At 69.5% G+C, this 46,634-nt stretch carries 43 protein-coding genes and 2 pseudogenes; 29 read left to right on the forward strand and 16 right to left on the reverse strand.

Going from position 1 to position 46,634, the window contains the following annotated elements:
- The 8 genes and pseudogenes from sucC to VNW53_RS10295 form a co-directional block, all read left to right on the forward strand.
- A pseudogene (sucC, locus tag VNW53_RS10260) lies at positions 1-354 on the forward strand (succinate--CoA ligase subunit beta); the annotation flags it as partial.
- Positions 355-1,233, forward strand: coding sequence for a succinate--CoA ligase subunit alpha (gene sucD, locus VNW53_RS10265; RefSeq protein ID WP_325555501.1), 879 nt, complete (start codon positions 355-357; stop codon positions 1,231-1,233).
- 87 nt (positions 1,234-1,320) lie between these two features.
- Positions 1,321-4,290 carry a 2-oxoglutarate dehydrogenase E1 component gene (locus tag VNW53_RS10270; RefSeq protein WP_325555502.1) on the forward strand — a complete coding sequence of 990 codons (2,970 nt, stop codon included), beginning with the start codon at positions 1,321-1,323 and terminating at the stop codon, positions 4,288-4,290.
- Between the two features lie 41 nt (positions 4,291-4,331).
- Positions 4,332-5,579: a 2-oxoglutarate dehydrogenase complex dihydrolipoyllysine-residue succinyltransferase gene (gene odhB / locus VNW53_RS10275; RefSeq protein WP_325555503.1), complete on the forward strand. Its 1,248-nt coding sequence runs from the start codon at positions 4,332-4,334 to the stop codon at positions 5,577-5,579.
- A 30-nt stretch (positions 5,580-5,609) separates the two neighbouring features.
- A complete protein-coding gene (gene lpdA / locus VNW53_RS10280; protein ID WP_325555504.1) occupies positions 5,610-7,019 on the forward strand; it encodes a dihydrolipoyl dehydrogenase in 1,410 nt (469 codons plus the stop codon).
- 10 nt (positions 7,020-7,029) lie between these two features.
- Entirely contained in the window at positions 7,030-7,467 is a 438-nt protein-coding gene (locus tag VNW53_RS10285) for a GNAT family N-acetyltransferase (protein ID WP_325555505.1), read from the forward strand.
- Between the two features lie 56 nt (positions 7,468-7,523).
- A complete protein-coding gene (locus tag VNW53_RS10290) occupies positions 7,524-7,796 on the forward strand; it encodes a hypothetical protein (RefSeq protein WP_325555506.1) in 273 nt (90 codons plus the stop codon).
- Positions 7,793-8,086 carry a hypothetical protein gene (locus VNW53_RS10295; RefSeq protein ID WP_325555507.1) on the forward strand — a complete coding sequence of 98 codons (294 nt, stop codon included), beginning with the start codon at positions 7,793-7,795 and terminating at the stop codon, positions 8,084-8,086. Before VNW53_RS10290 ends, VNW53_RS10295 begins: the two co-directional genes overlap by 4 nt.
- Here VNW53_RS10295 and VNW53_RS10300 read toward each other — a convergent pair.
- From VNW53_RS10300 to fsa, 3 genes are read right to left on the reverse strand one after another with little or no spacing between them, the layout of a single operon-like run.
- A complete protein-coding gene (locus tag VNW53_RS10300) occupies positions 8,052-8,966 on the reverse strand; it encodes a tyrosine recombinase XerC (RefSeq protein ID WP_325555508.1) in 915 nt (304 codons plus the stop codon). The genes VNW53_RS10295 and VNW53_RS10300 overlap by 35 nt on opposite strands.
- Positions 8,963-9,649, reverse strand: coding sequence for a DUF484 family protein (locus VNW53_RS10305; RefSeq protein ID WP_325555509.1), 687 nt, complete (start codon positions 9,647-9,649; stop codon positions 8,963-8,965). Before VNW53_RS10305 ends, VNW53_RS10300 begins: the two co-directional genes overlap by 4 nt.
- Before the next feature lie 16 nt (positions 9,650-9,665).
- Complete coding sequence (gene fsa / locus VNW53_RS10310) at positions 9,666-10,319, reverse strand: fructose-6-phosphate aldolase (protein ID WP_325555511.1); 654 nt, start codon at positions 10,317-10,319, stop codon at positions 9,666-9,668.
- An 85-nt stretch (positions 10,320-10,404) separates the two neighbouring features.
- Between fsa and VNW53_RS10315 the strand changes: the two genes are divergently transcribed.
- The gene (locus tag VNW53_RS10315; protein ID WP_325555512.1) at positions 10,405-12,567 is read left to right on the forward strand and encodes a primosomal protein N'; all 2,163 of its coding nucleotides are present in this window, start codon (positions 10,405-10,407) and stop codon (positions 12,565-12,567) included.
- Positions 12,568-12,623: 56 nt separating this feature from the next.
- Here VNW53_RS10315 and VNW53_RS10320 read toward each other — a convergent pair whose 3' ends face one another.
- Both VNW53_RS10320 and VNW53_RS10325 read right to left on the reverse strand, forming a co-directional pair.
- Positions 12,624-13,001 carry an AprI/Inh family metalloprotease inhibitor gene (locus tag VNW53_RS10320; protein WP_325555513.1) on the reverse strand — a complete coding sequence of 126 codons (378 nt, stop codon included), beginning with the start codon at positions 12,999-13,001 and terminating at the stop codon, positions 12,624-12,626.
- A 56-nt stretch (positions 13,002-13,057) separates the two neighbouring features.
- Entirely contained in the window at positions 13,058-13,879 is an 822-nt protein-coding gene (locus VNW53_RS10325; protein ID WP_325555514.1) for a TerC family protein, read from the reverse strand.
- A gap of 511 nt (positions 13,880-14,390) precedes the next feature.
- On the opposite strand from VNW53_RS10325, the gene VNW53_RS10330 reads away from it, so the two are divergent.
- The 3 genes from VNW53_RS10330 to VNW53_RS10340 all read left to right on the forward strand — a co-directional run bounded on the left by VNW53_RS10330 (position 14,391) and on the right by VNW53_RS10340 (position 17,390).
- Positions 14,391-15,071, forward strand: coding sequence for a CHAP domain-containing protein (locus VNW53_RS10330; RefSeq protein ID WP_325555516.1), 681 nt, complete (start codon positions 14,391-14,393; stop codon positions 15,069-15,071).
- Between the two features lie 70 nt (positions 15,072-15,141).
- Positions 15,142-16,095 carry a magnesium transporter CorA family protein gene (locus VNW53_RS10335; RefSeq protein WP_325555517.1) on the forward strand — a complete coding sequence of 318 codons (954 nt, stop codon included), beginning with the start codon at positions 15,142-15,144 and terminating at the stop codon, positions 16,093-16,095.
- An 80-nt stretch (positions 16,096-16,175) separates the two neighbouring features.
- Positions 16,176-17,390, forward strand: a complete 1,215-nt coding sequence (locus tag VNW53_RS10340; protein ID WP_325555518.1) for a pentapeptide repeat-containing protein — start codon at positions 16,176-16,178, stop codon at positions 17,388-17,390.
- A gap of 42 nt (positions 17,391-17,432) precedes the next feature.
- Here VNW53_RS10340 and VNW53_RS10345 read toward each other — a convergent pair whose 3' ends face one another.
- Positions 17,433-17,864: a DUF488 domain-containing protein gene (locus tag VNW53_RS10345; protein WP_325555519.1), complete on the reverse strand. Its 432-nt coding sequence runs from the start codon at positions 17,862-17,864 to the stop codon at positions 17,433-17,435.
- A 51-nt stretch (positions 17,865-17,915) separates the two neighbouring features.
- On the opposite strand from VNW53_RS10345, the gene VNW53_RS10350 reads away from it, so the two are divergent.
- Positions 17,916-18,797 carry an alpha/beta hydrolase gene (locus tag VNW53_RS10350; protein ID WP_325555520.1) on the forward strand — a complete coding sequence of 294 codons (882 nt, stop codon included), beginning with the start codon at positions 17,916-17,918 and terminating at the stop codon, positions 18,795-18,797.
- Here the strand turns inward: VNW53_RS10350 and VNW53_RS10355 are convergent.
- A complete protein-coding gene (locus VNW53_RS10355) occupies positions 18,794-19,711 on the reverse strand; it encodes a thioesterase family protein (RefSeq protein ID WP_325555521.1) in 918 nt (305 codons plus the stop codon). The two genes, VNW53_RS10350 and VNW53_RS10355, sit on opposite strands and share 4 nt — an antisense overlap.
- 141 nt (positions 19,712-19,852) lie before the next feature.
- On the opposite strand from VNW53_RS10355, the gene VNW53_RS10360 reads away from it, so the two are divergent.
- Positions 19,853-20,683 (forward strand): cytochrome b/b6 domain-containing protein, encoded by an 831-nt coding sequence (locus tag VNW53_RS10360; RefSeq protein ID WP_325555522.1) that lies wholly within the window; start codon positions 19,853-19,855, stop codon positions 20,681-20,683.
- Entirely contained in the window at positions 20,680-21,456 is a 777-nt protein-coding gene (locus tag VNW53_RS10365; protein WP_325555523.1) for a molybdopterin-binding protein, read from the forward strand. The genes VNW53_RS10360 and VNW53_RS10365 overlap by 4 nt, the downstream gene beginning before the upstream one ends.
- A 174-nt stretch (positions 21,457-21,630) precedes the next feature.
- Here the strand turns inward: VNW53_RS10365 and VNW53_RS10370 are convergent, their stop codons facing one another.
- Entirely contained in the window at positions 21,631-22,512 is an 882-nt protein-coding gene (locus VNW53_RS10370; protein WP_325555524.1) for a phosphatase PAP2 family protein, read from the reverse strand.
- Positions 22,513-22,560: 48 nt separating this feature from the next.
- On the opposite strand from VNW53_RS10370, the gene VNW53_RS10375 reads away from it, so the two are divergent.
- From VNW53_RS10375 to VNW53_RS10390, 4 genes are read left to right on the forward strand one after another with little or no spacing between them, the layout of a single operon-like run.
- Positions 22,561-22,941, forward strand: a complete 381-nt coding sequence (locus VNW53_RS10375; protein ID WP_325555526.1) for a DUF2089 domain-containing protein — start codon at positions 22,561-22,563, stop codon at positions 22,939-22,941.
- Positions 22,938-23,273 (forward strand): hypothetical protein, encoded by a 336-nt coding sequence (locus VNW53_RS10380; protein WP_325555527.1) that lies wholly within the window; start codon positions 22,938-22,940, stop codon positions 23,271-23,273. Before VNW53_RS10375 ends, VNW53_RS10380 begins: the two co-directional genes overlap by 4 nt.
- An 11-nt stretch (positions 23,274-23,284) precedes the next feature.
- Entirely contained in the window at positions 23,285-23,716 is a 432-nt protein-coding gene (locus tag VNW53_RS10385; protein ID WP_325555528.1) for an SHOCT-like domain-containing protein, read from the forward strand.
- Positions 23,717-23,757: 41 nt separating this feature from the next.
- Entirely contained in the window at positions 23,758-24,531 is a 774-nt protein-coding gene (locus tag VNW53_RS10390; protein WP_325555529.1) for an alpha/beta hydrolase, read from the forward strand.
- A gap of 174 nt (positions 24,532-24,705) precedes the next feature.
- Here VNW53_RS10390 and VNW53_RS10395 read toward each other — a convergent pair whose 3' ends face one another.
- Both VNW53_RS10395 and VNW53_RS10400 read right to left on the reverse strand, forming a co-directional pair.
- Positions 24,706-25,767, reverse strand: coding sequence for a 1,9-bis(guanidino)-5-aza-nonane synthase (locus tag VNW53_RS10395; protein WP_325555531.1), 1,062 nt, complete (start codon positions 25,765-25,767; stop codon positions 24,706-24,708).
- A 102-nt stretch (positions 25,768-25,869) separates the two neighbouring features.
- On the reverse strand, positions 25,870-27,144 hold the full coding sequence (locus VNW53_RS10400; RefSeq protein ID WP_325555532.1) for a type III PLP-dependent enzyme: 1,275 nt from the start codon (positions 27,142-27,144) through the stop codon (positions 25,870-25,872).
- A 246-nt stretch (positions 27,145-27,390) separates the two neighbouring features.
- On the opposite strand from VNW53_RS10400, the gene phnC reads away from it, so the two are divergent.
- The 7 genes from phnC to pstB all read left to right on the forward strand — a co-directional run bounded on the left by phnC (position 27,391) and on the right by pstB (position 34,053).
- Positions 27,391-28,182: a phosphonate ABC transporter ATP-binding protein gene (phnC, locus tag VNW53_RS10405; protein WP_325555534.1), complete on the forward strand. Its 792-nt coding sequence runs from the start codon at positions 27,391-27,393 to the stop codon at positions 28,180-28,182.
- Positions 28,179-29,213, forward strand: coding sequence for a phosphate/phosphite/phosphonate ABC transporter substrate-binding protein (phnD, locus tag VNW53_RS10410; RefSeq protein ID WP_325555535.1), 1,035 nt, complete (start codon positions 28,179-28,181; stop codon positions 29,211-29,213). The genes phnC and phnD overlap by 4 nt, the downstream gene beginning before the upstream one ends.
- A 5-nt stretch (positions 29,214-29,218) precedes the next feature.
- Positions 29,219-30,025, forward strand: a complete 807-nt coding sequence (gene phnE, locus VNW53_RS10415; protein WP_325555553.1) for a phosphonate ABC transporter, permease protein PhnE — start codon at positions 29,219-29,221, stop codon at positions 30,023-30,025.
- A gap of 279 nt (positions 30,026-30,304) precedes the next feature.
- Entirely contained in the window at positions 30,305-31,345 is a 1,041-nt protein-coding gene (gene pstS / locus VNW53_RS10420; protein ID WP_325555537.1) for a phosphate ABC transporter substrate-binding protein PstS, read from the forward strand.
- A gap of 70 nt (positions 31,346-31,415) precedes the next feature.
- Complete coding sequence (pstC, locus tag VNW53_RS10425) at positions 31,416-32,399, forward strand: phosphate ABC transporter permease subunit PstC (RefSeq protein ID WP_325555538.1); 984 nt, start codon at positions 31,416-31,418, stop codon at positions 32,397-32,399.
- A complete protein-coding gene (gene pstA, locus VNW53_RS10430) occupies positions 32,396-33,241 on the forward strand; it encodes a phosphate ABC transporter permease PstA (protein WP_325555540.1) in 846 nt (281 codons plus the stop codon). The genes pstC and pstA overlap by 4 nt, the downstream gene beginning before the upstream one ends.
- The gene (gene pstB / locus VNW53_RS10435; protein WP_325555541.1) at positions 33,238-34,053 is read left to right on the forward strand and encodes a phosphate ABC transporter ATP-binding protein PstB; all 816 of its coding nucleotides are present in this window, start codon (positions 33,238-33,240) and stop codon (positions 34,051-34,053) included. The genes pstA and pstB overlap by 4 nt, the downstream gene beginning before the upstream one ends.
- A 41-nt stretch (positions 34,054-34,094) precedes the next feature.
- Here pstB and VNW53_RS10440 read toward each other — a convergent pair whose 3' ends face one another.
- From VNW53_RS10440 to VNW53_RS10455, 4 genes and pseudogenes are all read right to left on the reverse strand, one after another.
- Positions 34,095-36,515, reverse strand: a complete 2,421-nt coding sequence (locus tag VNW53_RS10440; protein WP_325555543.1) for a TonB-dependent receptor — start codon at positions 36,513-36,515, stop codon at positions 34,095-34,097.
- Positions 36,516-36,522: 7 nt separating this feature from the next.
- On the reverse strand, positions 36,523-37,620 hold the full coding sequence (locus VNW53_RS10445; protein WP_325555555.1) for a glycosyltransferase family 1 protein: 1,098 nt from the start codon (positions 37,618-37,620) through the stop codon (positions 36,523-36,525).
- 129 nt (positions 37,621-37,749) lie between these two features.
- A pseudogene (locus tag VNW53_RS10450) lies at positions 37,750-37,938 on the reverse strand (TetR/AcrR family transcriptional regulator); the annotation flags it as partial.
- 70 nt (positions 37,939-38,008) lie between these two features.
- Positions 38,009-38,815 (reverse strand): UDP-2,3-diacylglucosamine diphosphatase, encoded by an 807-nt coding sequence (locus VNW53_RS10455; protein WP_325555545.1) that lies wholly within the window; start codon positions 38,813-38,815, stop codon positions 38,009-38,011.
- Between the two features lie 155 nt (positions 38,816-38,970).
- Between VNW53_RS10455 and VNW53_RS10460 the strand changes: the two genes are divergently transcribed.
- Positions 38,971-39,600: a helix-turn-helix domain-containing protein gene (locus VNW53_RS10460; RefSeq protein WP_325555546.1), complete on the forward strand. Its 630-nt coding sequence runs from the start codon at positions 38,971-38,973 to the stop codon at positions 39,598-39,600.
- A 218-nt stretch (positions 39,601-39,818) separates the two neighbouring features.
- Here the strand turns inward: VNW53_RS10460 and VNW53_RS10465 are convergent, their stop codons facing one another.
- Positions 39,819-41,906, reverse strand: a complete 2,088-nt coding sequence (locus tag VNW53_RS10465; protein WP_325555547.1) for a redoxin domain-containing protein — start codon at positions 41,904-41,906, stop codon at positions 39,819-39,821.
- Positions 41,907-42,156: 250 nt separating this feature from the next.
- Between VNW53_RS10465 and VNW53_RS10470 the strand changes: the two genes are divergently transcribed.
- Together VNW53_RS10470 and VNW53_RS10475 are read left to right on the forward strand one after the other, a co-directional pair.
- On the forward strand, positions 42,157-43,578 hold the full coding sequence (locus tag VNW53_RS10470) for an amino acid permease (RefSeq protein ID WP_325555549.1): 1,422 nt from the start codon (positions 42,157-42,159) through the stop codon (positions 43,576-43,578).
- 85 nt (positions 43,579-43,663) lie between these two features.
- Positions 43,664-45,265: an MATE family efflux transporter gene (locus tag VNW53_RS10475; RefSeq protein WP_325555550.1), complete on the forward strand. Its 1,602-nt coding sequence runs from the start codon at positions 43,664-43,666 to the stop codon at positions 45,263-45,265.
- On the opposite strand, the gene VNW53_RS10480 is transcribed toward VNW53_RS10475, so the two are convergent.
- On the reverse strand, positions 45,207-46,430 hold the full coding sequence (locus VNW53_RS10480; protein ID WP_325555552.1) for a serine hydrolase domain-containing protein: 1,224 nt from the start codon (positions 46,428-46,430) through the stop codon (positions 45,207-45,209). The two genes, VNW53_RS10475 and VNW53_RS10480, sit on opposite strands and share 59 nt — an antisense overlap.
- Between the last annotated feature and the right edge of the window lie 204 nt (positions 46,431-46,634).

Below are 46,634 nucleotides of genomic sequence, written 5' to 3' on the forward strand. Positions count from 1 at the left end.
ATGGACATCATCAAGCTCTATGGCGCGGAGCCGGCCAACTTCCTGGATGTCGGTGGCGGCGCCGATGAGGCCAAGGTCACCGCGGCCTTCAAGATCATCATCGCCGACCCGAACGTGAAGGGCATCCTGGTCAATATCTTCGGCGGCATCGCCCGCTGCGATATCCTGGCCCAGGGCGTGGTCGCCGCGGTCAAGCAGGTGGGCCTGCAGGTCCCGCTGGTGGTGCGGCTGGAAGGCACCAACGCCGAGCTCGGCAAGAAGATCATCAACGAGAGCGGCCTCAACGTCATCGCCGCCAACGACCTCTCGGACGGCGCCGAGAAGATCGTCAAGGCCGTGCGGGGCGCCCAGTAAATGTCGATCCTGATCAACAAAGACACCCGGGTGATCTGCCAGGGCTTCACCGGGGCGCAAGGCACCTTCCACTCCGAACAGGCCATCGCCTACGGGACCAAGATGCTGGGCGGGGTGACGCCGGGCAAAGGCGGCACGACCCACATCGGCCTGCCGGTGTTCAACACCGTGGCCGAGATGGTGCGCAACGAGCGGGTGGACGCCTCGGCGATCTACGTCCCGCCGGCGTTCGCCGCGGACTCGATCCTGGAAGCCATCGACGCGGAGATCCCGCTGATCATCTGCATCACCGAGGGCATCCCGGTGGCCGACATGGTCAAGGTGAAGCGCGCCCTGGACGGCTCGAAATCCAGGCTGATCGGGCCCAACTGCCCCGGCGTCCTGACCCCCAATGAATGCAAAATAGGCATCATGCCGGGGAACATCTTCAAGAAGGGCTCGGTGGGCGTTGTCTCCCGCTCGGGGACGCTTACCTATGAGGCCGTGTTCCAGACCTCCCAGGTAGGCCTCGGCCAGACGACGGCCGTGGGCATCGGCGGCGACCCGGTGAAGGGCACCGAGTTCATCGCCATGCTCGACCTGTTCCTGAAGGACCCGGAGACCGAGTCGATCATCATGATCGGCGAGATCGGCGGCTCGGGCGAGGAAGACGCGGCCGAGTTCATCAAGAATTCACCAACCAAGAAGCCTATGGTCGGCTTCATCGCGGGACGCACCGCGCCGCCCGGTCGGCGCATGGGTCACGCGGGCGCGATCATCTCCGGCGGCAAGGGCGGAGCCGAGGACAAGATCGCCGCGATGGAAGCCGCGGGCATCCGCGTGTCTCCGTCTCCGGCGAAACTCGGCGAAACCCTGCTGGAAGTGCTCAAAGGCGGCTGAGCGCCGAAATTTAGACGTTAGAGCGGTCCGCGCTCGGCTCCTTCATTCGAGAAGCTCCGCGGTCCCGGCTCTGGGAAAGCGGACGACATGGCGGACGATGCGGGTCTGATCAACGAGGTCTTGGCGGAGACCTCCTTCCTCTACGGCGGCAATTCGGCCTTCGTTGAGGACCTCTACGCCCAGTGGTCGGCCGACCCCAACTCGGTCGAGCCCTCCTGGCGGGCCTTCTTCGCCTCCCTGCACGACTCGGCCGGCGACGTGAAGCGCGCCGCCGCCGAACCCGCCTGGATCAGGGCCGCCCCGCCCGCCGCCCGCCCCGACTGGCTCTCAGCCCTCGACGGCATGTGGCCGGCGGTGGAAGCCAAGCTGGGCGCCAAGATCGCCGAGCGCGCGGCGCCCGCCGCGGCGGGCCCTGCGCCCTCGACCGACGCCGTCCGCGCCGCGACGCTCGACTCCTTGCGCGCCATCATGATGATCCGCGCCTACCGGATGCGCGGCCACCTGAAGGCCAACCTCGATCCGCTGGGCCTGGCGACGACGCCGGGCGACGCCTCGGAGCTGGACCCGGCGACCTACGGTTTCTCGGAGGCCGACTACGACCGGCCGATCTTCCTCGACTTCGTGCTGGGGCTGGAGATGGCCACCATCCGCGAGATCCTGGAGATCGTGCGGCGCACCTACTGCGGCAACGTCGGCGTGCAGTACATGCACATCTCCGACCCCAAGGAGAAGGGTTGGCTCCAGGCCCGCATCGAGGGGCGCGACAAGGAGATCGTCTTCACCAAGGAAGGCAAGATCGCCATCCTGAAGAAGCTGATCGAGACCGAAGGCTTCGAGAAGTTCCTGCACCGCCGCTTCCCCGGCACCAAGCGCTTCGGCCTGGACGGCGGCGAGAGCCTGGTCCCGGCGCTGGAGCAGATCATCAAGCGCGGCGGCGCGCTGGGGGTGAAGGACATCATCGTCGGCATGCCGCACCGCGGGCGCCTGAACGTGCTCGCCGCGGTGATGGGCAAGCCCTACCAGATCATCTTCCACGAGTTCCAGGGCGGCTCGTCGCTGCCCTCCGACGTCGAGGGCTCGGGCGACGTGAAGTACCACCTGGGCGCCTCGTCGGACCGCGAGTTCGACGGGAATTCCGTCCACCTGTCGCTGACCGCGAACCCGAGCCACCTGGAGATCGTCAACCCGGTGGTGATCGGCAAGGCGCGCGCCAAGCAGGCCTTCACCCTGCGCCAGAACGCCAGCGCCGGGCGCAGCCACGTTCTGCCGCTGCTGATGCACGGCGACGCGGCCTTCGCCGGCCAGGGCGTGGTGGCCGAGTGCTTCGCGCTCTCCGGCCTGCGCGGCTATGGCGTGGGCGGCACCGTCCACTTCATCGTCAACAACCAGATCGGCTTCACCACCAGCCCGAAGAACAGCCGCTCCTCGCCCTATCCGTCCGACGTCGCCCTGATGGTCGAGGCGCCGATCTTCCACGCCAACGGCGACGATCCGGAAGCCGTGGTGTTCGCCGCCCGGGTCGCCACCGAGTACCGCCAGCAGTTCGGCAAGGACGTGGTGGTCGACATGTTCTGCTACCGCCGGTTCGGTCACAACGAGGGCGACGACCCGACGATGACCCAGCCCCTGATGTACGCGAAGATCAAGGAGCACCCTTCCGTCCGCGACCTTTACGCCACCCGCCTGGTGGGCGAGGGCACCGCGACCCAGGAGGAGATCGACGGCTGGATCGCCGAGTTCGACAAGTTCCTCGACGCCGAGTTTGACTCGGGCAAGACCTTCCACGCCGACAAGGCCGACTGGCTGGACGGCAAGTGGTCGGGCCTGAAGCTGCCGGGCTCCGAGGAGAGCGGTGTGACCGGGGTGTCCCGCCAGAAGCTGCTCGACCTCGGCCACAAGATGACCTCGATCCCCGAGCGGATCAGCGTCCACAAGACCGTCGAGCGGGTGATCGCCGGCCGCCGCGAGGCCATCGACAAGGGTGAGGGCCTGGACTGGTCCACGGGCGAGGCGCTGGCCTTCGCGAGCCTGCTCGACCAGGGCTATCCGGTGCGCCTGTCGGGCCAGGATTCGATCCGCGGCACCTTCACCCAGCGCCACTCGGGCATCGTCGACCAGAAGACCGAGGAGATCTATTTCCCCTTGCGCAACCTCGGCCCCGGCCAGGCCCACTTCGAGGCGCTCAATTCGGCGCTGTCGGAAGAGGCGGTGCTGGGCTTCGAGTACGGCTTCTCGCTGACCGACCCCAACACGCTGGACATGTGGGAAGCCCAGTTCGGCGACTTCACCAACGGCGCCCAGGTGGTCATCGACCAGTTCATCTCGTCGGGCGAGCGCAAGTGGCTGCGGATGAGCGGCCTCGTCATGCTGCTGCCGCACGGCTACGAGGGCCAGGGGCCGGAGCACTCCTCCGCCCGCCTCGAGCGCTTCCTGCAGATGTGCGCCGAGGACAACCTGCAGGTCGTCAACCCGACGACGCCGGCCAACTATTTCCACGTCCTGCGCCGCCAGATGATCCGCGAGTTCCGCAAGCCGCTGGTGGTCATGACGCCCAAGTCGCTGCTGCGGCACAAGCGGGCGGTGTCGAACCTGTCGGACATGGCCGAGGGCACCAGCTTCCACCGGGTGATGGTGGACGGCGCCGAGGCCGGCATGGACGTGGGCGGCGTCAAGCTGAAGGCCGACGACAAGATCAGCCGGGTCATCCTCTGCTCCGGCAAGGTCTACTTCGACCTGATCGAACAGCGGGCGAAGAGCGGCCGCGACGACGTCTATATCCTGCGCCTGGAGCAGTTCTATCCCTGGCCGCTGAAGTCGCTCTCCAACGTCCTGAAGCGGTTCGCCAACGCCGAACTGGTCTGGTGCCAGGAAGAGCCGAAGAACATGGGCGGCTGGACCTTCGTCGACCCCTGGCTGGAGCTGACGCTGGACCGGATGAGCATCAAGGCCAAGCGCGCCCGCTACGTCGGCCGCCCGGCCTCGGCCTCTACCGCGGCCGGCCTGATGGCGCGCCATATGAAAGAACTCGAAGCCTTCCTCACCGAAGCCTTCGCCTGAACCCCGAACGACTGTCCCAAGATCCAAGGAGCGCATTCCCTATGGCCGACATCATGACGCCAGCGCTGGGCGAGTCCGTCACCGAAGCCACGGTGGCGCGCTGGACCAAGAAGGCCGGCGATGCGGTCCGCAAGGATGAGATCCTGGTCGAGCTGGAAACCGACAAGGTGAGCCTGGAGGTCGCCGCGCCCTCCGACGGCACGCTCTCGGAAATCGCCTTCGAGGAAGGCGCCACGGTCGAGCCCGGCGCGGTGCTGGGCAAGATCACCGAAGGCGCGGCCGCGCCCAAGGCCGCCGCGCCGCCCAAGGCCCCGGAACCGGCCAAGGCGCCCGAGCCGGCGAAGTCCGCCGCGCCTGCGCCCGCCCCGGCGCCTGCCCCTGCTCCCGCGCCTGCCAAGGCCGCCGCCGAAGCCGTGCTGGCGCCATCGGCCCAGCGCGTGGTGGCGGAGAACAGGCTCGACGCCTCGGCCATCGCCGGCACCGGCAAGGACGGCCGGATCACCAAGGGCGACGCGCTCGCCGCCCTGGAGGCCCGCGCCCAGGCCCCGGCGCCCGCGCCGTCGGCCCCCGCCGCGCCCCGCGAAATCCACGCGCGCGAAGAACGGGTCCGCATGACGCGCCTGCGCCAGACCATTGCGCGCCGTCTGAAGGAAGCCCAGAACACGGCCGCCATGCTGACCACCTTCAACGAGGTGGACATGACCGCGGTCATGGCGCTGCGCAACCAGTACAAGGACGTCTTCGAGAAGACCCATGGGGTGAAGCTCGGCTTCATGAGCTTCTTCGTGCGCGCGGTGACCCACGCCCTGAAGATGGTCCCCGAGGTCAACGCCGAGATCGACGGCCAGGACCTGATCTACAAGAACCACTACGACATCTCGGTCGCCGTGGGCACCGAGCGTGGCCTGGTGACGCCGGTCGTGCGCGACGTCGACGCCATGAGCCTGGCCGATATCGAAAAGGCCATCGGCGCGCTGGGCAAGAAGGCCCGTGACGGCCAGTTGGCGCTGGAGGACCTGCAGGGCGGGACCTTCACCATCTCCAACGGCGGGGTCTATGGCTCGCTGATGTCGACGCCGATCCTCAACGCGCCGCAGTCCGGCATCCTGGGCATGCACAAGATCCAGGAGCGTCCGATGGCGATCGGCGGCCAGGTGGTGATCCGGCCGATGATGTACCTGGCGCTCAGCTACGACCACCGGGTGGTCGACGGCCAGGGCGCGGTGACCTTCCTGGTCCACGTCAAGGAAGCCATCGAGGAACCGCAGCGCCTGCTGCTGGACCTCTGAGGACCGCGCCGAAAGATTTGGAAAGCTAGCATGGCTCAGTACGACGTCATTATCATCGGGGGCGGTCCCGGCGGCTACAACGCCGCGATCCGCGCGGGCCAGCTCGGCCTGAAGGTGGCCTGCGTCGACAAGGGCGTGGACGGCGGCGCGACGCTGGGCGGCACCTGCCTGAACGTCGGCTGCATGCCGTCCAAGGCCCTGCTGCACGCCTCGGAGATGTACGACGCCGCGGCCAACCACTTCGCCGAACTCGGCATCGACGTGAAGCCGAAGCTGAACCTGACCCAGATGATGGCCCAGAAGGCGACCTCGGTCGGCCAGCTCACCAAGGGCATCGAGTTCCTGTTCAAGAAGAACAAGGTGGACTGGGTGCGCGGCGCCGGCCGCATCGCGGGCCCCGGCAAGGTCGAGGTGATCGGCCCGGACGGCGCGGTGAGCGCCCTGGAGGCCAAGGACATCGTCATCGCCACGGGTTCGTTGCCCTCCGGCCTGGCGGGCGTGACGGTCGACCAGAAGCGGATCGTCGATTCCACCGGCGCGCTCTCGCTGCCGGAAGTCCCCAAGTCCCTGCTGGTGATCGGCGCGGGCATCATCGGCCTGGAGCTGGGCTCGGTCTGGCGCCGGCTGGGCGCGCAGGTGACGGTCGTCGAATTCCTCGACCGGATTACGCCCGGCATGGACGCCGAGGTCGCCAAGACCTTCCAGCGGTCGCTGACCAAGCAGGGGATCGTCTTCAAGCTCTCCAGCAAGGTGACCGGCGCCAAGGCCTCGAAGACCGGGGTCAGCCTGACCGTCGAGCCGGTGGCGGGCGGCGAGGCCGAGACGCTGCAGGCCGACTACGTCCTGCTGGCCATCGGGCGCACGCCCTATACCGAGGGCCTGGGCCTGGAAAACGTCGGAATCGCCCCTGACAAGCGCGGCTTCATCGAGACCGACCACTGGAAGACCTCGGCGCCCGGCGTCTGGGCGATCGGCGACGTGACCCACGGGCCGATGCTGGCGCACAAGGCCGAGGACGAGGCGGTGGCCTGTATCGAGACCATCGCCGGCAAGGCGGGCCACGTGGCCTACGGCATCATCCCGAGCGTGGTCTACACAGCCCCGGAGGTCGCCTGGGTCGGCAAGACCGAGGAGGAGCTGAAGGCCGAGGGCCGCGCCTACAAGGTCGGCAAGTTCCCCTTCACCGCCAACTCCCGCGCCAAGATCAACCACGAGACCGAGGGCTTCGCGAAGATCCTGGCCGACGCGGTCACCGACGAGGTCCTGGGCGCCCACCTGATCGGCCCTTCGGTCTCGGAGATGATCGGCGAGTACTGCGTCGCCATGGAATTCCGCGCCGCGTCCGAGGACGTGGCCCGCACCTGCCACCCGCACCCCACCCGCTCCGAGGCCCTGCGCCAGGCGGCCATGGGCGTCGAGGGGTGGACCATGCAGGCCTGACGAGGCCGGCGTGGAGGTCCGGCGCGCGAGGTCCGACGAACTCGGCCCCTGCGCGGACCTCTATGTCCGCGTGCTGCGCGAGACCTTCACCTGGCTGCCGCCCGAGCGGCACCGACGCGACGAATTCCTGCGCGCCGCGCGGGACGAGGAGATCTATGTCGCCGTCGAGGACGGGACGATCCTCGGCGTCGCCGGCTTCTACCGGCCGCAGGGCTTCCTGCACTCGCTCTATGTGGACGCCCGCGGCCGCGGCGTCGGCAAGGCGCTGCTGGACCACATCGCCGCGAATGTGCGCGGGCCGCTGTCGCTGAAGGTCCAGGCGCCCAACCTGCGCGCCCAGGCCTTCTACCGCCGCGAGGGCTTCTTCTGCACCGAGCACGGGCGCGATCCGGGCTCGGACATCGCCTGGTTGCGACTGGTGCGCCCGGAGCGGCCGCCCAAGAGTTAACTTGGCGCCGCGCGCCGGCGGTGAGAGCCTTGCGGCCACGAACCGGAGACCGCGCCATGCTCGCCTTGCTCCTCGCCGCCCAGTTGTCGGCCCAGCTGCCGACCAACCCCCATGTCCAGCTCTTCGAGGCCACGCCGCCTGTGCGGTCGTCGGAGCTGATCCGCACTCTGCCGTCCAAGGGGGCCTGCGCTGCCGCCCCTGGCCGGTTGGAGGCCTCGCTGGCCCAGCCCGCCGCCCTCTACCGCAAGGGCGACCGCCCTGCCCATGGGCTGAAGGACTGGGTGGACTATCCGAACGGACAGCTCTGCCTGGTGGAGGCCGCGAAATGATCCTCGCCGCTCTCGCCGCCGCCGCGGCGACCGTTGCGGCCCCGCCTCCCAAGGCCGAGCCGATGCCGAACCTTTATCACCAGCCGAGCTATTGCCGCTCAGTGGTGGAGCAGGAGGTCGCGCGCCAGAACACCGCCTTCCACGGCCGTCCGCCGGCTGTGGAATACGCCGTGGTGCGCCAGATTGACGGCTGCGGGGTGCCCACGCCCGTCGGCTACCACCCGAGCCTCGAGCCTGGCGCGGCCGACCCCGCCGCTAAGCGTGAGGATGCGCCTTCGAATAGGCGCTGAGCAGGGCCGCGGCGTCGACCTGGGTGTAGCGCTGGGTGGTCGAGAGCGAGGCGTGGCCGAGCAGTTCCTGGATGGAGCGCAGGTCGGCGCCGGCGCCCAGGAGGTGCGTGGCGAAGGAGTGGCGCAGGGCGTGCGGCGTGGCGCTGGCCGGCAGGCCCAGGCGACCGCGCAGGGCCTGGACCGTAGCCTGGACGTGGCGGGGGCTTAGAGGTCCCCCGCGCTTGGCGCGGAACAGCGGCTCGTCGGGCGACAGCGCGAAGGGGACCTGCGCGAGATAGGCCTCGATCGCCGCCTGGACGGCGGGGAGCACCGGCACGATGCGGGTCTTGGAGCCCTTGCCGGTGATCCGCAGGCTCTCGGGCAGGGGCGCGTCGGACCGCTTCAGCGACAGGGCCTCGGAGATCCGCAGGCCGCACCCGTAAAGCAGGGTCAGCACCGCTTCGTCGCGGGCGGCTTCCCAGTCCTCGCGGTCGGGGTCGAGCCCGGGTTCGGCCAGCAGGCCGCGGGCCTGGTCCTCGCTGACCGGTCGGGGCGCGCCGGGCTTGACGCGCGGGCCGCGGACCAGGGCCATGCCGGCGTTGGGGGTGTCCAGCCGCCGGTCCAGGAAGCGGTGGAAGGTGCGGATCGCCGACAGCGCCTGGCTGAGCGAGCGCGGCGACAGCGGCCTTTCGCCCTGGCGCAGATGGGCGAGCCACGCGCGGACCTCGCCGGCGGTGACCTCGCCCAGGACGGCGAGCGTGACAGCCTCGCCACGATGCTGTTCCAGGAAGGCCAGGTAGCGGCGCGCGGCGAAGCCGTAGGCCTCCAGGGTGCGCGGCGACGACCGGCGTTCGTGAGCCAGGTGCTCCAGCCAGAGCGCCAGGGCCTCCGAAGAGGTCACAGCAGCGGCCAGCGCTCGGCGGTGCGCTCGACCACGCGGGCCAGGAAGGCGACCAGCTCGGTCCCCATGTCCTCGGTGAAGCCCTCCGGGTCGGTCGAGCCGAAGGCCAGCAGGCCCTGCCGCGACGGCTCCCAGATCGCCATGCGGACCATGGCCATGGAGGCGATGGCCTCGGAGCCTTCGCCGAACAGGCCGAGCGCGGTGGGCGCGAAGCCCATGCGGGCCAGCCGCTGGGAGCCGCCCAGGATCATGTCCACCTGGCCCTCGACCAGCATCCTCCAGCCGGCCGGCGGATGGGCCTCGGTTTCCAGGGCGATCACGCCGGCGGCCAGGCCGAAGCGCTGGCGCGCCAGCTCGTCGACGCGGCGGGCGAGGTCGGAGTGGTTGCGGGCGTCGAGCAGGTCGACCACCGCGCCATGGGTCTGGGCCTGGGCGGAGAAGTTGGCGCGCGCCGTCTCCTCCAGATGCTGGCGCTGGGTGGCTTCGCGCTGGTGGGCGGCGTGGACCCGGGCCATGGCGGCGGGCGCGAACTCCACGACATTGCCGCCGGCGGCGACTTTCAGCCCCAGCTCGGCCAACAGACCGTCGTCGCCGGTGAGGAATTGCGGGTTGTCCGACAGGAACCTGCGCACGGACGCCGGGTCGAGGGGGCCCTCGCCGATCCCGCCTTGCGATCCGTCCATGTCGTCCTCGAAAGCCTTACAGGATGGACTGACCCGTCTTGGCCCAGTCGCTCATGAACTGATCAAGGCCCCGTTCGGTTAACGGGTGCTTGAAGAGGGCGTTGAACACGTCGGGCGGAATGGTCGCGCAGTCGGCGCCGGCGAGCGCGGCGGTGATGACGTGGGCCGGGTTGCGGATCGAGGCGGCCAGGATCTCGGTGTCGAAATCGTAGTTGTCGTAGATCGCGCGGATCTCGACGATCAGGTCCATACCCTCGGCGCCGTGGTCGTCCAGCCGGCCGACGAAGGGCGAGATGTAGGTGGCGCCCGCCTTGGCGGCCAGCAGGGCCTGGGCGGCGGAGAAGCAGAGGGTCACGTTGGTGGCGATGCCCTCGTGGGCGAACTCGCGGGTGGCGATCAGGCCGTCGCGGGTCAGCGGCACCTTGACCACCACGTTGGGGGCGATGGAGGCCAGCTTGCGGCCTTCGTCCAGCATGCCGGCGGTGTCCATGGCGGCCACCTCGGCGCTGACCGGGCCCTCGATCGCCGCGCAGATCTCGGCGATGACCTGCAGCATCGGGCGGCCGGACTTGGCGATCAGGGTCGGGTTGGTGGTGACGCCGTCCACCAGGCCGGTGGCGGCGAGGTCCTTGAGGACGGCCACGTCGGTGGTGTCGAGGAACAGTTGCATCGGAAAGGCGACCTTGGTTCTGCGGGAATTCTTGTTGTGGTCTGGGCTTGTAGCGGCAGGCGAGATGCGCGCAAAACCCCTTTAGATGAGCCGTATCGCTTCCGTTCTCCTGCCAATGCCCTTGCCGGAGGCGTTCGACTACGCCGAGCCCGAGGGCATGGGCCTGGAACTGGGCGATCAGGTGGCCGCGCCGCTCGGCCCGCGGCTGCTGCGGGGCGTGGTGGTGGGGCTGCGCGAGGCAGCCGGGGGCAACCGGCCGCTGAAGCCCCTGGAGGGCCGGCTGGAGGAGCCGCGCCTGCCGCCGCGCACCGTCGAGTTCGTGCAGTGGGCGGCGCGCTACGCGGTGGACTGGCCGGGCCAGCCCCTGGCCATCGCCCTGCGCGGCGCCCGCGCGCCCAAACCCAAGCCGGCGCGCAGCGTGGAACTGACCGGGGCCCAGCCTGCCCGGCCGACGCCGGCGCGCGCCAAGGTGCTGGAAGCCGCGGCCGCCCAGGCGCTCAGCCCGCCGGACCTGGCGCGCGCGGCGGGCGTGGGCGCAGGCGTGGTCAAGGGCCTGATCGACGAGGGCGTGCTGACGGTGCGGCTGGTCGAGGCGCAGGCGCGGTTCGATCCGCCCGATCCGGCCCGGCCGGGCGCCGTGCTGAACGACAGCCAGGCCGCCGCCGCCGCGGCGCTGAAGGCCATGCTGGCGGACGGCGGCTTCAATGTCGCCCTGCTGGATGGGGTGACCGGCTCCGGCAAGACCGAGGTCTATCTGGAGGCCGCCGCGGCGGCGCTGGCCGCCAGCGACACGGCGCAGGTGCTGATCCTCCTGCCGGAGATCGCGCTGACCCAGGCGGTCATCGCGCGGGTGGCGGCGCGGTTCGGCGCCCAGCCGGGGGAATGGCACTCCGACGTCGCCCCGCCGGCGCGCCGCCGGGTGTGGGAGGCCGTGGCCACCGGCCGCTGCCGGATCGTGGTCGGCGCCCGCTCGGCGCTGTTCCTGCCCTTCGGCGACCTGAAGCTGATCATCGTCGACGAGGAGCACGACGCCTCCTTCAAGCAGGAGGAGGGCTTCATCTACCAGGGGCGCGACCTGGCCGTGGCGCGCGGCAAGATCGAGGACGCCGCGGTGGTCCTGGCCTCGGCCACCCCGTCGCTGGAAAGCCTGCGCAACGCCGAGCAGGGGCGCTACCGCTGGCTGCGCCTGTCGGCCCGGCACGGCGACGCGCGCCTGCCCGATATCTCCCTGATCGACCTGCGCGAGACCCCGCCTGACCCTGGCCGCTGGCTGTCGCCGCCGCTGGTCAAGGCCATGGGCGAGACCTTCGCGCGCGGCGAACAGACGCTGCTGTTCCTCAATCGCCGGGGCTATGCGCCGCTGGTGCTCTGCAAGGCCTGCGGCGAGCGGATGACCGCGCCGGACACCGACTCCTGGCTGGTGGAGCACCGCTACTCAGGCCGCCTGGTCTGCCACCTGACCGGCTTTTCCATGCCCAAGCCCAAGGCCTGCCCGCACTGCGGCGCACATGACGCCCTGGTCTCCATCGGCCCGGGCGTGGAGCGGGTGGAGGAGGAGGCGCGCGCGCTGTTCCCGCAGGCCCGGGTGGCGGTCTTCTCCTCCGACACCGCCTTCGACGCTCGGGAGGGCCGCCGGCTGATCGAGGCCATGGCCGACGGGCACATCGACATCCTGGTCGCCACCCAGGCGGCGGCGAAGGGCCACAACTTCCCGGACCTCACCCTGGTGGGCGTCGTGGACGCCGACCTGTCCTTGCGCGGCGGCGACCTGCGCGCGGCGGAGCGGACCTATCAGCTGCTGGCGCAGGCCACCGGGCGGGCCGGGCGCAAGGAGAAGGCCGGCCGCGCCCTCCTGCAGACCTGGGCGCCGGAGCACGCGGTCATGCAGGCCCTGGCGGCCCAGGACCGCGACGCCTTCGTCGAGGCCGAGATGGCCGAGCGCGAGCTGGCCGGCCTGCCGCCCTTCGGGCGCCTGGCCGCGGTGGTGATCTCCGGCGTCGATCCCGCCCAGTTGGAGGCCTTCGCCCAGGCCATGGCCCAGGCCGCGCCGAATTCCGCGGGCGTGGAGGTCTATGGCCCGGCCGACGCGCCGCTCAGCCTGGTGCGCGGCCGCCGCCGCAAGCGGTTCCTGGTGCGGGCGGACCGGACGGTGGACCTGTCGGCCTACATGGCCACCTGGCGCGCGCGGGTGAAGCCGCCGGCCGCGGTGCGCGTGGCCATCGACATCGACCCCTACAGCTTCCTTTGAGGCCGGGCGTTCAGAGCCCTTCCCACCCGGTTGATCCAGCCTGACCGGAAAGGGCCTTAGCCGTTCCGACGGAGCTGGACGTCGACCCCGCTGGCGCGGTGCGAGACGAACAGGCTGTTGCTCCAGCGGTGGAAGGCCAGCACCGGCTGGCCGCCGGAGCCGGTCAGTTGCATCCCGTCGCTCGTGGGCTGCCAGCCGGTCGGCGCGGCGGGCAGGACGTCGCCGCAGCTCGAGGCGGCCTTCACCGTGTGGGCGGCGCCCAGGGTCAGGACGCAGAGGTCCTGGCCGCCGGAGGAGACGGTCCATGCGCCGACGGCTTCCTTCGGCGTCAGCGGCACGCCGGCCTCGTTGTCCTCGGCGACGGCGACGGCGAGCGAGGCGGTTGCGAACAGGGCGGCGCCCGCCAGGCACGAGGCTATGCTCAGGATTCTCATGGCTTACTCCCAGTATCGGGGGACCAAACGCCGGTCCCCGGATCGGAGTTGCGCCCTCAGTGCAGGGTGGGCCCCTTGTCGGCCGGGGGCTTCCCGTCGCGGCGCTTGCGGCGCGACAGCATGTTCAGGCCCTCGACGACGCCCGAGAACGCCATGGCCGCATAGATGTAGCCCTTGGGCACATGCACGCCGAAGCCCTCGGCGATCAGGGTGGCCCCGATCATCAGCAGGAAGCCCAGGGCCAGCATCACGACGCTGGGATTGTCGTGGATGAACCGGGCGAGCGGGCCGGCGGCCACCAGCATCAGCGCCACCGCGACGACCACCGCCGCCATCATGATCGGCAGGTGCTCGGTCATGCCCACCGCGGTCAGGATCGAGTCGATCGAGAACACCACGTCGAGCGCCAGGATCTGCACGATGGCGGCGCCGAAACTGAGGGCCGCGCGTCCCTTCTTGTCGAGCAGGCCGGCGGTCTCCTCCGGATCGACCGAGTGATGGATCTCGCTGGTCGCCTTCCACACCAGGAACAGGCCGCCCGCCAGCAGGATCAGGTCGCGCCAGGAAAAGCTCAGGTCGACCATCGGATGGCCGTCCGCCAGGGACGGGACGGCGAACGGCAGCACCAGCACCGGCCGGGTCAGGCCGACGATGAAGGCGATGGCCGACAGCAGCACGAGGCGCAGCACCAGGGCCAGGCCGATGCCGATCCGCCGCGCCCGCCCGCGGGTCGCTTCGGGCAGCTTGTTGGACAGGAGGGCGACGAACACCAGGTTGTCGACGCCCAGCACCACTTCCATGACGATCAGGGTCACCAGGGCGATCCAGGCTTCCGGGCTCACCACCAGCGCGGCGAGCCCGCCCGCGACTTGACCCATCCGAATCCCTTCCAGCCAGTCTCAGGCGACTTCTAGCCTATTGGCGGGCGCGGGCTAGAGACCGGCGGATTCGCCCCATTTGCCCGATTTGCGGGCGCTTCAAGGGACCCGGCGTCGATGTCGCAAACTTGTGAAGCGCCGGGCGCCGGAATTCGCGCCAAACGCGAACACCTTGCCATGCGGCGTGAGCTCTTGTTTCATTCCGTTACAGGCGGGTGATTTGAGCATCTGGTCCGGTGTATCATGTATGATAGAGATAATGATCTGCGACAGGACAGATAGTTTGGTGTCGCAATGAGGGGGTGAATGGGATTGATATCTTTGAACGTCGAGATTGATTGTCGGATTTTTCTTGTCAACTCTCGAAGTTTTCAACTATTCAGCCAATGCTACGGCCAAGCCTCGCGATAGACGGAACGCGGCTATCCGCCGCTCAAATCTAAACCCTCTTTTCACTCAAACGGAGATAGGGTTAGCTCTTCCGGAGTTCGCGTCGGGGAGTTTCACAAACATGCTTAAGCGGACGAGAACCCTTCTGGGTTCCCTCGCCGTCGCGGCGGTTCTAAGCCTCGCGCCCACCATGGGTGGCGCGTTGGCGGAAACCTACTGGCAGTGCGTTCCGTTCGCGCGCCTGGTGTCCGGGATTCAGATTTTCGGCGACGCCTATACCTGGTGGCAGCAGGCCCTCGGCAAGTACGAAGAGGGCTTCCAGCCGAAGGCCGGCGCGGTGCTCTGCTTCAAGCCGACCGAGCGCATGCGCCTGGGCCACGTGGCCGTGGTTTCGGAGGTGCTGACCGACCGCATCGTCCAGATCACCCACGCCAACTGGTCGCCCATCGAGGGCTCGCGCGGCAAGGTGGAGAAGGACGTGACCCTGGTCGACGTCTCGCCTGAGGGCAACTGGAGCCAGGTCAAGGTCTGGTACGACCCCAACCGCGACCTGGGCGGCTCGACCTACCAGACCTACGGCTTCATCTATCAGGACGCCACGGCCAAGATCCTGGCCTCGACGGGGGTCTCCAACGCCGAGAACACCGCCATCGCCATGGCCCAGTCCGCGGCCAGCCACATGGCCTCGGCCGTGCGGCCCGGCTCCGGCCCGCTGCAGATGCTGAGCCAGGCGGCCGACTCCACCGACCGCATCGCCGCCCTGATCGCCAAGGCCACCCGCGGCGACGCGCCGAGCAACTAGAACGGCGCACCGCAACCGAATTGACGGGCCTGTCCGGGCGCTCCACTAGGAGCGCTCGCGGAGGCTTTGCATGCTCAAACTCCTTCGGCGCGGCGCCCCGGGGCCCGAGGCCGTATCGCCCGAGCCGGGCTGGCGGCCGCCGGAAGACGCGCTCTGGCTCGACCTGCTGTCGCCGACCCGCGAGGAAGAGCGCGCGATCGAGGCGGCGCTCGGCCTCGAACTGCCCACCCGCGAGGAGATGGCGGAGATCGAGCCCTCCAGCCGCCTCTACCAGGCCGGCGGCGCGACCTTCATGACCGCCACCCTCCTGGCCCGGCGCGAGGACGACAGCCGGACGGACGCGCCGGTGACCTTTGTGCTGGCCAAGGGCGTGCTGATCACCATCCGCTACGACGAGCTCAAGGCCTTCCAGCTCTTCGCGGAGCGGGCCCAGGCGCTGGGTGTCGCCTCCAGCTCGTCCTGCCTGTTCAACCTGCTGGACGCCGTCGTCGAGCGGCTCGCCGACCTGCTGGAGCATACCGGCGCCAACGTCGAGACGGTCTCGACGTCGATCTTCGGCCGGCCCAAGGGCGCGCAGTTCGAGGCCCTGCTCACCGAGCTGGCGCGGGCCCAGTCGCTGACCTCGATGACCCGCAACAGCCTGGTGAGCCTGGCGCGGCTGTTCAGCTTCGCCGCCCTCGCCCCGGAGATCGCCGCCGATCCCGAGTGCCAGGCGCACCTGCACGCCCTGCAACGGGACGGCCAGTCCCTGACCGAGCACGCCGGCGCGCAATCCAGCCAGATCGCCTTCCTTCTGGATGCGGCGCTGGGCCTGATCAACATCGAGCAGAACGGGATCATCAAGTTCTTCTCGGTGGCCGCGGTAATCCTGATGCCGCCGACCCTGGTGGCCTCGATCTACGGGATGAACTTCCACAACATGCCGGAGCTGGACTTCCGCTACGGCTATCCGATGGCGCTGAGCCTGATGGCGATCTCGGCGATCGTGCCGGTGCTGTGGTTCAAGCGGCGCGGATGGTTCTGAAATAACACGGTGTCCGACGCGCGGGGCGCAACCGTTCTTTAAGTGACCAGGGCGCAGGTTCCGGCGCGCAAAGGTCTGTCATGGCATCCCAAGCCCAACCTCACCATCTGGCCCTCGACGCCCAGGCGTTGCGCGAGGCGGTCGAAGCGCACCAGCGCTACCTGGCGGGTCGTTCGGGCGGGCGGCGGCTCAGCCTGACCTATGCCGACCTTTCCAACTGCACCCTTGAAGGCCTCGACCTGCGCGAGGCCGACTTCGCGGGCGCCAACTTCCACGGCGCGACCCTGGCCCGCGCCAACCTGACCCGCGGCATCCTGTTCGGCGCCGACCTGCGCGAGGCCGACCTGCGGCGCGCCAACCTCAGCCGCGCCGACCTGCGCGGGGCCTGCCTGCGCGGCGCCAACCTGGCCGGCGCCGAGCTGCCCGGCTGCGACCTGCGCGAGGGCCGCATCGCGCTGCAGGACAAGCTTGACGGCTTCCGCATCCTTCGCCACGAGCACCGTCCGGGCGAGCTGAACTACGCCATCCTGTCGGGCGCGAACCTGGCCGGCGCCCAGATGGCCGGCGCGGTGGCCATGTCCAGCGACTTCACCGACGCCAACCTCTCCGGCGCCCAGATGGCCGGGGCCAAGCTGACCCGCGCGGTGCTGGACGGGGCGGACCTGACCGGCGCCGACCTGGCCGGCGCGGACCTTTCCGGCGCCTCGATGAAGCGCGCGGTGCTGAGCGGCGCCAATCTGCGCAACACCATCCTCGACGACGTCGACATGAGCGACGTCCTGCGCTCCCCGCCGCCGGTGGTGATGGTCGACGACCGCCCGCTGGACAAGGTGCTGGCCGAGCACGAGGCCTATTGCGACTCCGCCGGCTCGCGCGGCTCGGTGGTGGAGATGAGCGGCGTCGACTTCCGGCCGATGAAGAGCCTGAAGGAGCGGCGGCTGACCGCGCTGGTCGCCCGCAACGGCATCTTCTTCGGCCTCGACCTGCAGGGCGTCCAGTTCCAGGGCGCCGACCTCTCAGGGGGCGACTTCCGCGGCTGCGACCTGCGAGACGCCGACCTGCGCGGGGCCAAGCTGGCCGGCGCCTCCTTCACCCGCGCCGACATGCGCGGCGCCAAGCTGGGGCCGCTGACCGTCGGCGACGGCCGCTTCGTGCGCACCGACTTCACCCGCGCCGTCCTGCGCGGCGCCGACCTGCGCGGCGCCCACGCCCACCGCGCCCGCTTCCTGGAAGCCGACATGAACGGCGCCAACATGGCCGGCTGCGACCTGACCGACGCCGAGCTGGAAGTCTAAGGAGATCGCCTCTCCCTTCGGACTTCGTCTCAGGGCGAGGCGTCACAGGTTCTCGATCTCGCAGCCCAGGTCTTCGCAGATCCAGTTGGCGAGGAGGGTCCGGTGGCAGCCCGCCGCATCGGCTTCGTAGCAGAGCAGGGCGACCTTCCTGTCGCGGGCGAGGTCGGTGGCCTTGGCCAGTTCCATCTGAGCGCCCGGCTCGACCATGTGGGCGTGGAAGATCTCGTGCATCTCGGCGACATGGCCCTTCCGCGCCGCGTCGCGGCCGGGCTTGGGCGTGCCGAGCTGGCGCAGGTGGACATAGCCGATGCCGGCCTCGTTGAGGCTGGCGGCCAGCAGCGTCTTGGAGAAGCCCGCCCGGCGCGAGGCGGCGACCGCGCGGACGTCGATCACCAGCTCGACCCCGGCGTCCTTCAGCTTGCCGATGACGGCGGGCTGGGTCTCGCGCTCATAGCCGATGGTGGCAAGCTTCATCTCTTCTCCTGCGGCCTCGCCCGGCTATATGGGCCCTGAGCAGGAGAAACCATGGACGCCAAGGTCGCCCCCGAGCCGCAGCCGCGGACCATATCCTTGCCAAGGCGCGGCGGCGCCATGGCGGTCCTGGATTTCGGGCCGAAGAACCGGCCGGTGGACATCGTCTTCTCCCACGCCAACGGCTTCAACGCGCGCACCTATCGCACGATCCTTCAGCCGCTGGCGGCGAGCCTGCGCCTCCTGGCGCTGGATCTGCGCGGCCACGGGGCCAGCACCCTGCCGACCGCGATCGAGGGCCGCCAGGGCTGGCTGGAGTTCCGCGACGACCTCCTGGCCCTGCTGGCGGCGGCCTGCGAGGCGCCCGTGGTGCTGGCGGGCCATTCCATGGGCGGGACCTCCAGCCTGCTGGCCGCGGCCGCCGAGCCCGGACGGGTGCGCGCGCTCGCCCTCTTCGACCCGGTGATCTTCCCCATCGAGGCGCAGGGCGCGGGCGGCTCGGCCGAGTCGCCCCTGGTGGGCGGCGCGCTTCGCCGCCGGGCGACCTTCGCGAGCCGCGAGGCGGCCTTCGAGGCCTACCGCGGGCGCGGCGCCTTCAGGACCTGGAGCGACGAGCAACTCGCCGACTATGTGGCCGCCGGCTTCCGCGAGACGGCGGAGGGCGAGGTCACGCTCGCCTGCGCGCCGGAGTGGGAGGCCTCGAACTTCCGCACCCATAACTACGATCCCTGGGCGGCGTTTGCGCGCAGCCGCTGTCCGGTCCGCATCCTGCGCGCCGCCGAGGCCTCCACCTTCCGCACCGAGGGCCGGGAGGCTGAGCTTGCCAGGCTGGGCGACCGCGTCACCATCGAGACCGTGCCGGGCACGACCCATTTCCTGCCGATGGAGCGTCCGGACCTGGTGCGCGCGACGCTAGGCGCCTGCGCGGCTTTCTAGAGGGTCAGGCCGGGGATCACGCGGGCGTCGGCCTCGGCCAGGGCCTCGGCGCTGAGCGTGATCATCTTGCGGGTCTCCAGGTCGAAGGAGACCGCGATCGCCTCGGCGACGCCCCAGGCCTTGCCGCTCTCCGGGTCCAGCAGCCAGTGGGTCAGGCGTCGGAAGCGCGCGTCGCCGCCGGAAGCGCCGGAGCGCAGCTCCACCCGGTCGCCGGCCCGCGGCCAGTCCAGGTGGATCAGCCGGTATTCCAGCGCCGCCCCGCCGATCCGCGCGCCCGCCGCCTCGGCGCCCGGGCGGCGGCCTTCGAAGAGGTGCGGGATGGCGTCGGAGATGCGGGCCATCATCAGTTCCGTGCGCATCCGCCCGAAGAGGTCGCAGTCGCCGGCGCCGACCGCGCCCAGCGCCGTGCGCGGCAGGCCGAGCTCGTCGGCGCGCCTGCGGCCCGCGCGGCTCTGGACGGGCTCGAGGCCGATGCTGCGGGCCGCCGCCTCCGGGGGGACCTCGAGCGTCAGGGCCCGGGCCCGCTCGCGCACGCGCGCCGGCCAGGGGAAGGCGCGGCCGTCGCGGGCGGTGGCGTGGGCCACGACGGTCTGGAAGCTGGCCGCGAGTTCGCCGCTGCGGTGGCGCAGCAGGAGCAGCAGCCGGGCCTCGCTCTCGCCGAGCTCGACGACCCCGCCCGACATGACCAGCGGCGCGCCCGGCCGGGCCTCGCGCAGGAAGCGGATGTGCTGATCGCGCACGATCAGGGTGGCCCGGGCGTCGGGCGCGAAGGCGCCGGCCATGCCGAGCTCCGCCGCCAGCCCCGCCAGCCCCTCCATGGCCTTGGCCACGTAGAAGCCGACGTTCAGGTGGCCCATGGCGTCGCATTCCCACATGGCCACGCTGCCGCGCCAGACCTCGACCGCCTCGCCCAATGAGTCCTCCCCCGAACGCCGAGACGCCAACCTAGGGACGCCCGTGCGCGATGTAACCTCGGTCGCCTCGCCTCCGAATAGGATTTCGTGTCAGATGGGGCGGCTCGCTGCGCGGGGCTGCGGCAAGGAACGTTCGCGAACATGGCCAATCCGCAGAAGGTCCTGGTCTATCGCCACGCGGCGGTGACGCGGATCACCCACTGGATCAATGTCCTGGCGCTGACCCTGCTGCTGATGAGCGGGCTCAACATCTTCGGCGCCCACCCGGCGCTGTACTGGGGCCAGAAGGCGACCTTCGCCCACCCCTGGATCTCCATGACCGCCGAGCCGCAGGGAAACCGCATCGTCGGCGTCACCCGGATCGGCTCGGCGAGGTTCGACACCACCGGCGTGCTGGGCTATTCCGGCAAGCCCGGCTCGGAAGAGGCCGTGGCCTTCCCGTCCTGGGCGACCGTACCCAGCGAGCGCGACCTGGCCGACAGCCGCCACTGGCATTTCTTCTTCGCCTGGCTCTTCGTGCTGAACGGCCTCGTCTACTGGCTGGTGGGCCTGGGCCGCGGCCACATCGCCAAGGACCTGGTCCCCACGAAGGCCGACGTGGCGCCGCGCAACGTCTGGCATGAGATCGTCACCCACGCCCAGCTCAAGTTCCCCAAGGGCGAGGCGGCGCGCCGCTACAACGTCCTGCAGAAGGGCGCCTACCTCGCGGTGGTGCTGATCCTGCTGCCGCTGATGGTCCTGACCGGGCTTTGCATGTCGCCCGGCTTCGACGCCGGCGCGCCCTGGCTGGTGGACGCCTTCGGCGGCCGGCAGTCGGCGCGGACGATCCACTTCCTCACCGCCTTTTCGATCGTGGGCTTCGTGCTGCTGCACCTGTTCATGGTGGTGGCCTCGGGAACCTGGAACAACATCCGCTCGATGATCACCGGCCGTTACGCCATCGTCCCCGACAAGACCGGAGAGGCGGCATGACCTTTTCGACCCATCGCCGCGGCTGGCTGCGGGCGGGCCTGGCCTCGGCCGGCGCCCTGGTCCTGGCGGCCTGCGACAGGATCACCAACAGCTCCAGGGGCGTGGCCGTGCTGCAGAGCGCCGAGGGCCTGACGCGGCGCGCGCAACGCCTGGTCATCGACCGCAAGGCCCTCGCACGCGAGTTCACCCCCGCCGACATCTCGGGCGACTTCCGGCCCAACGGCTCCATCGACCCGCAGGACCCCGACTACCTGGCCCTGAAGGCCAAGGCCTTCGCGGACTATCGGCTGGTGGTGGACGGGCTGGTCGAGCGGCCGCTGTCGCTCAGCCTGGCGGACCTGCGCGGGATGCCCGCGCGCACCCAGATCACCCGCCACGACTGCGTCGAGGGCTGGTCGTCGATCGGCAAATGGACCGGGGCGCGGCTGGGTCCGCTGCTCGACCGGGCCGGCCTGAAGCCGACCGCCCGCTACATCGTCTTCCACTGCGGCGACACCCTGGAGCAGACGCTCGACGGCTCGGGCCAGTACTACGAGAGCATCGACCTGATCGACGCCTACCACCCGCAGACCATCCTGGCCTACGCCATGAACGACCAGCCCCTGCCGGTGGCCCACGGCGCGCCGCTGCGCCTGCGCGTGGAGCGCCAGCTCGGCTACAAGCACGCCAAGTACGTCATGCGGATCGAGGCGGTGGACGACTACCGCCACCTGGGCCGCGGCAATGGCGGCTTCTGGGAAGACCGCGGCTACGAGTGGTACGCGGGGATCTGATCCACGTCCTCTCCCCCGGCGGAGCCGAGAGGGAGAGGTTGGGAGAGGGCGGCTCGTGAAGCGGTGATCCGCCGACAGTCGATCGAGGACCCTTGCCTCCCGTAGGCGCAACGGAAGGGCTCAGCCGCCCTCTCCCAACCTCTCCCTCTCTCGCTGCGCTCGGGGGAGAGGCGTTCAGTACGGGTTCTGCGCCACGACGGCGGCTTCCTTGGCGCAGGCGGCGGGGTCGGGCGCCGGGCCAGCCTTGCGGGCCGCGGCGACTTCCAGGCGGGCGGTCTCCATGTCCCTGCGGAACTCCGCCGAGCCGTGCAGGCCGGCGACCACGATCGAGCCGTTCATGCGCCCGGCCTCGACGGCGCTCAGATTGTGCACGCCGCAGACCAGGCGGCCCTCGCCGAAGGCGCGCGCCCGGCTAAGGATTTCGGTCGCCCGGTCCGGCGCGAGTTCGGCCAGGATCAGGCCCACGGTCCAGCCCCAGGTGTTGTGGCCGGAGGGGTAGTCCGGGCTCTTGGCCAGGGCGTCGCTCTGCTCGATGCAGGTCTCGCCCTTGTCGACCAGGAACGGCCGCTGGCGCTTGTAGATGTCCTTGGGGCGGTCGGTAGCCCGGCTGACGTCGCGGCCCACGCGCAGGATCATGGCCGTGGTCGTTGGCGCATTGGCCGAGGTCAGCTCGACGCCCACCGCGCAGCTCAGGTCCTTCAGGATCGCCGCCTGGTTGACGTCGTTCTGGGCCAGCGCCCACCGCGGGGTGTCCTTGAAGGCCCGCGTGCTGCGGAAGATCGCCCGGTCCGCCTCGTATCGCGTGGTCCCGGCCACCGGCGCCGGCGGCAGGATCCTGTAGGTGTCAGGCGCCGCCGCGCCCAGGTAGCCCTGGGCGGTCTGCGTCGCCATCGGCGCGGGGGCGGGATCGGCGCCCATGGTCAGCACCGCCGCGGCCGTCGCCGCCATCGCAAGTTTCCAGCTCATCCCGATCTCCCACGCTGCCGCTCCGGTGTTGCAGAGCTGCACGGCGGATTCAACCACGGAGGCGAAGACGTCCGAGGCCGCGTTCGCCATGGAATCAAAAAACTTGACATCAAAATTGATAAAATGAATATATGAAACATGAGAGATACGAAAACACAAGATTGGCAGGTGCTGAGCGAGCTGACCCGCGGCCGGCCCATCGTCGTGGAGCGGGTGCGGCTCGTCGAGCAGGGCGTGGCCATCGAGGGCGCCTTCGAGCTGCCGCGCCTGGCCCGGCTCTCCGCCGAGGACCAGGTCTTCGTGGCCGCCTTCGTACGCAGCCACGGCTCGATCAAGGAGATGGAGCAGGTGTTCGGCGTCTCCTATCCGACCATCAAGGCCCGGTTGAACCGCATCGCCGGAGGGCTGGAGTTCGTCGAGACCGATCCCACGCCCAGCCGCGAGGAGGTGCTGGAGCGCCTCGCCCGCGGCGAGATCACTGCCGACCAGGCTGTCGCCGAACTGGAGGGACGCCGATGACGCCCACACCGAGAGCCGTGCGCCACTTCGGCCTCGCCGCCATGGAGGCCCGCGCCGCCCAAACGCGAGCTGCGCCAGCCCGCCCGACCGCGGCGCCCGCCACGCCGCCGCGCCGCATCGTCGTGCGCCTGTGGCTGCCGATGACGGCGATCTCCCTGCTGCTGGCGCCCTTCGCCATCCTTTTGTCGCCGCTGATCTGGTTCGCCCCGCCGCCCTACGGCTACCGGCCGTTCGCGACGGTCATGGGCATCGGCGCCCTGCTGCTGAGCCTCGGCGGCACGGTGGTCGAGGTCGACACCCACGATGCCCTCATCCGCATCAGGATTTTCTAGGAGACCTCCCCATGAACAACGACCGCCGCTCGGTCCTGCAGATGCTGGCCGATGGAAAGATCAGCGCCGATGAGGCCGAGCGTCTCATCAACGCCATGGAAGGCGCCGGCTCGGCGCCACGATCCCCGGACGGCCCGTCCACGGGCCACAACAAGCCGCCGCCGAAATATCTGCGCGTGTCGGTGGATGCGACGGACGATGACGGGCCCACCAAGGTCAACATCCGCGTGCCCATGGCCCTGCTCAGGGCCGGCGTGCGGCTGACCAGCCTGATCCCGCCGGGCGCCCGCGACCAGGTCAACGCCGAACTCGCCAAGAACGGCGTGCCCTTCGACATCGGCCAGCTGAAGCCCGAGAATCTCGAGGAGCTGATCTCGCACCTCGACGACTTCAGCGTCGATGTGGATTCCACCGACGCCAAGGTGCGGGTCTACTGCGAGTAAGCCTCCACCGATCTGCTTCCGGCGCTGAAGAAAGGGAGGCCATGACCCCGCCATCCGCCTGGACCGGCATGATGCCCGTCGATGACAGCGCGCTGTACGTGCGCGACACCGGCGGGCCCGGCCGGCCCGTGGTCTACCTGAACGGCGCCTATGCCGATCAGTCGCACTGGCGGCGCGTCATCGCCGACCTCGGCGGCGACGACCGGCACATCACCTACGACATGCGCGCCCGCGGCAAGTCGAAGCGCTCGGCGGACTATTCGTTCGAGACGGCCCTCCGGGATTTGGATGCGGTCCTGAAGGCGAGGGGCGTGGAACGGCCGCTGCTGGTGGGCTGGTCTTACGGAGGGATACTGGCTTGGCGCTGGGCCGACCGGAATCCGGATCGCGTTCTGGGGGTCGTGACCGTGGACGCTTTTCCCGCCGGCCTGACGGGTGAGGCCGGCCGGGCGCGGATCCGGAAGCTGTTCGGCCAGATGCGCTTGCTGATGCCGCTGGCGCGAGCGTTGGGCCTAACCGCGCGGATGACCACGGACGAGCACATCGAAGTCAACATCGACGCCAACGAGATCGGCGCGGCCAGCGTACCGGTCCTCGACCGCCTGACCTGCCCGGTGCGGTTCGTCTTGGCCACGGGTGACAGCCTCGGGGCCAAGGGCGGCGAGATGGACCAGGGGCGGACCGTGCTCGACCCGATCCTCGCGCGCAACCCGAACCTCAAGATCAGCGCCAGGGTCGCGAGCAACCACACCGGCATTCTGCGCAAGGATCACCGCGCCATCGCCGACGCGGTCCGCGAGCTCGCCAACGTGTGAACCTTCCTTTCCCGCGCAGCGGGAGAGGGGGGACCATTCCCCGTAGAGGGAATGGTGGAGAGGGAAAGCGGACGCGCCGAGCTTGCGGCTTGCCCTATCCACCCTTGGCTCTTCCCCGGCTTCGCCGGGTCGGCCAACGGTCCCCCTTTCCCACAAATGGGAAAGGAACGGCGGCTAGGCCGCCTTCCCGAACAGCTTGTTCCAGCGGCGCTTGGTGCGGGTCTTCCACGAGCTCCGGTGCCAGGCGTCGGACGCGATCAGCGGCACCACCGTGGTGGCCTCGGCGAACACCATCTGCTCCCAGGTGACATCGACCTTGCCCCAGGAGCAGGCCTCCTTGAGCGTGGACGACGAGCAGGCGCCGTCACGCACGTCGGCGACGGTGATCTGCACGGCGTATTTGTGCATGGCGACCTCGTGGCCGAGGATCTCGGCGCAGACCACGGTGTCCTGGGCGAAGTTCTTCGGCACCCCGCCGCCGACCATGAACAGGCCCGTGGCTCCGGCGGCGATCTTGATGTCGGTGAGTTCGCGGAAGTCGGCGACCGCGTCGATGGTGAGGTAGGGCTTGCCGGCCTTCATCCGCTCCACCTGGTGCTTCACCAGGCCGAAGCCCGCCGAGGAGTCCACGAAGGCGGGGCAGAAGATCGGCACGCCTTCCTCATAGGCGGTCTGCACCAGGGAACCCGGCTTCTTGGCGTTGCCGGCGGCCAGCCACTTGCCCATCTCCCAGATGAACTCGCGGGACGAATAGGGGCGTGGCTCCAGCATCTCGCACAGGGCGTAGATCGTCCCGTCGCAGTTCTGCAGCTCTTCCTCGTCGATGTAGGTGTCGTAGATCCGGTCGATGTAGAGGTCCCGCAGGTCGCGGTCGTCGACGCCTCCCTGGGCCTGGTAGTGCTTGAAACCCAGGGCCTCGAAGAAATCCATGTCGACGATGGAGGCGCCGGTGGCCACCACCACGTCGATCATCCCGTACTTCAGCATGTCCCGGTAGATGTGCATGCAGCCGCCGGCGCTGGTGGAGCCGGCCAGCGTCAGCCAGGTCGAGCAGTCGGCGTCCTCCAGGCTCATAGACCAGATGTCGGCGGCGCGCGCGGTGTCGCGGCTGGTGAAGCTCATCTTGCGCATGGCGTCGATGACCGGACGGGCGTCGTACTGGTCGATCGCCACGTGCTCGACGGTGTTGGCCAGCAGCTCGGCCTTGCGGTTCGATTTCTGAACGTCAGCGTTCATCTTCGGAAGTTCCCTTCTGAGAGGTGATCGCCCGTCCATAGGAGAGGCGCGACCGGGACGGAGCGACCGGCCGCGCCTTTAGCACGCGATATATGTCCGCTGTTACCGCCGCCGGCGCTTCTTGCCGGCCGCGCCTTTAGGGCGGGACAGGCGGACCACCTTGTTGCGTTCCTCCTCCTGCGCCTCGCGGGGCAGGCGGATGGAGCGGCCGGCCAGGCCGAACATCGAGGCCATGGGCGCGTCGGCCACCACCACGGTCTCGGCGTCGCCGAAGCCGTTGAAGCGGGTGTTCATCGCCACGCCATAGGCGCCCAGCATGCCGATCTCGACGTAATCGCCCTCGCGGACGTCCTCCGGCAGCCAGAACGGCCCCGGCATGTGGTCGAGGCTGTCGCAGGTCGGCCCGTAGAAACGAAAGGGCCGCAGGGGGCCCTCCACTTCGCTGGCCTCGCCGCCTTCGGCGCGGAACAGCTTCACCGGAAAGGGCCATTTGGTGTGCGCCGCGTCGAACAGGCTGCCGTAGCTGCCGTCGTTCAGATAGAGCGCGTCGCCCTTCTTCAGCTCGACCTTGGTGAGGATCGACGAGCCTTCCGCCACCAGGGCGCGGCCGGGCTCGCACCACAGCTCGGTGTCCTCGTGGACCATCATCTCGGCGAAGCCGCGGTCGATCGAGTCGAGATAGTCGGCCATGTCCGGCGGGACCATCCCCGGATAGACGCTGGGGAAGCCGCCGCCCACGTCGACGATGTCGACCATGACGCCGGCGCGAACGATGGCGCGGCTGGCCTGGGCCATGGCGGCCTGGAACGCGGTCGGGCGCATGCACTGGCTGCCCACATGGAAGGAGACGCCCAGGCGGTCTTCCGTCGCGCGGCGCGCGGCCAGCAGCAGGGCCGAGGCCTCGTGGGTCTCGACGCCGAACTTGCCGCTGAGCGAATAGGCCGCGCCGGTGGCGCTGACCGCCAGCCGAACCATCAGGGTCAGGTCGCGCGCGTCGCCGGTGGCCTCGAGGATCTTGGCCAGCTCCTCGTGGGTGTCGAAGGCGAAGGTCTTCACCCCGAAGCGCTCATAGGCCTCGGAGATGGCCTTGCGGCTCTTCACCGGATGCATGAAGGCCATCCGCGCGCCGGGCGCGTGGGCGGTCACCAGCTCGATCTCCGGGATCGAGGCCACGTCAAACGAGGTCACGCCATTCGCGGCGAGGGTTTCAATAACCCACGGCGAAGGGTTCGCTTTGACAGCGTAGAAGACGTCGCCTTTGAAGTTGTCCTGGAACCAGCGCGCCGCTGTCGCTACCGCATCCGGTCGCGCGAGTGCGACGGGACGTTCCGGTGAGCGATCACGGACCAGGTCCAGGGGCGTATGATACGTGTGCAATTCACGTAACCCCCAACGGATAGTTGAACCCAATCCGGCGTTAGCAGCGCTTTTCAGGACATCGGGTCCGCCGGAACGCGCCACATAGGGTCATCGAACCCGGATGTAAAGCGTTCTATCCACAACTAGGGCTAACCTATTGTTGACGCGCTGGACCGCATGGCGGCGGGCGTGCCATGAAGCCGGGGCAGGGGACCGGCGGATGCGCCCCTTTGCGTGGGTCGATCGGGGAAGCCTAAGCCGTCCATGTCAGACGCCGTCCTGTCCATCCGGAAGGCCTCGAAGAGCTTCGGCGCGCGGCGCGCGCTCGACGGCGTTTCGCTCGAGGTCCGCGAGGGGGAGATGATCGCCCTGATCGGGCCCTCCGGCTCCGGAAAGTCGACCCTGCTGCGCTCGATCTCGGGCCTGCAGACCATCGACGCCGGCGAGGGCGTCATCGAGGCGTTCGGCGGCCCGGTGCAGGAGAACGGACGCATCAGCAACGGCGTGCGCAAGACCCGCACCCGGATCGGCTTCATCTTCCAGCAGTTCAACCTGGTCGGCCGGCTGTCGCTGTTCACCAACGTCGCCCTGGGCTCCCTGGGCCGCATCGAGACCTGGCGGGGCCTGCTGGGCCTTTGGCCGGACGAGACCAAGGCCGCGGCCATGGCCGCGCTCGCCCGCGTCGGCGTGGCCGACTACGCCGGCCAGCGGGCCGGCACCCTTTCCGGCGGCCAGCAGCAGCGCGGGGCCATCGCCCGGGCCCTGGTCCAGGAGGCCCGGATCGTCCTCGCCGACGAGCCGGTGGCCTCCCTCGACCCGGTCGCCGCGCGCAAGGTGATGGAGAGCTTGCGCGACCTGAACCGGCAGGACGGCCTGACCGTTCTCGTCACCCTGCACCAGGTGGACTATGCGCTCCGCTACTGCGACCGGGTGATCGCGCTGAAGGCCGGCCATATCGTCTACGACGGGCCGGCCAGCCGGCTGGAGACCAAGCAGTTGATCGACATCTACGGTCCGGAATTCGAAGACGTCTTCTGGGAAGGAGCTCCGAAATGATCCGCCGCCGCCTCGTGGGCGCGCTCGGGGGCGCGCTCGGCCTCGCCGCCGTCCTCGGCGCGGGCGCCCTCAGCCTCAGCGCCTGCAGCCCCAAGAGCAACGGCGCGGCCGACCAGCCGAAGGAGATCGTCTTCGGCATCCTGCCGGCCGAGAACCAGGCCTCCATGGGGCCCATCTGGCAGCCGCTGCTCGACGACATGTCCGCCCAGATCGGCGTCAAGGTGACCGCGCGCTACGTCAGCAACTACGCTTCCCTGATCGAGGCCATGCGCTTCAAGCAGGTGCAGGTGGGCTGGTTCTCGGCGCTGCCGGCCCTCGACGCCGTGCAGCGCTCCGACGGCGAGGTGCTGGGCCGGATCGTCGACGCCGGCGGCGACGCCACCTACGCCTCGGTGCTGATCGCCAAGAAGGGCAGCGGCATCACTCTGGACAAGGTCCTGGCCTGCGGCGCGAAATACTCGTTCGGCATGGCCGACGCCCAGTCGACCTCGGGCACGCTGGCCCCCTTGGCCTATCTCTTCACGCCGCGCGGGATCGAGCCGGCCAAGTGCTTCAAGACCGTCCGCTCCTCCAGCCACCAGGCCAACAGCGCCGCGGTCGCCAACGGCGTGCTGGACGTGGCGTCCAACAACACGGTCGGCATCCTGTTCTTCAAGCGCGAGAACCCGAAGCTGGCCGACAGCCTGGACATCCTCTGGACCTCGCCGCCCCTGCCGGAGAGCTCGATCGTGGCGCGCAAGGACCTGGACCCGGCGATCAAGGAGAAGATGCGCCAGTTCTTCCTGACCTACGGGACGGGGACCGGCCCCATCGCCGACAAGCAGCGCGAGGTGCTGAAGAAGATGGCCTATGGCGGCTTCCGCCCGGCCGACGACAGCTACCTGGACCCGATCCGCGAGATGCAGGCCTCCGAGGCGCTGGGCGAGGCGCGCCACGCCGGCGATCCCGCCAAGATCGCCGCCGCCCAGGCGGCCTATGACAAGATCCACGCCGCGGCCGAGCAGAAGCGGGCCAAGGAGCCCAACGTCTGATGACGATGGCCGCGCCCGCCGGCGGCGAGGTCCCGCCGCCGCCGACCCGCTCCCTCGCGCAGCGGGCCCCCGACATGCTCGTCTGGGGGCTGGTGGCCGTGCTGCTGGTGATGGCGGTCAAGCCGGTGGAGATGAGCCACGCCGCCAAGCTGTTCACCAACTCGCAGAACATGCGCGAGTTCGGCGGCGAGCTCTTGCATCCGAACTTCGACCAGATCCGCCTCTACATCGGCCAGATGTGGCTCACCATCCAGATCGCCATGTGGGGCACGGCGCTCGCGGTGGTGATCGCGGTGCCCTTCGGCCTGGCCTGCGCGCGCAACATCTCGCCGGTCTGGCTGCAGCAGCCGCTGCGGGTGCTGATGAACCTGCTGCGCGCCATCCCCGACCTGGTGATCGGCACCCTGTTCATCGTGGCCGTGGGCCTGGGCCCCTTCGCGGGCGTCATGGCCATCGCGATCAACACCGGCGGCGTTCTCGCCAAGCTGTTTTCGGAGGCCGTGGAGTCCATCGACAAGGCCCCCGTCGAGGGCGTCCGCGCCACCGGCGCCACGCGCCTGCACGAGATCATCTGGGGCGTCATCCCGCAGGTGGCGCCGCACTGGACGTCCTATGCGCTGTACCGCTTCGAATCCAACTCGCGCTCGGCCACGGTGCTGGGCCTGATCGGCGCCGGCGGCATCGGCCAGCTCCTGTTCGAGACCCTGAACGCCTTCGACTACCACCACCTGTCGGCGATCATCATCGTGATCATCGTGGCGGTGACGATGATCGATATCCTCTCCCAGCTCATGCGTTCGCGCCTGCTCTGAGCCTGGCCGGGAAGAACAGGGTGCAGGCAAAAGAACGCCGCCGCGATGGGCGGCGGCGTCTAGGCTCGCGGGGATTCCGTGGCCTCCGGACCGCCTGCAGGGGTTCCGGTGGCCTGGGACGGGCTGTAGAAGCTCTCCGTGACGGCGAGCCGACGATTCCATGACAGTCGCATGACAGGATCGGCGCGGCGGCGGCCGCTGTCACCAAACTGTCGTCGGCGGACGTTAATCACCCAGCCGAGAGCGGCGTGGATGGGACGCTCTTTTCAGGAGAGAACCATGTTGAAGATTCTAGGGGCGGCGTTCGGCGCGGCCCTGATCGCCGGCGCGGCCACCATGGCCCATGCGGCGGGCTCGATTTCGGGCGCGGGCGCGACCTTCCCGCAACCGGTCTACGCCAAGTGGGCCGAGACCTATAAGGCCCAGACCGGGACCAGCCTGAACTATCAGGCCATCGGCTCCGGCGGCGGCATCAAGCAGATCGAAGCTTCCACCGTCGACTTCGGCGCCAGCGACAAGCCGCTGAAGCCGGACGACCTGGCCGCCAACGGCCTGGCCATGTTCCCGACCGTGGTCGGTGGCGTGGTGCCGGTGATGAACCTGCCGGGCATCAAGCCCGGCCAGCTCAAGATGACCGGCGCGAACCTGGCCGACATCTATCGCGGTGCGATCAAGAAGTGGAACGACCCGCTGCTCGTGGCGGCGAACCCGGGCGTGGCGCTGCCGAACCTGCCGATCACCGTCGTCCACCGTTCGGACGGCTCGGGCACCACCTTCCTGTTCACCACCTACCTCAGCATGAAGGCCCAGCACTGGGCCACCGAGGTCGGCGCCAACGACAGCGTCTCCTGGCCGGTGGGCCTGGGCGGCAAGGGCAACGACGGGGTCGCGGCTTTCGTGAAGCAGACGCCGGGCTCGATCGGCTACGTCGAATACGCCTACGCCAAGCAGAACGCGATGACCTACGCCCTGATGCAGAACAAGAACGGCAAGTTCGTCTCGCCGGACGCCAAGAACTTCGCGGCGGCCGCGGCCAACGCCAAGTGGGCTTCCGCGCCGGGCTTCTACCTGCTGCTGCTCGACCAGCCGGGCGCCGAGGCCTGGCCGATCACCGGGGCGACCTTCATCCTGGTGCACACCAAGCAGACCGACGCGGCCAAGGGCAAGGAAGTCCTCAGCTTCTTCGACTGGTGCTACAAGAACGGCGATGGCGCGGCCGACCAGCTCGACTACGTGCCGCTTCCGCCGGCCGTGAAGGACCTCATCCGCAAGTCGTGGACCAAGGTCGTGGGTCCGGACGGAAAGCCGGTCTACAAGTAGGACTGAACCTCTCGGCCCCGCCGACCGCTTGTCGGCGGGGCCTTCGGGGCCCTCCGTCAACGTAAGAGACATGTCCGACGCAGCCCTTCCCGCACCTGGCCCAAAAGCTGGCGCTCCGGCCCGGCGCTCCGCCCCGCGGGGCGCGCTCGTCGGCCAGGTCTTCGAAGGCCTGTGCTTCGCCGCGGCGACCACCCTCCTGCTGTCGCTGGGCGGGATCATCGGCTCGCTGCTGATCGGCGGCTGGCCCGCGCTGAAGCGGTTCGGCTTCGGATTCCTGTTCAGCGCCACCTGGAACCCGGTGACCGACGTCTACGGCGCCGCGGGCCCGATCGTCGGCACCCTGGTGACCGCAGCCCTGGCGCTGGCCATAGCGCTGCCGGTGGCTGGCGGCGTGGCCTTCTTCCTCACCGAACTGTGCCCTGCGCCCCTTCGCCGGCCCATCGGCACCGCGGTCGAGCTGTTGGCCGGCATCCCCTCGATCGTCTACGGCATGTGGGGCCTGTTCGTCTTCGCCCCGCTGTTCGCCAAATACATCCAGTTGCCGCTGATGGCGGCCGCCAAGCCGGGCTCCCTGCTGGAGACCCTGACCACGGGCATCCCCAACGGCTCGGGCATCCTGCCGGCCTCGATCATCCTGGCGATCATGATCCTGCCGTTCATGGCCGCGACCCTGCGCGAGCTGCTGCTGACCGTGCCGCCCGCCGTGCGCGAGAGCGCCTACGGCCTGGGGGCGACCACCGCAGAGGTGGTGATGAGCGTGACCCTGCCCTACGTCCGGGCCGGCGCCATCGGCGCGGTGATGCTGGGCCTGGGCCGCGCGCTCGGCGAGACCATGGCGGTCACCTTCATCATCGGCAATTCGCACAGCTTCCCCAAGTCGCTGTTCGACAGCGGCTCGACCATCGCGTCCACCATCGCCAACGAGTTCACCGAGGCCACCAGCCCGGTGCACACCGCGGCCCTGATCGCGCTCGGCCTGGTGCTGTTCCTGATCACCTTCACCGTCCTCGGCATCGCGCGGCTGATGCTGCGCCGGCAGGGAGCCAGGCTGTGAGCGCCGGCAAGCTCGTCCGCCGCCGGGTCGGGGACCTCGCCTTCAAGGCCTTCTGCTGGGTCGTGACCGCGCTCGCCCTGGTCGCGCTGGCCGCGATCCTCTGGTCGCTGCTGGCCCAGGGCTTCGGCGGGCTGAACCTGGAGGTCTTCACCAAGTCGACGCCGGCCCCCGGCTCGCCGGGCGGCCTGGCCAACGCCATCGCGGGTTCGATCATGATGTGCGTGCTGGCCATGGTCATGGCGGTGACCATCGGGGTCCTGGCCGGCACCTGGCTGGCCGAGTACGGCGGGCGCTCGAAGTACGGCGCGGTGGTGCGCTTCCTGAACGATGTGCTGCTGTCGGCGCCGTCGATCCTGGTGGGCCTGTTCGTCTACGAGATCCTGGTCTTCCCGTTCCACGGCTTCTCCGGCTTCGCCGGCTCCGTGGCCCTGGCGCTGCTGGCCGTGCCGGTGATCACCCGGACCACCGAGGACGTGCTCCTGCTGCAGGCCTCGACCCTGCGCGAGGCCGGCGTCGCCCTGGGCGCGCCGCTCTCCTACGTCATCCGCCTGATCCTCTGGCGCTCGGCCCGCGCGGGCCTGCTCACCGGGGCCCTGCTGGCCTTCGCCCGGATCAGCGGCGAGACCGCGCCCCTGCTGTTCACCGCCCTGAACAACCAGTTCTTCTCGCTTGACCTGCGCCACCCCACCGCCAACCTGCCGGTGGTCATCTTCAACTTCGCGCTCAGCGCCTACGACGACTGGCGCAAGCTCGCCTGGGCCGGCGCCCTCTTGATCGCCGCCACCGTGCTTGCGGTGACCATTGTCGCGCGTATCGTGGCGCAGGAGCAAAAACGCTCATGAACACCCTCAGTCCCGGCGTGGAAGAGTTCGAGACCAGTATCGCCGAGGTCGACCGCGCCGCGGTGAAGGTCGACGTGAAGAACCTCGACTTCTTCTACGGCAAGTCCCGCGCCCTGAAGGGGGTCACGATCCCCTTCGCGCGGAACAAGGCCACCGCCCTGATCGGCCCGTCGGGCTGCGGCAAATCCACCCTGCTGCGGACGCTCAACCGCATGTATGCGCTCTACCCCGGCCAGCGGGCCGAGGGCGAGATCGTCCTCGACGGCGAGAACATCCTGGCCTCCGGCGTCGACCTGGCCAAGCTGCGCGCCCGGGTCGGCATGGTGTTCCAGAAGCCGACGCCGTTTCCGATGAGCATCTACGACAACGTGGCCTTCGGCGTGCGGCTCTACGAGAACCTCTCCAAGGCCGACATGGACGCCCGGGTGGAAGAGGCCCTCACCCGCGCCGCCCTGTGGACCGAGGTGAAGGACAACCTGAAGGGCTCCGGCCTGGGCCTGTCGGGCGGCCAGCAACAGCGGCTCTGCGTGGCGCGCGGGGTGGCGGTGCGCCCGGAGGTCCTGCTGCTCGACGAGCCCACCTCGGCGCTCGACCCGATTTCCAGCGCCAAGCTGGAGGAGACGGTGACCCAGCTCAAGGCCGACCACACCATCATCATCGTCACCCACAACCTGGGCCAGGCGGCGCGGGTCAGCGACTACACCGGCTTCATGTACCTGGGCGAGCTGGTGGAGTTCGGGGCCACCGACGAGGTCTTCACCCGGCCGGCGACCCGGCGCACCTCCGACTACATCACCGGCCGCTTCGGCTGAGGACCTCGCGCCCCCTCGTTTCACCCGGGGGGAGAAGAGGCCTACCAGCGGCCCCGCAGGCCGATCAGCAGTGCGCGCGGGGGCGCCGGGGTGTCCATGCGGGGGTCGCCGTCGGCGGGCAGCGGCGACGGATGCAGGTTCGCCAACGAATTGATGTCGAAATAGGTCCCGAAGCTCGCGTAGCGGCGGTCGAACAGGTTGTCGATCCGGCCGAACAGGGTGAGCCCCCGGCCCAGGTCCCAGGCCGCGTGGACCCCGCTCACCCAGTAGCCCGGCAGCTCGGCGTCCTGGTTGGCCTCGTCGCCCACGCGGCGCTGCGCGCTGACGCCCAGCAGGTCCACGCCGATGGTGATCCGCGAGGTGAGGCTGTAGTCGGCCCCGGCCTTGAAGCGGCCGGGCGGAATGCCGCCGATGCGGTCGCCGGGCGTCACCGCCACATTGCCGCCGGCGTCGGCGAACGGGCTGTTGGGCGAGGGCAGGGCGCCTGAGAACCGGTAGGTCGCCTCCACCTGGCTCGCCGAGGCGTAGGCCGTCCACCGCTGGGCCACGAGGTTCACCTCGGCCTCCAGGCCTTCGCGGCGGGTGCGCGGCACATTGGCGTAGGAGCCGCGGCCCTGGATCGCGCTGGCGATCGCCACGATGTCGTCGTCGTTGTCGCTGCGGTAGGCGCCGAGCCGCCAGTCCAGATGGCCGCCCATCACCGGCGACGCGCCGCGCAGGCCGGCCTGCCAGGCGCGCGAGACGACCTGCTTCAGCGGTGGGTCGGAGACCAGCGCGTTCTCCAGCAGGCAGGGCTTGAGCGGGTTGCTGCAGGACAGCTCCAGCGGCGTCGGCGCGCGGTTGGTCTCGGCGTAGCCGCCGTAGGCGGTGATCCAGGGGGCGATCTTCCAGGCCAGGCCCGCGGCGGGATTGAAGCGCTCGAAGCTGTGCCGGCCGTCGAGATCGGGGCTGACCCCCGTGCGGTCGGAGGTCGAGATCCGCTGGCCGTTCCAGCGCCCGCTCAGCGTCAGGAACAGCCGCTCGGTCAGGTCGAGGGTGTCGGTGGCGTAGAGGCCGGCGTTGCGGGCGGTCGCATGCAGGTCGACGGGGCTGTAGGCGATGGCGCCGGCGGTATGGATCACCTGGCCCGCGCCCGGAACGACGCCCGGCGTGGTCTGGACGCTGAGGTCGGGGAAGATCAGGCCGAGCGTCGAATCCGCGGCGAAGCGCACATGGCTTTCGTCGAGGCTCAGGCCGGCGGTGAACAGGTTGGTGCGGCCGAACAGCGGGGCCTCGCGCACCGCCTGCAGCGAGAGGCCCGCGGTCACGGTGCGGGTGTGGGTGCGGTCGACCGTACCGTAGGCGACGCCCTGGCAGGGCTGGCCCTGTCCGGCGGCCGGCGGCGGGCAGGCGATCGGGGCGCCGCCGGCCCCCAGCACCTGGAAGGCCGCGGCGGGCGGGCTGATCGCGGCCGGGAAGCTGTCGCCCTGGACGCACAGAGTGCCGAACAGCGGGCTCATCGCATCGCCGCCGCAGCCTTCGAAATCGCCGCTGTTGCCGTCGGTGTGGCTCTGGCGGAAGGCGCGGCCGTAGAGGCCGCTCTGCAGCGACCAGGCGTCGGAGAGCTTGAACGATCCGTTCAGCGCCAGGAGCGCGCTCCGGTCGTCGGTGGTCTGCGGGAAGGTGAAGATCGACTCGCGGTCCTTGGCCAGGAGGTCGACCGGCGTCGGCCCTACCACGCCCAGGCGGGTCTCGCCGCCCGAGGCGATCAGATGGACCTCGCCGCGCCCCTGGCGCCAGCCCAGGTCGGCATAGCCGCGCACGACGCTGGAGGACGACTGCAGCCGCCAGCCGTCCTCGCGGCCGCCGTCGACCGCCACATAGGCCGACCACGGACCGCGCGCGGCGCCGTACTCCGCAGAGCCGAACGCACGGCCGAACGACCCGCCCTCGACGCTCGCCGCCAGGCCCTCGGCGTCGCGGCCGGTCTTCATGGTCAGGCTGAGCGCGCCGCCCAGGGCGTTCAGCCCGAACGCCGGGTCGCCGGTGACCAGCTCGATGCGGCGGACCGCGACCTCCGGGATCAGGTCCCAGTTGACCGTGTCGCCGAACGCCTCGTTCAGCCGCACCCCGCCCATGTAGATCGCCAGCCCCTGCGGCGTCCCCTGCAGGGGCGAGACGGTGAAGCCGCGGTAGTTGAGCGAGCGGGCGAAGCCGTTGCCCTGGCTGTCGGAGAGGCTGAGGCCAGGGGTGCGCTGCTCCAGCGCGTCGGTGATCGCCGGCGAGCCGCGGCGCTGCAGGTCGGCGGCGTTGAGCGCCTCGATGGAGGCCGGCAGCTTGTCCGCCTCGATCCCGGCGCCCGGCCCCGGCGTCGGGGCGACCACGACGAGGGGGGTGACGGCGGTCGGGTCCTCGGCGGCGCGGGCCGCGAGCGGCGCGCAGCAGGCGGCTGCCGCGAACACGGTCGAGGCGATGCGGCGCATGGGAACTCTAAGCGGCCTCGGGTCTACGGCGGCGCACCCTAGCCAGCCTGCGCAGGCGGCGCCAGAAGCGGGTCTTCTCCGGCTCCGGATAGGGCTGCAGGTTGCGTACGAAGTCCTCGGCGCAGGCCCGCCAGGAGAACTTCTCGGCGAAGGCGCGCACCTGCCGCCGGTCGCAGGACAGGGCTTCCAGGCAAGCCTCGCGCAGGCCCTCCGTGGCGCTGGCCGCCAGGACGCCGGCGCCGGAGTTGGGGATGATGTCGATGGGGCCGGGCGCGGGATAGGCGGCCACCGGCGTGCCCGAGGCCATGGCCTCCAGGATCACCAGGCCGAAGGTGTCGGTCAGCGAGGGGAAGACGAAGACGTCGGCGCTGTTGAACGCCTGGGCCAGGTCACAGCCGGACTTGGAGCCGGTGAACACCACGTTCGGGTGCTTGGCCTTCAGTTCGTCGAGCTGTGGGCCGGGGCCGACCACCACCTTGGTTCCCGGCAGGTCGATGCCGAGGAAGGCCTCGATGTTCTTCTCCACGGCCACGCGGCCCACATAGAGGAAGATCGGTTTGGGCAGGTCCGAGAAGATGTCCGGATCGCTGGGCCCGCGCGGATGGAAGGCCTCGGTGTCCACGCCCCGCGACCAGGAGGAGATGTTGCGGAAGCCGTGGCCCGCCAACTCGTCGCGCATGGTGGGCGTGGCCACCATCAGCCGCCCGGACGGCTTGTGGAACCACTTCATGTAGGCGTAGCCCGCCGCCAGCGGCAAAGGCAGCCGCGCTGAGACGTATTCCGGGAAGCGGGTGTGGTAGCTGGTGGTGAAGGGCAGCTTCCATTCCACGCAGATGCGCCGGGCGGCCAGGCCGATCGGGCCTTCGGTGGCGATGTGGATGGCCTCCGGCTCGAAGGCCTTGAAGCGCTCCTGCACCGGCTCGTAAACCCCGATCGCCACCTTGATTTCGGCGTAGGTCGGCAGGGGGAAGGTCTTGAACTGGTCGGGGCTGATCACCTCCACCGAATGGCCCATGGCTTTCAGCTCGGCGACCACGCGGGTCAGGGTGCGGACCACGCCGTTGACCTGAGGCTCCCAGGCGTCGGTGGCCAGCAGGATGCGCATCGGCCGCCCGGCGTCGTGCGGCGCCTTGATCGCCTCGCGGATGCGCGGCAGCGAGCGGGGCGGCCGGGGCCGGGGCTCCGGCGTGGCCACCGCCTGGCTCTGCATCCAGGCCCAGAAGGCGCCCAGCAGCGCCTCCTTGGTGGGAAAGTAGCGGTAGACGGTGCGCTCGCCGACCTTGGCGTCCTTGGCGATCTCGGCGAAGGAGAGGTCTTCCAGCGGGCCCTGCTCGAGCTGGTGGCCCACGGCGCGCAGAATCTGCTCGCGCGTCTCCTCGCGCTGCCGGTCGCGGAGGTTCGGGGGGACGGCCGGCGATCTCATGACAGGCGCACTGTCACGAGTTGCGTCGTTCTGTCAATCGCGCGCGGCGGCGCTGTCGCCCGGGCGGGTGTCAGGCGGCCAGCGGTTCAGCCAGCGGCAGCGGTTCCGGCGCGGCGGCCAGGCTCGCGCGCACCTTGGGCCATTCCAGGATTTCCAGCCGCCCGTCGGCATGTTCCACCAGGGCCGTGCAGCTTTCCACCCAGTCGCCGTCGTTGATATAGGCCACGCCATCGATCATCCGGCTCTCGGCCTTGTGGATGTGGCCGCAGATCACCCCGTCGACGCCGCGGCGGCGGGCCTCGTCGGCCACCGCCTGCTCGAAGTTCTCGATGAACTGCAGGGCCTTCTTCACCCGCGTCTTGGCGAAGGCCGAGAAGCTCCAGTAGCCGAATCCGAACCGGCGGCGCACCCGGTTGATCAGGGTGTTGGAGGCCAGCAGCGCCCGGTAGGCCCAGTCGCCCAGCAACGCCAGCCACTTGGCGTGCTGCACCACCGCGTCGAAGTCGTCGCCGTGGGTGATCAGGAAGCGGCGGCCGTCGGCGGTCTCGTGTACGGCGTCGCGCGCCACGACCACGCCGCCGAAATGCACGCCGCAGAAGTCGCGGACCACCTCGTCGTGGTTGCCGGGCACATAGATCACCGCCACGCCCTTGCGCGCCAGCCTGAGGATCTTCTGCACCACGTCGTTGTGCGATTGCGGCCAGTACCAGCCGGTGCGCAGCTTCCAGCCGTCGACGATGTCGCCCACCAGGTAGAGCGTGTCGCACTCCATGTGGCGGATGAAATCGAGGAGCAGGTCGGCCTGGCAGCCGCGGGTGCCCAGGTGGACGTCGGAAATGAACACACTGCGGTAGCGGCGGACTGCGGCTTCGGTCACGTTGCGCCCCGTATCGCCCATATTCCGAGCAGCCGTGCCCTGATTCCGTGTCGGTTTTGCGAAGGTCATCCAAGCCCCTGGCGGGGTCTCGGCATGTCCTGCTAGGGGTGTGGCTCCGAGCAGACCCTCCCCAGGTCGCCCTTGAATTGGTCCAGATGGACGCCAGAACCTATCCGGCGAAGGCGACGCCCAAGTCGCTGCGAACCCGTGCGCGAATCCTCGACGCCGCCATGCGGCTGTTCGCCGAGATCGGCTATCACGCGGCCACCAACGGCCTGATCGCCGACGCGGCGAAGCTCACCCGCGGCGCCATGCTCTATCACTTCGCCACCCGCGAGGAGCTGGTGGAGGCGGCCATCACCCACATCGAGATCGCCCGCGCGCGGCTGTTCGAGGAGGCGGCGCGGGCCTCGGCCGCGCCGGGCCAGGACGCCTCGGAGGCGGCTATCGACGGCTATTGGGCCCTGCTGCAGGCGCCGCCCTTCGTGGCCTTCGCCGAGCTGGAGTCGGCGGCGCGCACCGAGCCGATGCTGCGGGCCCGGCTGGCGGCCGCCCAGGCCGCCTTCGACCGCGCCCAGGTCGGCGGCTTCGGCGCGCTCGCCCAGGCCGGCGAGGACCCGCGCTTCCAGACCAGCCGCGACCTCGGCCGCTTCCTGCTGGAAGGCATGGCCCGCGGCGCCATGACCTACGACCAGTCCGCCCGGCGCGAGCGCCTGCTGGCGGTGGTCAAGCGCGCGGTGCGCATGCTCAACCGCAAGGGCGACGTCCACGACCTGTGGGAGTGAGCATGGTCATCCCTCCTCTTTAGGGGAGGGACAGGCCGCGCAGCGGCCAGGGCGGGGGAGCCGCGTTCAAGCGCGAGGCTCTCAGCTTGGCCGAGACACCCCCACCCGACCTCGGCGTTGCCTCGGCCACCCTCCCCTAAAGAGGAGGGATGATTCCAACGAAAAAGGCCCGGCGATCACACCGGGCCTTCTCCAACTTCAATTCTGGGCGATCGGGCCTATTTGCCGCCCGCCGTCGGGGTGGCCGCGGCCGGAGCCGCCGCGGGCTTGGCCTCGGCTTCACGGCGCCGGTGCTGCTCGCCCATCATCTTCTGCATGGCGGCCAGCTCTTCCTTGTCGATGAAGCCGTCGTGGTTCTTGTCCAGCACGTCCCAGTACTTGAGGATCTGGGCGCCGAGCTGGCCCTTCAGTTCGGACTTCTCGAGCTTGCCGTCGATGTTGGAGTCCAGCATGCCCATCATGCGGTCCTCGTCGAGGCCCTTGTCGTAGTCGACCATGTGCTTGGAGGTCTCATCCACCCAGCGATAGCGGATCGCGGTGTAGAACATCTCCTCCCAGGACTGGTCGCCCCACACCACCTGCTTGCTGGGGTCGGGGTTCGCCGGGTTGCGCTTGGAGTTGTCGTAGATGAAGTGGGCGATCAGCTTCGAGCCCGCGGGAACCGCGATCGGCTGGGCGAAGGTGTAGTCCCGCTGCCAACTGAAGTCGTAGCGCGGCAGGGAGAGCAGGAGCTTTTCCTTGCCGTCCGGATAGCGGATCCACAGGTCCGACATGGCGCCCCGATAGTGCGCATGCGGGAAGGCCGCATAGAGCAGGGCGTCGTGCGGGAAGGTGATGTAGCCGGTTTCCTGATGGTGCGGATCGTTCGGCGGGATGACGATCGCGTTGTTCACGATCACCGAGTTGTGCATCACCAGGTCGGGCTTCTCGTTGTCCTTGTAGTAGTAGAGCGCGATCTGGGTGTGGTCGGTCACTTCCTTGCCGAAGGGCGTGTAGTGCGTCTGGAAGCCGACGGCGCCGCCCGCCGGGATCCAGGTCCCGACGTTCTTCGGCGCGATCTCGCTCTCGGCGCCCACCGCGTAGCCGCCCAGCGAGACGCCCCACTTGTTCTCGAACGCCTGCTGGCCGGGCTGCGGCACGTCGGTCAGGTAGCCGGTGAGCACGTGGTGCACGCCCTGACGGCTCTCGACCTTCACGGTGGAGGCCCTCAGCCACTTGCCTTCCTTCTCCGGATTGGCGACCCAGGGGTGCTGGTAGTCGACCACGCCGGAGGCGGGGATGGTGTAGGCGGGCACGTTCAGGATCAGGTCCGGCTTGCCCAGCGGCCATTCGGCGGCCACCAGGTGCTTGGAGCCCAGCGGGTCCTTGCCTTCGCCGCGCGGCGCGCCCTGCTCCACCCAGTGGACCAGGGTCTTGATCTCGGCGGGCGACAGGTTCTTGTCGTCGGAGAACTTACCCACGTGCGGGTCGGCGTTGTAGGGCGGCATGCGGTCGGTGCGCAGGACCTCGCGGATCATCGGCGAGAAGCCCTTGACCATCTCGTAGTTCTTCATCGCGAAGGGGCCGATGCCGCCTTCCTCGTGGCAGGCCACGCACTTGGCCTCGAGGATCGGGGCCACGTCCTTGACGTAGGTGATCTGCGCCTTCTTCTCGCGGGCCGGGAAGTCGACCAGGCAGCCCTTGGACGCCTGCGTCGCGGCCGGGGCCGGCTGGCCGGCGAGGACCGCGGCCAGCGCCGCGTCGGCGAACGGCTTGCTCACCGCCTTCTGGATCCCGTAGTCGGAGCGGTCGTCCAGCGGGCCGTGATAGGCGACAGCCCAGGTCTTCGGATTGATCACGAAGACTTCCGCGGTGCGGGTGACCCCCAGCGCCTCGCCGATGATCTGGTTCGAGTCCATCAGGATCGGGATGTCGATGCCGTATTCCTTCGCCTCGGCGGCGATGGCCTCGCGGCTATCCTGCAGGTTCGAGTCGACCAGCATCACCTCGACCCCTTGCGCCGCGTACTTGTCGCGCAAGGCTTTCAGCGCCGGCGTCATGGCGCGTGCGATGGGGCAGCCGACGCCGGTCGAGACCAGCACGATCGCCTTGTCGTCGGCCATCCGATAGAGCTCGTGGGCTTCCATCTTCTGGGCGTCGACCAGCATGAAGTTGTCGACCCGCGCGGGGGTCGCGCTCATCGCCATGGTCTCGGTCGCCGAGGCGCCCTGGGCGGACTGCAAGGCGTTGGACGCCGAGCCCGTCGAGCAGCCGTAGACCAGAAGGGCGCTCGCCGCCGCTCCCAACACGCCAAGTCGCGCAGACATCATAGGGTTCGTTCCTCTCCGAATGGGCTCTTCTGACTCTCGCGGCGATTTTACGCGCAGAGGCCTATCGAGCCCTTAACTTAACACCGTTCAGGCGGTCAAATCCACCGGGGGAAGGTTTCAAGTTTGTCATGTTCGGGGAGCGGCGTTTTCCCCTCGCGCCGTTCCCGCGTCGGCCCTGTGGAGCCTCGGACCTTGGCGAGGGGCTGCGACGCGGGCCATGGTGCGCCCGGCATCGGGGGAAACGTCCATGAGCTTCGTCACGCGCACCAAGCCGGTGGACGCCGGCCTAGGGTCCCACACCGCCCAGTTGAAGCGCACTCTGGGCTGGCCGCACCTGACGGCCCTGGGCGTGGGCGCGATCATCGGCACCGGCATCTACACCCTGACCGGGGTCGCCGCGGGGCTGGCCGGGCCGGCGGTGATCCTGTCCTTCGGCGTGGCCGGCCTGGTCTGCGCCTGCGCCGCGCTCTGCTACGCCGAGATGGCCTCGCTCAGCCCCCAGGCCGGCAGCGCCTATGCCTACAGCTACATGACCCTGGGCGAGCTGATCGCCTGGGTGATCGGCTGGAGCCTGATCCTCGAATACACCCTGGTCTGCAGCGCGGTGTCCGTCGGCTGGGCGGGCTATGCGGCTGGCCTGCTGCACGGGGCGCACATCCCGATCCCCGCCGCCCTGCTGGCGGGGCCCGAGGCCGGCGGCATCGTCAACCTGCCGGCGGTGTTCATCGCGCTGGTGGTCACCGGCGTGCTGCTGATCGGAACCCGCGAAAGCGCGACGGTCAATTTCGTCCTGGTCTGCATCAAGCTGGTGGCGTTGGCGGCCTTCGTGGCGCTGACCCTGCCGAGCTTCGACGCCGGCCACTTCCACCCCTTCGCGCCCTTCGGCTTCGGGGCCCATGAAATGGGCGGCAAGAAGTACGGCGTGATGGGCGCGGCGGCGATCATCTTCTTCGCCTTCTACGGCTTCGACGCCATCTCGACGGCGGCGGAGGAGGCCAAGAACCCCAAGCGCGACCTGACCATCGCCATCGTCGGATCGATGCTGCTTTGCACCTTGATATACATGGTGGTGGCCGCGTGCGCCCTGGGCGCCTCGCCCTTCGACGTCTTCTCCAAAAGCGGCGAGCCCCTGGCCTTCGTCCTGCGCCAACTCAACCATCCGGCGGCGGCCTCGCTGATCGCCGGGGCCGCGGTGGTGGCGCTGCCGACCGTGATCATGGTCTTCATGTTCGGCCAGAGCCGGGTGTTCTTCGCCATGGCCCGCGACGGCCTGCTGCCCATCGGCCTGGCCGCGGTCAGCCGCCGGGGCGTGCCCTCGACCGTGACCATGATGACCGGCCTGATCGCCGCCGCCGTCGCCGGCTTCATGCCGCTGTCGGAGATCGCCTCCCTGGCCAACGCCGGCACGCTCGCCGCCTTCATCGCCACGGCCATGGCCGTGATGGTCCTGCGCCGCCGCGCGCCGCAACTGGTGCGCCCGTTCGCCACGCCGGCGGTGTGGCTGATCGGCCCGGCGGCGGTGCTGGGGTGCCTCTACCTGTTCACCAGCCTGTCGGCGAAAACGATTAGCTTCTTCTTCGTCTGGAACGCCATCGGCGTGGTCGCCTACCTCGCCTACGGCCGGACGAACAGCCGGCTGCGGGCGATCGACGCGGCGATCCGTCCCTAGATTTCGTGGACCCTGTGCAAAACCGCCGCTTTGCGTCCCCGGCGGTTGCGGTCTATCCCCGGTTGCGGGGCGGCAGCGACGCTGCATGGGGAGTGAGACGGCGGTGAATTCGGGCCCAGGTCCAGGCGGCGGCAGACCCGGAGGCCCGGGGCGTCCCGGCGCGGGCGGCTTTCCGGGCCACAAGGGCCCCGACCTGACGGTCGGCCCGATCGGCAAGACGCTGATCGCCTTCTCCCTGCCGGTGCTGGGATCCAACATCCTGCAGTCGCTGAACATGACGGCGAACATGTTCTGGGTCGGCCGCGTCCTGGGCGAGACCGGCGTCACGGCGACCAACAACGCGAGCCAGGTCTTCTTCATGATGCAGGGCGCGGCCTTCGGCGTGACCATGGCCGCCAACATCCTGATCGGCCAGGCGATCGGGGCGAAAAACGAAACCTTGGCCCGCAGGGTGATCGGCACCGCCACGACCTTTTTTGTCGCTTTGTCCCTGGCTATCGGCCTGCTGGGCGGCGTCCTGACACCGCACATCCTGGCCGCAATGGGCACGCCTGCGGCCGCGCGAATCGACGCCATCGCCTACCTGCGAGTGATCTTCGCGGCCATGCCATTCGTCTTCTTCTTCAATTACTTGATGATGGCGCAGCGCGGGACCGGCGACAGCCGCACGCCGTTCTATTTCGCGCTCCTGCAGGTCGGCCTGGACATCGTGTTCAACCCCCTCCTGCTGATGGGGCTTGGGCCGTTTCCCAAGATGGGGATCGCCGGGTCCGCGATGTCCACCCTGATTTCCCAGGGCATCACCCTGGCGCTGATGATGATCCACCTCTATCGCCAGCGCTCGATCCTGATGCTGCGGCCCTCCGCCTGGCGTCTCCTGATCCCGGACCTCAGGATCATCTGGACGATGGTTTCCAAGGGCCTGCCCATGGCGATCCAGATGATGGTGATCAGCCTGGCCGCGGTGACCATGCTCTCCTTCGTCAACCGCTACGGCGTGCACACCTCGGCGGCCTACGGCGCTGCCTCCCAACTGTGGACCTACGTCCAGATGCCGGCCATGGCGCTGGGCGCGGCGGTGTCCTCCATGGCCGCGCAGAACGTCGGCGCAGGCCGGATGGACCGCGTGGAACAGGTGGCCATGATCGGGGCGGCCTATGCGATCCTCTTCACCGGCGCGCCGATCCTGATCCTCGAGGCGGTCGACCCCTGGGCGCTGCAGGCCTTCCTACCGTCCACCAGCGCCTCGCTGCCGATCGCGGTGCATATCAATCACATCGTGCTCTGGGGCTTCATCCCGTTCGGCGTCGCCTTCATCTTCTCGGGCATCGTGCGGGCTACGGGATCGGTCTGGCCGCCACTTCTGGCCATGGTCATCTCGCTGTGGGTGGTCCGCGTCCCCTTGGCGATCTTCATGGAGAAGAGCCTGGGCGCCGACGCCATCTGGATCGCCTTCCCGATCGGCAGCCTGACGACGCTGGTGCTGGCCGGCGGCTACTACCGCTGGGGCGGCTGGCGCAAGTCGCGGATGCTGGACATGCGGCCCAGCGCCGACGCGCCCGACACGGGCCTCGGCCAGCCGATGATGGACGAAAGCGAGGCCATCACCGACGAGGAGAGCTTCGAGATCAGGCGTTCGTCTGAAGCAGGGCGGAGTAGACCAAAGTCCGAAGCTCCCGCCGAATAGGATAGGTGGAGGACGGCAGGAGCTGGGTCATGAACACCGCCGTCACCTGCTCCACCGGATCGACCCAGAAGGCGGTCGAGGCCGCGCCGCCCCAGTAGAACTCGCCCTTCGAGCCGGGGATCAGGGTCTTCGGCGGATCGAACACCACGGCGAAGCCCAGGCCGAAGCCGACGCCGGCGTTGGTGCTCTCCGAGAACAGCGAGCGCGACAGCTCGGTCAGGTCCTTGTCGCCGGGCAGATGGTTGGAGGCCATCAGCCTGACGGTCATGGGGCTGAGGATCCGCCGGCCCTCCAGCTCGCCGCCGTTCACCAGCATGTTGGCGAAGCGCATGTAGTCGGCCGCGGTCGAGACCAGGCCGCCGCCGCCGGACTCCAGGGCCGGCGGCTTCAGGTAGGGGCTGGCGGCCGGATCGTCCTGCAGCTTCAGTCCGCCCTGCGGGGTGGCGTCGTAGCAGGCGGCGAAGCGCGCCCGCTGGTCCTCGCGGACGAAGAAGCCGGTGTCGGTCATCTTCAGGGGATCGAAGATGCGCTCCTTCAGCACCTGGCCGAGCGGCTTGCCGGCCACCTTCTGCACCAGGTAGCCGACCACGTCGGTGGAGACCGAATAGTTCCAGGCCTCGCCGGGCGAGAACTCCAGCGGCAGCTTGGCGAGCAGCGCGATGAAGGTCTCCAGGTCGTGCCCGCCGTGCATCTGCTCGACCTTGAGCTTGCGGTAGGCGGCGTCGACGTTGGTGCGGCTCTGGAAGCCGTAGGTCAGGCCCGAGGTGTGGCGCATCAGGTCGACCACCTGCATCGGCCGCGCGGGCGGTGTGGTCAGGTAGGGGCCCAGTCCCGCCGAATAGACCGCCAGGTCCTTCCAGGCGGGGATGTGCTTGGCCACCGGGTCGTCCAGCGCGATCAGGCCCTCCTCGACCAGGGTCATCAGGGCCACCGAGGTCACCGGCTTGGTCATGGAATAGATGCGGAAGACCGTGTCATCGGTGAGCGCCACGCCGCGCTCCACGTCGCGGTGTCCGATGACGCTCTCGTGGATGGTCTCGCCGTTGCGGGCGAGCAGGAACTGGGCGCAGGGCATCCGGTCGGGACCGACGTATTTCTCCTGCAGAAACCGGTCGATGCGCGCCAGGCGTTCGGTCGAGAACCCTGCGGACGTGGCTTTGCTCATCGCGTTCCTCCGGTGTTGGCGATCCTTTTGCCCTTGCATCCTGAGCCCCCGCAAGCACCGTCTCGGGGTCAAGGAGACCCTCATGGACACCGTCAGCACCGAGACCCGCGGCCGCACGCTCGTCGTCACCATCGAGCGGCCGCAGGCGCGCAACGCCGTGGACGGCCCGACCGCGCGGCGGCTCTATGACGCCTTCAAGGCCTT

The organism is Phenylobacterium sp., assembly GCF_035569475.1.
In the GTDB taxonomy this organism is placed as follows: Bacteria; Pseudomonadota; Alphaproteobacteria; order Caulobacterales; family Caulobacteraceae; genus Phenylobacterium.

Coding starts and splice junctions, on each gene's coding strand:
- sucD (WP_325555501.1), top strand. CDS start 355: ATGTCGATCCTGATCAACAAAGACACCCGGGTGATCTGCCAGGGCTTC.
- VNW53_RS10270 (WP_325555502.1), top strand. CDS start 1,321: ATGGCGGACGATGCGGGTCTGATCAACGAGGTCTTGGCGGAGACCTCC.
- odhB (WP_325555503.1), top strand. CDS start 4,332: ATGGCCGACATCATGACGCCAGCGCTGGGCGAGTCCGTCACCGAAGCC.
- lpdA (WP_325555504.1), top strand. CDS start 5,610: ATGGCTCAGTACGACGTCATTATCATCGGGGGCGGTCCCGGCGGCTAC.
- VNW53_RS10290 (WP_325555506.1), top strand. CDS start 7,524: ATGCTCGCCTTGCTCCTCGCCGCCCAGTTGTCGGCCCAGCTGCCGACC.
- VNW53_RS10295 (WP_325555507.1), top strand. CDS start 7,793: ATGATCCTCGCCGCTCTCGCCGCCGCCGCGGCGACCGTTGCGGCCCCG.
- VNW53_RS10305 (WP_325555509.1), bottom strand. CDS start 9,649: ATGGACGGATCGCAAGGCGGGATCGGCGAGGGCCCCCTCGACCCGGCG.
- fsa (WP_325555511.1), bottom strand. CDS start 10,319: ATGCAACTGTTCCTCGACACCACCGACGTGGCCGTCCTCAAGGACCTC.
- VNW53_RS10315 (WP_325555512.1), top strand. CDS start 10,405: ATGAGCCGTATCGCTTCCGTTCTCCTGCCAATGCCCTTGCCGGAGGCG.
- VNW53_RS10320 (WP_325555513.1), bottom strand. CDS start 13,001: ATGAGAATCCTGAGCATAGCCTCGTGCCTGGCGGGCGCCGCCCTGTTC.
- VNW53_RS10325 (WP_325555514.1), bottom strand. CDS start 13,879: ATGGGTCAAGTCGCGGGCGGGCTCGCCGCGCTGGTGGTGAGCCCGGAA.
- VNW53_RS10330 (WP_325555516.1), top strand. CDS start 14,391: ATGCTTAAGCGGACGAGAACCCTTCTGGGTTCCCTCGCCGTCGCGGCG.
- VNW53_RS10335 (WP_325555517.1), top strand. CDS start 15,142: ATGCTCAAACTCCTTCGGCGCGGCGCCCCGGGGCCCGAGGCCGTATCG.
- VNW53_RS10340 (WP_325555518.1), top strand. CDS start 16,176: ATGGCATCCCAAGCCCAACCTCACCATCTGGCCCTCGACGCCCAGGCG.
- VNW53_RS10345 (WP_325555519.1), bottom strand. CDS start 17,864: ATGAAGCTTGCCACCATCGGCTATGAGCGCGAGACCCAGCCCGCCGTC.
- VNW53_RS10350 (WP_325555520.1), top strand. CDS start 17,916: ATGGACGCCAAGGTCGCCCCCGAGCCGCAGCCGCGGACCATATCCTTG.
- VNW53_RS10360 (WP_325555522.1), top strand. CDS start 19,853: ATGGCCAATCCGCAGAAGGTCCTGGTCTATCGCCACGCGGCGGTGACG.
- VNW53_RS10365 (WP_325555523.1), top strand. CDS start 20,680: ATGACCTTTTCGACCCATCGCCGCGGCTGGCTGCGGGCGGGCCTGGCC.
- VNW53_RS10370 (WP_325555524.1), bottom strand. CDS start 22,512: ATGGCGAACGCGGCCTCGGACGTCTTCGCCTCCGTGGTTGAATCCGCC.
- VNW53_RS10375 (WP_325555526.1), top strand. CDS start 22,561: ATGAGAGATACGAAAACACAAGATTGGCAGGTGCTGAGCGAGCTGACC.
- VNW53_RS10380 (WP_325555527.1), top strand. CDS start 22,938: ATGACGCCCACACCGAGAGCCGTGCGCCACTTCGGCCTCGCCGCCATG.
- VNW53_RS10385 (WP_325555528.1), top strand. CDS start 23,285: ATGAACAACGACCGCCGCTCGGTCCTGCAGATGCTGGCCGATGGAAAG.
- VNW53_RS10390 (WP_325555529.1), top strand. CDS start 23,758: ATGACCCCGCCATCCGCCTGGACCGGCATGATGCCCGTCGATGACAGC.
- VNW53_RS10395 (WP_325555531.1), bottom strand. CDS start 25,767: ATGAACGCTGACGTTCAGAAATCGAACCGCAAGGCCGAGCTGCTGGCC.
- phnC (WP_325555534.1), top strand. CDS start 27,391: ATGTCAGACGCCGTCCTGTCCATCCGGAAGGCCTCGAAGAGCTTCGGC.
- phnD (WP_325555535.1), top strand. CDS start 28,179: ATGATCCGCCGCCGCCTCGTGGGCGCGCTCGGGGGCGCGCTCGGCCTC.
- phnE (WP_325555553.1), top strand. CDS start 29,219: ATGGCCGCGCCCGCCGGCGGCGAGGTCCCGCCGCCGCCGACCCGCTCC.
- pstS (WP_325555537.1), top strand. CDS start 30,305: ATGTTGAAGATTCTAGGGGCGGCGTTCGGCGCGGCCCTGATCGCCGGC.
- pstC (WP_325555538.1), top strand. CDS start 31,416: ATGTCCGACGCAGCCCTTCCCGCACCTGGCCCAAAAGCTGGCGCTCCG.
- pstB (WP_325555541.1), top strand. CDS start 33,238: ATGAACACCCTCAGTCCCGGCGTGGAAGAGTTCGAGACCAGTATCGCC.
- VNW53_RS10440 (WP_325555543.1), bottom strand. CDS start 36,515: ATGCGCCGCATCGCCTCGACCGTGTTCGCGGCAGCCGCCTGCTGCGCG.
- VNW53_RS10445 (WP_325555555.1), bottom strand. CDS start 37,620: ATGCGCATCCTGCTGGCCACCGACGCCTGGGAGCCTCAGGTCAACGGC.
- VNW53_RS10460 (WP_325555546.1), top strand. CDS start 38,971: ATGGACGCCAGAACCTATCCGGCGAAGGCGACGCCCAAGTCGCTGCGA.
- VNW53_RS10465 (WP_325555547.1), bottom strand. CDS start 41,906: ATGTCTGCGCGACTTGGCGTGTTGGGAGCGGCGGCGAGCGCCCTTCTG.
- VNW53_RS10470 (WP_325555549.1), top strand. CDS start 42,157: ATGAGCTTCGTCACGCGCACCAAGCCGGTGGACGCCGGCCTAGGGTCC.
- VNW53_RS10475 (WP_325555550.1), top strand. CDS start 43,664: ATGGGGAGTGAGACGGCGGTGAATTCGGGCCCAGGTCCAGGCGGCGGC.
- VNW53_RS10480 (WP_325555552.1), bottom strand. CDS start 46,430: ATGAGCAAAGCCACGTCCGCAGGGTTCTCGACCGAACGCCTGGCGCGC.